We start from the raw sequence: 42,157 nt of genomic DNA on the forward strand, positions 1-42,157 counted from the left end.
TTGAAAACAGTTGTATCGATGTTTTTAACCATTGAAGTTACGACAGACTGTTCAGCTGTGTAAAATTGATCTGTATCAACGCCCGCTGTGTAAATGCCCTGATCCTGTGCTTCAAGAATAGCTCCTGTCCCGGTAAAACCAGCAGCAGGGTAAATAAAGTCGGCGCCTTGTTTAATTTGTTTGTCTGCAATGGTCCGTCCGAGCTCAGCATCCCCAAAATTTCCAGCATAATCACTTATAATTTTAATATCAGGATCAGCCATTTCAGCACCTGCTCTGAAACCAGCTTCAAACCGGTTAATTACCGGTGCATCAACGCCACCAATAAAGCCGATGACTCCGGATTCTGAAGCAAATGCAGCGATCGTTCCTATTAAATAACTGCCTTCATGGTCTTTAAAAGTCAGAGAGATAATATTCTCTGCTTCTGAAACGCCGTCAATTAACACATATTGCTGATCCGGATATTCAGCAGCCACTTCTTCAAGTGCTTCCTGAACTGAAAATCCAAGACCGATGATTAAGTCATAATCCTTTTCGGAAAGATCCTTGAGATGCTCGAGGTAATTGCCCTCAGGCGCTTCTCTGTAATCAAACAGTATATTAAGTTCATCCCGGGCACGGACTAACCCATCAAATGCCCTATCATTAAAAGATCCGTCTCCCAAACCGGTATCTGACAGCATAATACCAACTTTAGCTGAAAACTCTGTCTGAGCACTCTGCTGTGCTGTGCATCCTGGAAGTACCAAGGCAACTGCCAGAAAAATAAAGCCTGTTATTCTTTTCATCTAATAAATCCTCCAATAACTATGCTGGCTGATCAATCTGATTTAATCAGCTGTTAGAAGCGAATAGTGAAATCAGCTATTCACACACTTTAATACTATCGACAAAAAACCTCTCCTTTTAACTAAAAGGAGAGGTTTTTAAAGATGTCTAATAATTAAGTTTATTGATGAGGCTTCGGCGTGAAAAACGCTGCCAGTTCCTCACTGTGAAGCTTTCTTGCTTTTCGGTGACCTGCACGGTTTTCTGCTGTTTCATTCAGCCATTTTTCTTCTTCAGTTTCAGGAATAACATCCTGTACCGGAATTGGTTTACCTTCGTTGTCAATGGCTACAAAAGTTAAGAATGAAATTGCTGCCACGGATTGATCTCCGGAAAGCAGGTTTTCAGTTGTGACTCTGACGAAAACCTCCATTGAACTCTTACCTGTGTAGGAAACAAAGGCTTCAAGTGTTACAGCGTCTCCTACACGAATCGGTTTTAAAAAATCAACAGAATCCGTTGAAGCTGTTACGACGAGTGAACGTGAATGCTTAGTTGCAGCAATAGAAGCAACGTTATCGATGTAAGCCATCAGCTGACCGCCAAAAAGGGTGCCGTGATGATTAGTATCCGGTGGCAGCACGTGATTCGTCTGAATTGTTCTGCTTTCTTTCATTGTTTTTCCCATGCAATCAGCTCCTCTAAAAAACCAGACCTCCCTGCTGCAGGGCGCAGCAAAGAGATCTGGTGATTATTAATGTTCGTTATGTTCGGGTCTTGGGTCAATTCTTTCTGCATCCTTTGTATTTAAAGGAATACGTAAAAAGTACATTAACGCTCCACCCACTAATCCGATTAGTGCACAGAATCCAAGCAATACTGAAGTCATGTATAACATCAGTGAGCTCCTCCTTTCACCGTACAAATAATTTGTATCAAATTCATTATATAGGATTACAGGAGATTAGGAAACGCTTTTTAAGATAACTTAAAATGCCCAGTCGCCATTTCTGAATACAGGTTCTGATGACCCGTCCTCTGAAATACCATCAATATCCATCTGATCTGATCCGATCATGAAATCAACGTGCGTGATACTTGAGTTTAACCCTTTTTCAGCAAGCTCTTCCTGAGAAGCGGTTTTTCCGCCTTCCACACAGAATGCATATGCACTTCCGATCGCCAAATGGTTAGATGCATTTTCATCAAACAATGTGTTAAAGAAAAGTACATTTGATTGTGAGATAGGGGACTGATGCGGCACTAGTGCTACTTCACCAAGGCGATGTGACCCCTCATCTGTCTCGATCAATTTTTTCAGGATATCTTCACCTTCATCAGCCTGTACATCTGTAATACGGCCATTTTCAAACGTGATTTTAAAGCCGTCAATGATGTTTCCACCATAGCTTAAAGGCTTTGTATTTGTGACATACCCTGATACGCCGTCTTTATGCGGTACAGTAAAGACTTCTTCAGTTGGCATATTGGCCATGAAAGTATGTCCTTTTTCATTCACACTTCCCGCACCGGCCCAGATATGACCTTTGGGAAGTTCAATTGTCAGGTCAGTGCCAGGAGCAGTGTAATGCAGTTTTTTATACTTCTTATTATTCAGGTAATCAGCTTTTTCATGCAGCGTTTCGTCATGTTTTTTCCAAGCATCAACAGGGTCTGCCTGATCAACTCTTACCGCTTTGAAAATGGCATGCCAAAGCTTTTCGATTGCTTCATTTTCATCAGCATCCGGAAATACTTTTTTCGCCCATCCCGCTGAAGGTGCAGCAATCACCGTCCAGCTCACTTTATCAGACTGGATATACTGGCGGTACTTCTCAAGCGCCTGACCTGCAGCACGCTGGAAATCGGAAATACGCTGCGGCTCAACCCCCTTCATCAGATCAGGGCTTGCTGAAACGATATTCATGAAAGCAGCGCCTTTTTCAGCGAGTGCTTCACGCTCCAGCTTTTTCCACTCAGGAAATTCACTGAATGAATCTGATGGTGCCATTTGATAACGCATTTTTGATACTTCATCATCTGACCAGTCAACAAACACCTGACGTGCTCCTGCTTCATAAGCTTTTTTAGTCACAAGTCTGACAAACGGAGCATTATCAATTGATGCACCTATGTAAAGCAGTTGATCTTTTTGAATATTGACACCTACTTTGACAGCCAGGTCAGCATATTTTTCGAACATTTCTGTATGACTCATATTGAAAACCCCTTTTCGTGTGTTTAGTTCCCTCTAAACATTTTACCAGTCGATTGATAAAAATCAAAAAATAATGAATGTTTCATATTCACAAAAAGCAATGTATGAGTAGAAAGGTCTAAAGTCATTAGTTTTTTAGCCGATATAAGAAATGTAGAGATAGAAATTTAGTGATTGTGGGTGAATGTTTTGGATAAATCCTCGTTTATTGGCGTTATTTTGGGACTGATTGCAGTGGGTGCCGGAATGATCTTAAAGGGTGTACCGGCCAGTGCTTTATTAAATGGCCCTGCATTTATGATTATTATTTTAGGGACTGTTGCAGCAGTAATGATTGCATTTCCAATGTCAGAATTAAAAAGAGTGCCTAAGTTATTCGGGATTCTTTTCAAAGAAACGAAAGGTACAGAAGTGCGCGATGTCATCCGCATGTTCGGTGAGTGGGCAGAGCTTGCAAGAAAAGAGGGGCTACTGGCGCTTGAATCAAAAACAACTGAAATTGAAGATTCATTTTTAAGAAACGGACTTGGCCTTGCAATTGATGGACAAAATGCTGACTACATAAGAGATGTACTGACTGAAGAAATTGATGCAATGGAAGACAGACATTTATCCGGTGCAGCTATTTTCTCTCAGGCAGGAACGTATGCTCCGACGCTTGGAGTACTCGGAGCGGTTGTCGGGCTGATTGCTGCACTCGGTCATATGGATGATACAACAGCGCTTGGAGAAGCGATCGCAGCGGCATTTATCGCAACATTGCTTGGGATTTTTACAGGTTATGTGCTGTGGCACCCTTTTGCCAATAAATTAAAACGAAAATCAACAAAAGAAGTTATGGTTAAATATATGATGATTGAAGGGATTTTATCTGTTCTTGAAGGTGAGGCACCACGGGTAATTGAACAAAAGCTTGCCTCTTATCTGCCTGCCAAAGAGCGTGAGCAGCTGATGGCTGAAGGCGGTGTTAAAACAGATGAAGAAGCGTAAAAGAAAAAAACACGATGAGCATATGGATGAAAGCTGGCTGATTCCATATGCGGATATTTTGACTCTACTGTTGGCTCTGTTCATTGTAATGTTTGCGAGCAGTACAGTAGATCAGGCAAAGTTTAACCAGATGTCGCAGGTGTTTAATGAAATATTTGCCGGCGGGGAAAATGTATTGGATTACGCAAGTCTTGTAGAAACTGATGACACAGAGGATGATATTGACAACGCTGAAGGTGCTGAACCGGAAGAGCTGACTGAGGAGATGACTGAGGAAGAGCAACAGATGCAGGATTTACTTGCAGAACAAACGGAGCGTGAAACTGCAGCTGCAGCAGATTTTGAAGAACTTCAGGTCGTTCAGGAGCAGATTAATGAATACATCGCTGCGAACAGTCTGGGGGAGTTATTTGAAACAGAGCTGACGGATGAAGGATTATTGCTCACAATCAGAGACAACGTTTTGTTTGCTTCAGGGTCAGCAGATGTCAGATCAGAATATCAGAGTATTGCGCAGGATGTAGCGAGCCTGTTGGAATTCGATCCGCCAAGAAACGTTATTATCACAGGACACACAGATAACGTGCCGATTAGCACAGCAGCATTTTCATCGAACTGGGAGCTGAGCGTAATGCGAGCTGTGAATTTTATGAAGCTAGTAATTGAAAACCCAAGTCTTGATCCGCGCTGGTTCAGTGCAAAAGGCTTCGGTGAATTTCAGCCGATCGCTTCAAATGACACAGAAGAAGGTCGAGCGAAAAACCGCCGTGTAGAAGTATTGATTCTGCCACGCGTTACAAGTAATGGAACAGTTACAAATACACCTTAACTGCCGCATATCTGTGGCAGTTTTTTTTATGTACATGCCCGGGACGGAATTGAAATGCCGAGGAGATGACCCGATCACCTCCGTCCCAGACATGTACACGTAAACCACGGGGGAGTATGGCATTATTTTTAGCCGGTGCAGTTTATCTTATATAAGGTAGGGAAAAAGGATAGAAGTTTCCGAAATATACTATTTTTAGGAGGAGATCCTATTGGAGGGATTTGTTAATGCTGTCACAGTTTTTTCTGAATGGCTGTGGGGTATTCCATTAATAGCCGTTTTATTATTTTCCGGACTTTTTATGACTTTTAAACTCGGCTTTTTTCAATTCAGACATCCGCTTTACATATTTAAACAAACATTTGGCAGTGTGACCAAAAAGCCAAAAGGGAAGGGAACTGTAACACCATTTCAGGCGCTGACATCAGCACTTTCTTCTACAATCGGTGCTGCTAATATTGTCGGAGTGCCGGCAGCGATTATGTTCGGTGGACCGGGAGCAGTCTTCTGGATGTGGGTAATCGCACTTGTAGGAATGTCTCTAAAGTTCTCAGAAAGTGCCCTTGCTGTTCATTACCGTGAGAAAAATGAGAAGGGCGAGTATGTCGGAGGCCCGATGTATTATATGACGAAGGGTCTTGGTATGAAGTGGCTTGGCATCTGGTTTTCATTTGCGCTGATGCTCGAATTGATCCCAAGTGTGATGGTGCAGGGGAATTCAGTAGCGAACACTGTAAATGAATCTTTTGGTGTTCCTGTTCTGTGGACCGGACTTGCAATTGCTGCTTTAATTGCGGTCATCGTTTTCGGTGGCATTAAGAGAATCGGTCAGGTAACACAGGTTGTGGTACCATTTATGGCATTGATCTATATTGGTGGCGCACTCGCTATATTATTTATGAATTTGGGTGCACTGCCTGAATTTTTCAATCTGATTTTTTCTAACGCATTTTCACCTGCACCTGTGATCGGTGGATTTGCAGGGGCAGCCCTTGTAGATGTGATTCGCTGGGGCTTTGCCAGAGGTCTTTATTCAAATGAGGCAGGACTTGGTACTGCGCCAATGGCACACGCTGCTGCGACCACGGATCACCCTGTAAGACAGGCGTTCTGGGCTGTGTCTGGGATTGTTGTTGATACGCTTGTCATTTGTACGGCAACTGCGTTTGTTGTCCTGTCTTCAGGTGTATGGACGGATGAAGGGGCAATGGATAACAGCAGTGCACTGACAACAATTGCTTTTGCTGAATACTTTGGTGATTTTGGAAGCATACTTGTAACCGTATCACTCATTTTCTTCGTATTCTCGACCATTTTGGTTGTCATTTTCTACGGTGCAAAGCAGGCTGAATTCTTATTCGGACTGAAAGCCTCATATGCGATTCAGGTAGTATATATTATTGCAATCGTATTTGGTGCAGTCGGTGCAGCAGAAATGATCTGGAACTTCCTTGATATTATGCTTGCGATGATCCTTCTGCCGAACATTTTTGCCATTTTAATGCTCAGTAATAAAGTGAAAGAGCTTAAGAATGAATTTTTCACCTCAGATAAATATTATTTAAAAGATATTGGTAAAAACAAAAAATAACTGTATGCACATTCGCGATATTTTGGCGAATGTGCATTTTTTTATCAAACGGAGTTTCTAAATGATGAATTAAGGATACACATTAGAGTAAGACTGAGTTTGGACTAATGATTTGCTAAATAGGTAACCGGTAGAGTGAAGAGGAGGGGTTTAAGTGATCAAAGACTTAAATAACATGTGGAAAGCAAGAACATGGATGAAAACGAATGTACCTTTTTTATATAGCTGGCATGCTTATGTCGGATATGAACTGGATCTGTTTGAAGCGTTTAAAAGGCCTGTAAAAGTTGAAGACGTGGCAGACGCGTATAATCTCGAAGAAGAACTGCTTCAACAGTGGGTTGAAGTAGGGATTGCGCTGAAGCACTTGAAAAAAGATGAGAAAAACCGCGTAAAGATTGCCAGAGCATGGAAGCTGCCAGGCACGAAAAAGGATAGTCCCTCATCCGGTGATTTACTTAAAGAAATGATGGAACTTCATATCCCCTCACTTCTTCACTACCCGGAACTGATGAAAGAAAAGAAACGACAGCATTTTGATAATGAAAAGCACGGCTCTACCGTGGCAAAAACATCGACCTTACTTGAGATGCTTGCATTCAGACTGATTAATCAGAATGTGAAAAAGCACCAGGTGCAGTCGATTCTTGATATTGGCTGTGGTGAAGGCGGATATTTGCTGAAGCTTGCGAAAAAACACCCTGACCTTCAGCTGACAGGAATTGAGATTAACAAGGAAGTGGCAGAGTCAGCTAAAAGGTCAACTGAAGACTTTGATCAGGTAGAGATTGTACAGGGGGATATTCATGAATATGAACCTGAACAGTCATTTGACCACGTCATGATCAATAACCTCCTGCACTACATCAATCCTGAAGAACGTCAGGCATTTTTCGATAAAATCGGAAAAATTACTGAAGAAAATGGCATTATCACAATCATTTCACCTCTTCAGAAAGCAAAACACGGTAAACAGTTCTCAAGCGCCTTTAACAGCTTTTTTATGACGTTTGATAATCTTTATCCAATTCCTTCTGAGCAGGAACTAAGGGAAATTGCTGACGCATGCGGATTTGAGCAGCAGACGCCATTTCCAATTATCCGTGAAGGCGGCTGGTTCTTTGTGAAGTGGGTAAAAAAAGAACAGGTTTAAAAAAGTAATATTGTGGAATACACAACATGTACACTCAACAAAAGGAGATGTTCGTAATGGCTAAAATCGCAACTTTAATAACTGATCAATTTGAGGACGTAGAATATACTGATCCGGCAGAAGCATTCAAAAAAGAAGGTCATGATGTCGTAACGATTGAAAAAGAATCAGGGAATTCCGTTAAAGGAAAACAGGGAGATGCGACAGTTTCGATTGATCAATCAATTGACAATGTCAGTCCTTCTGACTTCGATGCATTATTTATACCGGGTGGTTTTTCTCCGGACCTGTTAAGAGGCGATGATCGTTTCGTTGCCTTTGCAAAGGAATTTATGGATAGCGGGAAACCGGTACTGACAATCTGTCATGGTCCTCAGCTGCTGATTACAGCAAAAACACTTGAAGGCAGAAAAGCAACAGGATTTAAATCGATTAAAGTGGATATGGAATATGCAGGTGCAGAGTATCACGATGAAGAAGTTGTCGTATGCGGCAACCAACTGGTAACCAGCCGTGATCCTGACGACCTTCCTGCATTTATCAGAGAATCATTAAAGCTATTATAATCGTCAGATCGTAAAACCGGATCCTTTATCAGGGTCCGGTTTTTTTTTTTGTATTTTTTGAAAGCGCACTTAAAGATAAAGATATTAGGTCGATATACATATAAAGATAGATTAGTTCTATGAGATCATGGGACAGGGGGAGAATGGATGAAGAAGTTAAAGTGGAAGCTGTTATCAGGTTTTTTTGTATTAGTTATTTTTATTGGGGCACTTGCAGCTTTTAATATTTATTCACTTTCAAATATTAATCAGGAGACGCAAAATCTGCTTGAAGAGGAACTGGTCCTGTTATCGATTGATCAGGAAATGAGATTCAATGTATCTCAGCAGATTGCCCTGACGCGTGGATATGTATTATATGGGGAACCTGATTACAGGGAAAAGTTTGATGAGCTGGCAGTTCTGAATGATGAATTTGCAGAAACACTTCAGGCGTATGATGTCAGTAAGGAAATGCAGTCTGTTCTTACAATTACTAGAGTATGGCAGGAAGGTGTAAATGAGCGGGTTTTCTCTATGTATGATAATGGGCGTGAAGAAAATGCAAGAGTCTTATTCAGGTCCAACTTTGAACCGACAGCCAGAGGGATTATGGACAGCCTCGAAAAAATCTCAACTGCCAGAGAGGCTGAAGTCGATGAAGCAGGGGAAACAATTATCAGTAATGGTGAACAAACGATTATGACAGTCCTGACGATCAGCGGTATCGTGATGGTCCTTGCAATACTAATCAGTACAGTCATCGCAGGGCAGATTACAAAACCGATTGCGATGGTGACAAAGAGAATGAAGGCTATTGCAAAAGGTACGCTCCCGCATGAATCATTAACAACGAAGAGTAAAGATGAAGTGGGACAGCTGGTTCATGCTGTCAATGACATGAATCAGCAGCTCAGAGAACTTGTAGGTGGAGTTTCCGGCATTTCAGTATCAGTGCTTGAAAAGGGTAGTCAACTTGCAGAAAGTGCTGAAGAAGTCAAGGAAGGCAGCCGTCAGATCGCTGTAACGATGAATGAGCTTGCTGATGGGGCCGGAGCACAGGCGGAATCTTCATCTTCTTTAAGCGAGAAAATGAATGGCTTTGTCACAGTTATCAAAAGCTCAGCTGATCACGGGGCATCTGCTCAGGAAAAAGCAGAGCAGATGCTGCTGCTTTCACGTGATGGCGGTGAGAAAATGAATGAGACCATCCAGACTGTGAATCAGATTAATACAAGCTTTAAGCAGGCAATGGATCGTGTGAACGGGCTTGATCAACAGGCTCAGAATATTTCAAGGCTGGTCCAGGTCATTCAGGAGATTGCGGATCAGACAAATCTTCTTGCCTTGAATGCTGCAATTGAAGCAGCAAGAGCCGGAGAACATGGAAAAGGCTTCGCAGTTGTTGCAGATGAAGTAAGAAAGCTCGCAGTACAGGTGTCTGCTTCCATTTCAGATATTACCGGCATCATTGTCTCCATCCAAAAGGAATCAAAGGAAACAGTGGCGGTGCTTCAGGAAGGGTATGGAATGGTAAGTAACGGGGTAAGTAAAATGGAAACAACTTCAAACTCATTCACAGAAATTGATCAGCAGGTACATGCTGTATCAGAACAAATGAAACTGATTGCAGCATCGCTGTATGAGATTGTGAATGCATCTGAGGATATGCATCAGGATATTGAACAGATTGCTTCTGTATCTGAAGAGTCAGCAGCCGGGATTGAACAGACAAGTGCAGGTGCTGAAGAATCAAGTTCAACGATGGAGAATGTCTATGAGTCCTCCAGAGAGCTTATAAATGATGCCAGAGAGCTCAGAGACCGCATCGGCATGTTCAGGGTAGAGGAAGCGCCTGAAGCTGAAATAACAGCAGAAGAGGCGGAAGAAAACGAATTAAGTACGAATGAAATTCAGGACAATGATAAAGCGTCCTGACATAATAAAAAAAGAGGAGATGAACCGAATGCGGTCATCTCCTCTTTCTATTTGCCAGCCTATGCTTTACGCAAACTGCCAAGCTCTTCAGCAATTGCCTGCATTTCACTTGGGCTGAATGTCTCTCTTTTCATCACCATTGTATAAAGAGAGTGAAGCTCCTCATACTGTTCTTCATCAAAAGCAGATACCTTCAGGGCACCGGCGTTTACAATACGAAGACGGTCTTTAATCTTTTCAACCATATATTCAGCATTTTCTGTGCTCTGTACACTTAAATCCATAGTGATCAGTCCTTTCATTCGCTAAATACCATCTTTCCATGCTTCAAAGGATCTGTCAATATGCATTAAGCGGCTTTATTTGCTGCTTTCTCTTCCTTAATCTTCTCGCGGATCCGCTTCGTCTCATAAGCAACTACGCCTGAAAGACCAAGTAATCCAATTAAGTTAGGGAATGCCATTAAGCCGTTCATCACATCAGAGAAGGCCCAGACAACATCAAGTGTTGCAACAGAGCCAATCATCACCGCAACAACGAAAAGCGCGCGGTATAAGACATTAAATTTCTTTGTTCCTACAAGGTACTGGAAACACTTCTCTCCATAATATGACCAGCCGATAATTGTAGAAGAAGCAAAGAAAATTAATCCGACAGTTACAAGAACAGGACCAATAGGACCCAGGAAGTACTCAAATGATGCTGAAGTTAACGCACCACCCTGAAGGTCACCGCCTTCATAAAGACCAGCCATGACAATCGTTACACCTGTGATTGAACAGATGATCAGTGTGTCAATCAGAACCTGAGTCATGGATACAAGTCCCTGACGTCCAGGCATGTCTGTCTTTGCAGCAGCAGCAGCGATTGGTGCAGAACCAAGACCTGCTTCATTTGAGAACACCCCACGGGCAACACCATAGCGGATGATCGCACCGATTACACCACCGGCAATCGCTTCATTACCAAATGCCAGCGTGAAAATTGTAGCAAATGCAGAAGGTACTAAATCAATATTTAAAATCATGACAATAAGTCCTGCGATTATATAAAATGCTGCCATAAAAGGAACGAAAATCGATGTAACCTTACCGATACTCTTAATTCCGCCCAGAATAACAAGCGCAGTGAAGACTGTCAGCGCAATTCCTGTTACCCATGTCGGTACAGAAAATGTATCATTTACAACATCTGAAACTGAGTTCGACTGAACCATGTTACCGATACCAAACGCGGCAATTGCACCAAACAATGCAAATAGCACACCAAGCCATTTTTGCTTCAGTCCGCGTTCAAGGTAATACATCGGACCGCCGGACATTTCGCCGTCCTCATCCTGAACACGGTATTTAACAGCAAGTACAGCTTCCGCATACTTGGTTGCCATTCCGAAGATAGCTGACAGCCACATCCAGAAAATCGCACCCGGACCCCCAAGCACAACAGCTGTTGCAACACCGACGATATTACCGGTACCAACAGTTGCCGCCATTGCGGTCATTAATGATTGGAAGTGAGAAATATCACCCTTTGACTTTTTGTCCTGATTACGGGAAAAAGCCAGCTTGAGTGAATAGCCGGTTAAAGCGAACTGCACCATTCCGAGACGGAAAGTCAGGTAAATACCTGTACCGACTAAAAGAATAAGTAGCGGCGGTCCCCATACCAGCCCACTGATTTCATTCAGAAGATCTGTTAAGCCTTGCATCTAATTTCCCCCTTTTTCTTTTTCTAGGTCATAAATATGAACAAAATATGTATGCCTTACTTTAAATATTCCGAAAATTTACCCCTAATTGTCAAGTTTTTTTTAAATTCGGCAAGCTGAAAAGGTTTCAAACGAAAGACCTAAGGAAATAGTAAACCATATACCGTATAAGGAGAGAGATGATGAAGACTGTATTATTCCTTGTACAGAACCACTTGTCAAGTTGTACAATTCTTGCTGCTGAACTGAAAGAAAGTGCTCAAAAAGACATGAACCTTTTAGTAAGAGGCACCTTTACCTGGCAAAGCGGGGAAATGTCTGAAAATTTTTATGAAGGAATAAAAGGAGCAGGCAGCGAAAAAGAACTGAAGACCGAGCAGCTGCAGCGGAAGGACCTTGAACAGGCTGATACCATTGTCGTGATCAGTCAGGCAGCAGAAGAATCCTTAAAGCATCTGCTGAAGGCATCTGATAAAGACCATGAAATCATCCGGATCGAAAAATTCAACGGAAGATCAATGGAAGACCTCGAACACATGCTGCAGGGCGATCAGGAAGATGAAGCGATAAAAGACCTGAAACAAAAAAGCGTCGAACTGGCTGCAAAATTGTAAAACAAATTGGAGGAAAAGAAATGGCTAAGAACAAATTATCAGCAGGTATTATCATAGGAGCAGTAGCAGGAGGGATACTCAGTATGCTTGATCCTTCCACAAGGAAAAGAACTGCCCAGTCTTTATCAAACACGAAGCAATCCATCTCCTACTATTCCAGAAATCCTCAGGAATTCGCAGACAGAGCTTCTCAAAAAGCAGATCAGTGGAGAGAAATCGCAGAAAAAATTCAGGAGGACATTGCATTTCTTTCTGAAAAATATGAAGAAGTGAAATCAATGGCACCTGAATTAAAAGAAACTGTTCAGGAAACGAAGGAAGCTTTTACAGAAGATCAGCCTGCACCTCAAAGTCCTGCAGCTTCAACCGGCGGGCTTCCTGAAAAAAAGACCGTATAAAATCTGACACAAGGAGGGATGGAATGACTTCTAAAAAAGACAATCCTGCTCCTGAAACGAAAGAAGACAGCGAGTGGAAAGAAGGCAAAAAAAACAGACACCTTGAGGATATGTCAGATGCAGTACATAAAGCAGGGCGTGAAGGGCATTATGATACGTTCACGGGATTTGTAAAGGCTGTCATGAGACGCTTTACTGATGCTGATACACCAGGTCTTGGTGCGCAGCTGGCCTATTACTTCCTACTTTCATTATTCCCGCTGCTGATTTTTGCACTGGCATTACTTCCTTATTTAGATATTACCCAGGCACAGTTGCTGGATATGTTCCGTGAATTCGCGCCTGGTGATGCGATGGCATTAATTGAATCGACAGTATCTGAGGTGGCAACCGGAGGGAGTGCAGGACTGTTATCAGTCGGTATTCTGGGTACTTTGTGGTCTGCTTCTAACGGTATGAATGCAATCATGAAGGCTTTTAACAACGCCTACGAAGTGGAAGAAACAAGATCATTTATCATTGCACGTGGCATGGCAGTAGTCTGGACAGTTGTTATGGTTCTGATTTTTGTCGTGGCCTTACTGCTTCCGATTTTTGGCCAGCAGATTGGCGAATTGATCTTCTCGTGGTTTGGACTGACTGACCAGTTCCTGACGATCTGGACAGTGCTCAGGTTTGCTATTACACCATTTGTTCTGTTTGTAGCCTTTGTCGGACTATATGCATTTGTACCAAATGTTAAGATCCGATTTATTTCTGTTATTCCCGGAGCGGCTTTTGCAGCGATCGGATGGTTATTAACCTCTTCGTTATTCTCAATTTATGTAGGGAATTTCGGGAACTATTCTGCATCTTATGGCAGTATCGGTGGAATTATCGTGCTGATGATCTGGCTGTACCTTTCAGGACTTATTATACTTGTCGGTGCCCAGGTGAATGCAACGATGGCTGCCAAGCGCCGTCATAAGCCGTCTATTCCTAAAGGATCATGAGCAAAAAAGCCTCCTACTCATATTGAGTAGGAGACTTTTTTAATCAGCTTTTTAAAAGTCTGAGACCGTTCAGAATGACCAGAATGGTACTTCCTTCGTGACCGAGCACACCAAGCGTGAGATCTAGCGCCTGAAAAAAGTTTGAAATAATCAGGATAAAGATCACTGCAATACTGAAAATAATGTTTTGCTTTACAATTTTATTCATTCTTTTAGAAAGATTAATCGCCTCGGCAATCTTCTGAAGATCATTTTTCACTAACACAACGTCAGCGGTTTCAAGCGCAATGTCAGATCCTGCTCCCATAGCCACACCGACAGAGGCAGTGGCAAGGGCCGGAGAAAAATCAGGATGTCCAGTATCCAATCCATGCGGCACCTATAGTAGCAACGATCATTAACAATTCAACGTTTAAATCCTTACCTTTAACAGAGGCTTTAATTCCCTCAATTGCTTTAAAATAGCCACCGATAACGTATGCAGACAAATATACCTCTGCAGATATAGCAGAAAATCCCTGGTCCATCAGCTACCACGCAATTAGAATCAGTACGCCGCTTGAAATGGCCATCACTAATTCAAGATGGACTTTCATAAAATTCGTACGTTCTTTTCTGATCGCTGAAGGTAAATTAAAAGCTTCACTATACTTAACCATTTACCCCACGCTCCTATGCGTATTGAGAAAGATAATCGAAATCAATACCCTTAAAAAGCAGTGAATGCTGCTGTCACAGGACAGCAGCATTGCAAAACAGTTGGTATGAAATTGTGTGTTGTTTTTCTTTTATTATACCATTTGCAGCAAAAGATAGGTAGATATTAACTTTCTGCAAATCTGTTGCGGATAGAGAATGCAACCAGACATAAACCAATGGTGACTAGCAGTATAGAGATGAAATAAAAGAATCCTTCAGTGAAAAATTCAATAATGAGCCCGCCGATCGCAGGACCGCCAATACTGCCAATACTGAATGCCACGCCACACATAATATTTCCTGCAGGTAGCAGGTGTTTTGGCAGCAGGTCAGTCATATAACTGATCCCGAGTGAAAATGTTGATCCTGTTGCCATACCGGCTGTGAAAAATGCAAGCGTCAGCCATAATGGAGAAGAACCGGCAAGCCCTGCCAATATAAAGCAGACAGCACCAGCAAATAATACACTCATTAAAATGCGGTGACGTCCATATTTATCGCTCAGCATCCCAAGCGGCAGCTGAAATACGATCGCCCCGATTGAAAAAGCAGGAAGAATATAAGCAATTGCACCCGCCTCAATTCCGTTTCTCAGGGCATAGATCGGGAAGTTCCCGTGTAAGCTTGCTTCCAGAAATCCATAGCTGAGGGGCGGAAGAAAAGCAACCCAGGCATATTGCCAGACCTGACTGAACCGTTTCATCGTCCCTAAAAAAGAAGTGGATTCTCCACCGCCATGATCCGGAAAATCATTCCTTAGTAAAAATACAAATCCCCATGTGATAAATGTGAGAATCCCTGAGAAGACAAATGGCAGTGTCGGATTGATTTCCACAAGTGAACTCATTGCAGGTCCAATTGCAAAGCCAAATGAGAAAAATAATCCATACACCGCAATATTTCTTCCCCGGCGGTGAGCTTCAGAAAACGAAGTAATCCACGTCTGGGTAGAAAAATGCAGCATATTATCCCCGATTCCAATGAGCAGTCTGAGCACAAACCAAAACCAGAATGACTGCCATAAAGGAAATGCGAGCAGTGAAAGCCCAACGATCAGTCCACCGACCACAATCATCGGCTTATACCCAAATCGTCTGAGCGGAGCCTCCATTAATGGAGAAGCAATCAGAATACCTATGTAAATCCCTGTGGCGTGCAGGCCGTTCATTGCAGATGAAACACCCTGCTGTTCAAAAATAATCGCGATCAAAGGAAGCAGCATCCCCTGAGAAAATCCGGAGATTGCAACAATCCCAACTAATATCCAAAAACGAGTTCTTGCTGAAACACCCATGTTAAAACTCCTGACTGAGGTAAATTCATAAGCAAAATAATCGAGTTACATTAAAGACAACGCTATAATCTTACTATAATATTTATATAGAAAGAAGGAGATCCTCATGGAATTTAAAATGAAAGAAGGCGGATTTACAGCTGACCTTGAATACGGAGAGCTTCATATTTCCGGAAATGAAGAGTACGGATTCCGTCCATATCAGCTGCTTGTATCATCTGTAGCGGTCTGCAGCGGGGGCGTGTTACGTAAGGTGCTTGAAAGAATGCGTATGGAATTTACTGATATTAAAGTAAATACTGAGGTTGAGCGAAATGAGAAAGAAGCTAACCGTGTAGAAAAAATCCATATGCATTTTACGATTACAGGAGATCTGAAAGAAGAGAAGGTTAAAAAAGCACTGGAAGTAACCCGCAGAAACTGTTCAATGGTTCAGTCGGTAAAGGATAGTATTGAGATTACAGAGAGCTTTGAAATAAAGGCATAATAAAACCCGGTTTATTCTTTATGTAAAAGAGTAAACCGGGTTTTATGGTATTCGTGTTTTTATCATACTTTCCATATATACGCACTTTTTATTTCACAAGCGCTTCTCATCACTCTCCTTTACAAAAGGTTTTGTCAGAATGATCTGAAGCAGCCCCCCTTTATTGAATGTATATGTAGTATAGCATGATTTTTAAATAGTGTAAATATTCAAAATAGATAATTAATTAAAAAGTACCGGAAACTGATAGGATCCGGTACTTTGGATTTATTATTCAGATAGTTGAGCGGCGAGTGGCAGATGATTGAAGCTTCAGCCGGACGCTTTCCGTGGCCGGGCGGTGAGCCAGCAGACTGCGCCATGCTCTGTCTCACCTGTCTCTTCCTGCCACAGGAGTCGCCGGCTTACGCTTCAATCATCTGCTGTGCAAATATAATATTTGAAAATAAATTTTATTTGCTTAGCAAAGCCCTCCTCTTTGTAAAGTCAGCGTTTTTATAATACATGTCTTTCACCAGTAAATTTGGACCGAGGCAACTGACTGCAGGGCAGTGGCAGTTGATGCTTTTGGCATCTTCTGTTGTCATCCATTTACTGAAGACATCAGGCAGGCTGTCCTGCTGGATGTTGCCAAGAGGGGGTGTATTGTTAAAGTCCGTAACGATGACATCCCCGGTAAATACACTGACATTCAGTCGGGAGCGGCCATCAGGATCGTTTCGTACAGTTACATTTTTCTCGCTGTAAAGTCGCTTTAACAGTTCACGGTCTTTTTCAGAAGTGCTGCACGCATAAAAAGGAAGCGTGCCAAACAGCATCCACGTATCCTGATCACGGATTGAAAGCAGGTGTTCAATTGCTTCCCGCGTTTCTTCTAACGTCAGCGTTTCCAGTGATTCAGCAAAGTTTGAAGGGTACATTGGGTGTATTTCATGCCGTGCACATTTCATATCGGCTACAACTTCACGGTGAATCCGCTCGATATGCGGCAGCGTCTTTTTGTTCAGCATCGTTTCAGCTGACACCATCACACCAGCTTCACTTAACGCCCGGCTGTTATCGATCATTTTTTTGAAAAGTGTCTCCCGCTGCGCTTCAGAGGGCTTTCGTTCCATCCGGGCAAAGCCTGTATGAATAAACTCTTCAACTGTTCCCCAATTATGTGAAATATGTAATACATCAAGATAAGGAATGATCGGCTCATACCGCTTCAGGTCAATGGTCAGGTTTGAATTCATCTGTGTCCTTACGCCTCTTTCGTGCGCGTATTTCATAAGTGGAAGCACTGTGTTTTCAACTGACTTTTTCGACAGCATCGGCTCACCGCCTGTAATGCTGAGCGTTCTGAGGTGTTCAATTTCATCCAGACGCTTTAAAATTAAGTTCATATCGAGCGTTTCAGGATCTTTATTCGAAAGGCTGTAACCAACTGCACAATGGGCACATCTCATATTGCAAAGCGTAGTAGTTGTAAATTCTATATTAGACAGCGTCATTTTACCGAATTGCTTCATATCTTCATAAGCTTCCCATGGATCATAGGAAGTTGTAATTGGTTGCCTGGTTATTGTCATGTTAAAATCTCCTTTTCATTAACTATGTCAGTATGAAAATAAAGCGGCGGGAAGTCAATGAATATTCAGCGAAAGTTGCAGAAATAAGTGGAATCCGTTACGATAAGGACGGATTTGAAAGGAGTGAGAGGCATGGGTAATGCTATTCACGATAATGACTCGCAGGTGCTATACCTGAAGCAGCGTTTATCAATGTTTTTAGAAGTGCTGGAATCCGTAGATGCAGAAAGTACTGATCTTGAAGATATCGATCGTATGATTCAGATGCTTGATGATTTGGAATTGAAGGTACAGCAGTTTAAAAAAGACGATAACGAATAATAAGCAGGCCTGCGGGTCTGTTTTTTTATTTGGAGAGTGCACGATTCACCGTTGATTTCCGCGGAAGGCACTCGCTTTCCGCGGCCGGTCCGGTGAGCCTCCTCATCGCTTCGCGCCTGCGGGGTCTCACCAGGCCCTTCCCGCCGCAGGAGTCTCGCACCTTCCGCTCCAATCAACTTAGAAAGTAGTTGAGAAATCATCAAACTCAGCAGGCAAAGTCCAATACTCGAATTGGGTGTATTTTCCATTAAAATAAAATTATCTAGGAAATGAAGAATAGTTACTTTAAATGAATGTATCTAACTACATATTAGTCTCATAGTTGAGTGAAGCGGAAGGGGGCGACTCCGGCGGGATGTGACGGACAGCTGAGACCCCGGAAGCCGCAGGCTGAGGAGGCTCAGCGCCGTCCCCGCGGAAAGCGTCCCCCTGAAGCGCAGCTCAACGGTTACAGAAATCCAAATCGATTCCGAAAACGTTTACAAACACCCTTTCCTTCAATAAAGCACCGGGTTATAATAAATTCGTTGAGTTTTGGGAGAGGGGATTACATAAGAATGAACATTGAAGCATTAGAGGATAGTTTATACGAACTGATTGTTGAGACTTCAACAAACCTGCCAAAGGACGTACGCCGGGCGATTTGCAAAGCAAAGGCGCAGGAAAATGCAGGGACGCGTGCAGCGATGAGTCTTGCAACCATCACACAAAATATCCAGATGGCTGACGAGAAAGTATCGCCAATCTGTCAGGACACAGGCCTTCCGACATTTAAAATTAAAACACCTGTTGGCGTTAATCAGCTTGAGATTTCTGCAGCGATTAAACGGGCAATGGTGCGCGCGACGAATGATGGAAAGATGCGTCCAAACTCAGTGGATTCAATTACAGGTGAAAACAGCGGTGACAACCTTGGTGAAGGACTGCCTGTCATTAAGTATGAACAGTGGGAAAAAGACGACATTGATATCCGACTGATTTTAAAAGGTGGCGGCTGTGAAAATAAAAATATTCAGTACAGCCTTCCGTGTGAACTTGATGGCTTAGGCAGAGCGGGTCGCGACCTGGATGGCATCCGCAAATGTATTATGCATTCTGTCTATCAGGCACAGGGGCAGGGCTGCAGCGCAGGATTTATTGGTGTAGGAATCGGGGGAGATCGCTCTTCAGGATACGATCTTGCAAAAGCACAGCTGTTCCGTTCATCTGAAGATGTGAATCCGAATGAAGACCTGAGAAAGCTTGAAGAGTATGTGATGGACCATGCAAATGAACTTGGAATTGGCACAATGGGCTTTGGCGGCGAAACGACTTTACTTGGCTGCAAGGTTGGCGTGATGCACCGTATTCCTGCAAGCTTCTTTGTATCCGTTGCGTATAATTGCTGGGCATTCAGACGCCTGGGCATCACAGTGGGTGCTGATAGCGGTGAAATTCAGGAATGGCTTTATCAGGAAGGCGAGAAGATCTCTTTTGATGATGGTCAGGCAGAAACTCCTGATGAAAAGCCTGAGGTTGTCAGACTGACTGCACCAATTTCAGAAGAACAGATCCGTACGCTGAAAGTAGGAGATGTCGTCCAGATTGACGGCATGATGTATACAGGCCGTGATGCGATTCACAAATATCTGAGTGATCATGATGCCCCGGTTGACCTTGATGGTCAGGTGATCTATCACTGCGGACCAGTCTTGCTGAAGGATAATGAAGGAAAGTGGCACGTGAAAGCAGCAGGTCCGACTACTTCTATTCGTGAAGAGCCGTACCAGGGTGATATTATGAAAAAGTTCGGTATCCGTGCAGTGATCGGTAAAGGCGGTATGGGACCAAAAACACTGAAGGCACTTGAAGAGCACGGCGGCGTTTATTTAAATGCCATCGGCGGTGCAGCGCAGTATTACGCTGACTGTATCCAGGGTGTAGAAGGTGTTGACCTGATGCAATTTGGTGTGCCTGAAGCGATGTGGCACCTGCGCGTAAAAGGTTTTACTGCAGTTGTCACGATGGATTCACATGGAAACAGCCTGCATAAAGACGTTGACCAGTCCTCACTTGAGAAGCTGTCACGTTTTAAGGAACCCGTATTTAGATAATAACTGAAGCACTCACATCTATGTGGGTGCTTTTGCTATGTATGTCACTAACCAATCTGCACAATTTAATAAAAGAAAGGAGGCAGAAATGAAAACATTTTATTCAATTACAGCAGCACTGTTTTTATTCATCGGGTTTACACTTTCAGCTCATGCTGAGACCCACCACTGGGGATTCAAACGTTCAGTGGGTGGTGAGCAGGCTGATGCAGGTGCAATGTATAATGACCTGTTAGAAAAGCACGGTGCTTTCTATAAAGGGTCCCCGGAAAAGAAAATTGTATACTTCACCTTTGATAATGGTTTTGAAAATGGGTATACAGAGAAAATTCTTGATGTATTAAAAGAAGAGAAAGTACCGGCGACATTCTTTTTAACGGGACACTATTTGGAGAGTGCAGCCCCTTTGGTGAAAAGAATGGTCGATGACGGTCACATTATCGGAAACCACTCATGGGGACATCCTAATTTTTCAACACTCAGTGAAGAGCAGATGAAAGAAGAGTGGGCTAAGGTCAAAAAGAAAACGGAAGAATTAACAGGCCAGAAGGAAATGAAATATGTCAGACCACCAGAAGGTGTATTTAATGAGCTTTCAATGAAGGTTGCTAATGATGAAGGCTACACACATGTTTTCTGGTCACTGGCGTTTGTGGACTGGTACCACGAAAAGCCTCAGGGAGCGGATTATGCCTACAATGAAATCATGAAGCAGCTGCACCCCGGGGCGGTTATTTTACTGCATACAGTATCGCCGGATAATGCCGGTGCACTCCAGCGTGTGATTCAGGATATGAAAAAGCAGGGGTACAAGTTCGAAACGCTTGATCACCTGACTAAGAACCAATCCTAAAACGGGCAGCAGCCCGTTTTTTTCATGTCTGCGTGTTATAATCAGAAGAAAAAAAGGCGTGAAACTGATGTGGCAGCAGGAAATCAATGTACAGGGTCCTTACGATTTTGAGCGTGTACTCGACCGTATGAGTCTGGATCCGCTTGTCTCAATGGACAAAGCGGCACTCCGGCTCTCCCTTCCATTTGAGGGAGCGGATAAACAGGCAGTACATATTACATTCACAGGCAGCAGGACAGAGCCAACTTTTAAAATTGAGGGACAATCTGATCAGCAGGCAGCGACCCGGTTCGTTCAGCGTGTGCTGCAGCTCGAGCGGGGGCTCCATGATATTCATGAGCATTTTAAAGGCTCTACTTTAAAAACTATCTTTGAGGAGCATGCGGGAACACCGCTTGTACTTGAACCATCTCCATATAGCTGTCTGCTGAAAAGCGTGATTCATCAGCAGTTGAATATGTCATTTGCGGCTACGCTTACTGAACGCTTTGTTAAGACTTTTGGTGAACAGGTGGATAACGTGTGGTTTTATCCTGATCCGGAAATAGTTGCAGCCATACCAATTGAGCGCTTGAGAGACATGCAGTTCAGTCAGCGGAAGGCTGAATATTTAATTGGCATCGGTGAGAGGTTGTCTTCAGGGGAGATGAATCTTACAGCGCTGAGTGAAAAAGAGGATGAAGAAGTCATTAAAGAATTAGTAAAGATCAGAGGAATTGGCCCCTGGACCGCTCAGAGTGTGCTATTATTTGGGTTTGGCAGAATGGATATCTTTTTGCCGGCTGATATCGGGATTCAAAATGCATTGAAAAAGCATTTTCAATTAGATGAAAAGCCTGCTTTAGATGAAATGGAGAAATGGCAGCAGGACTGGCGTCCGTATTCAAGCTATGCCTCCCTTTATTTATGGCGGAGCATTGAAACAGGGAAGTGACAAGATGAACCAAATAGATATAGAAATAAAACAGGAATTTCCACTGACGATCAAACGTCTCGGTATTAACGGGGAAGGCGTCGGTTATTTTAAAAAGCAGGTTGTCTTTGTCCCGGGCGCACTGCCAGGGGAAGAAATTGTTGCAGAAGTAACTGATGTAAAACCAAAGTTTGCAACAGCAAAAATAAAAACCATCAGAAAAGAATCACCTGAGCGTGTTCAGGCGCCGTGTCCCGTCTATGAGGCGTGTGGAGGGTGCCAGCTGCAGCATGTTACTTATTCAGAACAGCTTAAGTTTAAAAAGGACCTGATTCATCAGGCGCTTGAAAGACATGCAAAAGATCTTGCCGGTACAATTGACGTAAAAGATACGATTGGAATGGATGACCCTTGGCGTTACCGTAATAAGAGTCAGTTCCAGACGGCTAAGCAGGGTAAAAAAGTCATTGCCGGTCTTTACAGCATGAACTCACACGAACTTGTTGATATCAAGGAATGTATTGTTCAGCGTAAAGAAACGAATAAAGCAACACAGGTCGTTAGAAAACAGCTTGAGAAGCTTGATATTCCAATTTACAATGAACGCACGAAAAAGGGCTGTGTCAGAACGATTGTGACGCGTGTCGGTATTCATACAGGTGAAGTGCAGATCGTCATCGTCACTGCAGGTGAAGAATTACCGAACAAAGAAAAGCTGATTACTCAGCTTGAAAATAAAATGCCTGAAGTAAAATCTATTATGCAAAACATTAACCCGACTTCAACCTCAATGATTTTTGGAAAGAAAACAGTGAAGCTTTCAGGAAAGCCGACAATTGAAGAGAAGCTTGAGGAGTATACTTATCATTTGTCAGCGAGAGCCTTTTTCCAGCTGAATCCGGTTCAGACTGTAAAGCTATATGATGAAGTGAAAAAAGCAGCTGCACTGACAGGGAAAGAAAAGATTGTAGACGCCTACTGCGGGTCAGGCACGATTGGTCTGTGGCTGTCAGATGGCGCTTCAGAAATCCGTGGCATGGATGTGATTAAGGAATCTATTATTGATGCACGTCAGAATGCACAGAACCACGGCGTGAAGAAGTATGATTACCAGGTGGGAACAGCAGAAGAATGGATGTTCAAATGGAAGAAGGAAGGCTTTAAACCGGACGTTGTCGTCGTTGATCCGCCTAGAACCGGATGCGATGACAAGCTGCTGGATACGATTCTTTCACTTAAGCCTAAAACGTTTGTATACACATCATGCAACCCATCGACGCTGGCAAAAGATTTGAAGAGACTGTCAGGACAGTATAAAATTGAATCTATTCAGCCAGTCGATATGTTTCCTCAAACAAGCCAGGTTGAAAGTGTCACAAAGCTTGTATTGAAGTGAAGCTGATTCCTGCTGGAAAAGGAGGAACAATAGTGGATATTCAAACAAACGAAGATGTTCAGAAAATCATTGATCGGCAGAAAACCTTTTTTCAAAGTGGTGTTACAAAAGATGTGAAGTTTCGCATCAGTCAGTTAAAAAGACTGCAGCGTGTGATTAAAGAACATGAACAGGACATTTTGAATGCTTTAAACAAAGACCTTGGCAAAAATGAATTTGAAGGGTATGTCACTGAAATCGGATTTACCCTGAAAGGTATTAAAACAATGCTTAAAAATGTAAAACAGTGGGCAGAAACTGAAAAAGTGAAAACCCCTGTTTTTCAAATGCCTTCTAAAAGCTTTATTATAAAGGAACCATACGGCAGTGTGTTGATTATCGGGCCGTTTAATTATCCGTTTCAGCTTTTAGTTGAACCGTTAATCGGTGCGATGGCTGCCGGTAACTGTGCTGTGCTGAAGCCGTCTGAAAGTACGCCTGAAACAGCCAAAGTTGTAAAGAAGATGATTGAAGATAACTTCGATCCTGCTTATCTTTCAGTGGTGAAAGGTGAGAAGGAAGAGACATCACTGTTAATCAATGCACCATTTGATTATATGTTCTTTACAGGAAGTGTACCTGTCGGGAAAATTGTAATGGAGGCAGCATCAAAAAATCTAGTGCCTCACACACTTGAGCTTGGCGGCAAGAGCCCGACTATTGTAGATGAAACAGCAGATCTTAATAAAGCTGCACGCAGAATTATGTGGGGTAAGCTGATTAATTCTGGTCAGACTTGCATTGCGCCGGATTATCTTGTCGTGCATGAATCCGTGAAGGATCAGCTGGTTGAAAAGTTAAAAGAAACTGTTCAGAAATTTTACGGACAGGATATTCAGCAAAACGATGAATACGGCCGCATTGTAAATGAAAAGCATTTTGATCGTCTGCAGGATATCATCAAGCGTGATCAGGATCTGATTGTATACGGTGGAAATACTGACCGTGATGATAAATTTATCGAACCAACTATTCTTGCTGGCGCTGACTGGTCGTCTGCTGCGATGGAAGATGAAATTTTCGGACCTGTGCTTCCGGTGTTGACTTATACAAATCTTGACGATGCAATTAACATGATTAACGAGCACCCGAAGCCGCTGGCGCTTTATGTGTTTACTGAAAACAGTCATACAGAAAACCAGGTGCTTGGCCGGATTTCATTTGGCGGCGGCTGTGTGAATGATACGCTGAGCCATGTGTCGAATGAGAATCTGCCGTTTGGCGGTGTTGGGCATTCGGGTGTGAATGCGTATCATGGAAAGCACAGCTTTGATACGTTTACGCACCGGAAGAGTATGATGAAGAAGAGCACGAAGGTGGATGTGAAGCTTGCATTCCCGCCTTATAAGACGAGTCTGGATACGATTAAGAAGCTGCTAGGTTAAACATTAGTATTCAGTTTGAACCGCAACGCCTTTCCGGCCAGGACTTCGCTTTCCGCGGACGAACGCTCGAGCCTCCTCAGGCAGAAAACCACTGCCTTCCGGGGTCTCTCCCGCACGTTTTTCCGCAGGAGTCTTCGTCCTGTCCTCCAAGGCGTTGCTAAAGTTACAACTTATATTAGCATGGTATTTGTACTGGAATGATTTTTATAAAAGCTAAACTTCTTGCATTACAATGCTATCGACTTTTAGGTTAATGATTAAAACTCAGTGTAGCGGAGCGTAAGGCGGCGACTCCGGGACGAATAGAGGGAAGCTAAGACCCCGCAGCCGAAGGCGAGGAGGCTTAGCAACCTCCGTCCGGAAAGCGTCCGCCTGAAGCGCAGTGAAACGATTAAAGAGGTCGAGACAAATGTCTCAACCTCTTTTTTTACTTACCATAAATTTCTTTCAAAGCATCATGCAGTAACGGGTATTTGAATGTAAATCCTTGTTCTTCAAGTACTTTTGGTATGACTTTATTTCCTTCAAGCACAAGTGAGCTTTTGTCTCCGAGTGCGACTTTCAGGGCAAAGCCTGGTACCGGCATCCAGTGTGGGCGGTTTAAGACGGTGCCGACTGTTTTGCCGAAGTCTTTCATTTTCATCGGGTTAGGCGCGGTTACGTTAACCGGTCCTTCGAGCGTTTTGTCTTCAATGGCGTGCCAGACGGCCCTTGCCACATCTTCATGATGGACCCATGAGAGCCATTGTCTTCCTGACCCTACAGTACCGCCGGCCATCATCTTATAAGGAAGAACGATGTTAGGAAGTGCCCCATCATCTTTTCCAAGGATGATACCAAAGCGTGCACATACGACTCTGACGCCTTCGTCTTCAGCAAGCTTTGCTTTATGCTCCCAGTCAATGACTGTTTCAGCCAGGAAATCATCCCCTCTTTCATTAGAGGATTCAGTATAAATCTTCGTTTCTGATGATGGGTAAATGCCGATCGCACTGGCATTGACCAGTACAGACGGGGTTTCGTCAAACGCACGGATCAGTCTGAGAATCTCATCTGTCGCTTCCATCCGGCTGTCATAGATTTTCTTCTTTTGCTTATCGCTCCATCTGCCATTATTAATTGATTCACCTGCAAGGTTGATGACTGCATCGATTTTAGGCAGTTCTTTTTCAGGTGCAGCACCGTCTGAGAGCCACTTGATATATGTGACATGCGGCTGGTTCTTCTTGTCAGTATTTCTGGTTAGGATAAATACATCATGTCCTTTTTCAGTCAGCAATTTTGTGATGGATTTACCTGCAAAGCCGGTTCCTCCGCTTAATAATATATTCATCTAAATCCCTCCAGCACTGTTAATAAATACTCTTTCAACTTTCATACCCTGAATCCCTTCTTTACATGTGTGGCGGGGTGTAATAATGTGCTTTTATCTTTCTGAACCTGCGCACAGCGTTATTCAGAAAAATATGATATTGTTTGGTTGGAGGTGTTTCTCATGCCCGTTATTACAAAGATCACAAAGCAAAAGCGAAATGAAGAACGCTATAATATATTTCTTGATGGTAAGTATGCATTTAGTGTGGATGAAGCAGTGATGGTGCAGTACCAGCTTCAGAAAAATAAAGAAATTGATGATTTTGATATAGGTGAAATAGAATATGAGGATCAGATCCGTAAAGGGTTCAATAAGGCACTTGTATACTTGAGTTACCGGATGCGGTCTGAAAAAGAAATTGCTGACTATTTACTCGAACATGAAATGGGAGAAGCGGCGATTGATGAGACGCTCCATAAACTGAGACGCTACGGCTACGTGAATGATGAAGCATTTGCAAAAGCGTTTATCAATACAAAGGTGAACACAACTGATAAAGGCCCTCTTCAGATCAAAACAGGCTTAAAAGAAAAAGGCATTTCAAATGAGATCATTGAGGCTTTGATGAGTGAGAGGGAAGCTGAACAATGGAAGGAGCGGGCGGCAGCGATTATGGATAAGGTCATTAAGAAAAATCCTAAGCTGTCACCACTGCAGATTAAAAAGAAGACGCAGGATACGCTCGCTAGAAAAGGATACAGTGGTCAGACGGTATCTGCAGTACTTGCCGATTTGTCTGTGGAAAGGAACGAAGATGAACAGAAAACCGCTGTTCTGTCTCAGGCAACAAAAGCACATAACAAATATGCGCGTAAGTTCGAAGGCTTTGAATATGAGCAGAAAATGAAGCAGGCCCTTTACCGTAAAGGTTTTACAATGGATGAGATTGAGTGGGCGATTGAAGAACTGAGAGAAGAGGATTAAAACCGGCTGATCCCCATAAAAGTGACCAGCCGCGTTTTGATCAGGTTGCCTGGATTTCATCCTGATCCATCTGATGATAGATTCTTTCAGCAATTTCTTTTGGCGCAGGGAGTCTGTCAGGGTCTGAAACATAATGATTATGATCCCAAAATGGTGTATTCATTCCACCCATATAAGCTCTCACTACGCGGATGCCATCTTCTGCAACCTCTTTTGCCAGGCTTTCAGAATAGCCTCTGAACGCATATTTTGAAGCGACATAGCCGGTTTCATTTACTTTTCCTTTTTGCGCGGCTGTAGAAAGAATATTTAAGATAATGCCGCTCTGCTTCTTTTTCATATCAGACAGCAGCATATTCGTTAACAGCATTGGACCAATTGCATTGATATGCATCATTTCGTTCAGCTGATCGTAGCTTAAGTTCTCAGCTTTTCCAAAATGTCCAACACCTGCATTGTTTACAAGCAGATCCGGCAGCAGCTTCTTCTCTGACAGCTGTTCATAAAGCTTTTGAATAGAAGAAGGTTCCGCTACGTCAGCAGTTAATACAGTACTTTCAGATAGTGATGATGCCACATCTTCAAGCTTATCAGCAGTTCTGCCAACGAGTACAACGTGATAATCCTGCCCGAACAGCAGTGCAAGTTCTTTTCCGAGACCGGACCCTGCTCCGGTAATTAAAGCAATTTTTTTAGACATATCAATTCTCCTTTTAACCGATTATATACAAAATCCTACCACAATCAGTGATTTTGTTCAGCGCGTCTATTATAATGCTCATGAGGTGTTAAACATGTCCACAGAAAAAAGATACAGTACATTGACTGAACACGAGCTGAAACAGGAAATTGCGCAGCTCAAAGAAAAAGCACGTAAAGCAGAAGCGCTTGGAATTGTGAATGAATTCGCCGTGCTGGAAAGAAAAGCGATTATGGCTGAAGCCTATCTGTTAAATCCAAAAGACTTTAAAAAGCAGGAAGTCTATGCGATTAAAAATGACCCGGGTAAATACTTCAAAATTGATTACCTGAACGGTGTATTTGCATGGGGCTACAGGCTTGGCGGGGAAAGGCAGCTTGAAGCACTGCCAATCTCCCTGCTTGAAAATAAAAAAGGAGGTCAATCATGAGTGAGGAAAGACAGGCATTAATTGAGAAACTCAGGTTGAAGGATCCGGCACTTTCTGAAGAAAAAGCAGGTATGCTCATTGATCTTTTGAGAGAAGATTTTGAGGCAACGTATGCCAAAGCCGGATATGAATATCAGGGAGAAGAAATGTCCAAGAGAATCGTTGAACAATGGATTGACAACTATGGCGACAGAATCAGTGAAGTCGCAGCCATGAACGAAAAGTATGCAGCGATTTTGAAGAATGATGATATTCATTAACAAAAAATTTCATAAGAAAAAGCTAAAAAATATTAGAATCAGAAGAACTGAATTTAAAGTCCAGAGTGCAGCACAGCGTAAGGCGGCGACTCCAGGACGAATAGAGGGAAGCTGAGACCCCACAGCCGAAGGCGAGGAGGCTCAGCAACCTCCGTCCGGAAAGCGTCCGCCTGAAGCGGAGCGAAACGATTAAGAGCCTGAGACAATGTCCCAGGCTCTTACCTATTCATTCGGCAGTATATCCAGTTTCTTCTGCAGCTTTTCTTCACTGAAAATCCAGCCCGTATAAGAGCTTTGAATGTCTAAATCCTTATCCATCTGAACAACTGCCACAAATGGATAGTGATCATTACTACGGTATCTCAAATCAATAAACCTTACCTCGTACTGATCATCACCTTCACTCAGCTCCCAGCGGTACAGTGGTGAGAATGACAGGAAGGCTGATACGTTGCGATCAGTTTTCGCTTTCTGGAAAATCTCATTATCAGGAATGGATTTTTTCTTGAATTTATCATAGATGGTAATGGATCTTCCGTATGCACGTCCTACATAAAAGTGCTCTTTTGTTTCTGCAGCGATTCGCCATTGGTAAAAGCGGATCGTAGGTGCGATAATGACATTATCTGCTTTTGGAATCGTATTTTTAATGGAATGCCGGACAGCCGACTGGAGCATGAACCGGACAATATAGTAACCGACGATCACCGTATACATAATCAGGAAAGTCGGTACCGGATTTGCACCAAATCCCCAGATAATGAGTCCTATAATATGAATGCCGAAAATAATCGGGTCAAATGTATTAATCACACCAAGCGCTACCCATCTTGATGAAAATGGACGAAGCGCCTGTGTACCGTAGCTGTTGAAAATATCAACAAACACATGCAGGAACACTGCAAGAAACGTCCATAGCCATAAATGAAGCAGGTTCGCTTCAGGGAAGAATGGATAGATCGCTGCAGTAATAGCGATTGGCCAGAGCATCACAGCCGGGACTGAGTGAGTAATCCCGCGATGGTGTCTAATATAAACAGCATTATTACGCAGCTTCAGTACAGTATCAGCATCAGGTGCCTGTGAGCCGATGACTGCTGCAATTAATACACTTTGGGCAGTAGCAGGATCGTTTGCAACGACCGGATCAATGGCAGCCAGACCACCGATTGCAAAGCCCATTACAATATGCGTACCAGTATCCAATTTGCAACTCCTCCTTTACGTCCCAGTTTTTTTATTATGTCGCATTTCAATTATATATTGCAAGAAACGATCTGCCTATCAATAGACTATTCCCTTGATTTTAAGTGAGCTAACATAAAGGATGGATATTTATGAACGAAGAACTAGAAAAGCGAATAAAGAAGGTAAGTGCCAAAAAATTTGGTGAGGATCTGGTTGGCTGGTTTGAGCAGGAAATGAGAGATCTGCCCTGGAGAGAAAATCAGGATCCTTACAGAGTGTGGGTGTCTGAAATTATGCTTCAGCAGACAAGGGTGGACACAGTTATCCCTTACTATAACCGTTTTATGGAACAGTTCCCGACAGTTGAAGCATTGGCGAATGCCCCCGAAGATCAGGTGTTAAAAGCATGGGAAGGCCTTGGCTATTATTCACGTGCAAGAAACCTTCAGGCAGCTGTGAGAGAAGTTCATGACACTTATAATGGAATTGTACCGGATAATCCTAAAGAAATTTCTGCGTTAAAAGGAGTAGGTCCTTATACAGCAGGTGCAATCTTAAGCATCGCATATGGTAAACCAGAGCCGGCAGTTGATGGCAACGTGATGAGAGTCATGTCCCGGATTTTATCGATCTCGGATGATATTGCAAAGCCTGCATCAAGAAAGATCTTTGAAACGGCAGTCAGAGAGCTGATTTATAAAGAAAACCCGTCATATTTTAACCAGGCACTAATGGAACTCGGCGCAATTGTCTGCACACCGACTTCACCGTCATGTTTCCTATGTCCTGTTCAGTCACATTGCACCGCATTTGAAGAGGGTACACAGCAGGAGCTTCCTGTAAAAAGTAAAAAGAAAGCTGCAAAAACGGTTGAACTGCTGACAGTTATCGCAGAAAATAATAAGGGTGAGGTGCTCGTCACACAAAGACCGGAGCAGGGACTGCTTGCAAACATGTGGGAATTCCCGAGCTTTGAAAAAGACGGATCTGACATCAGCGGGCAAATGGCAGAGCTTTTATTATCTGATTATGATGTTGAAGCTTTCATTACAGATGAAGAATGGATGGTTCAGAATCATATCTTTACACACCTGATCTGGAAAATGCAGGTTGGAAGAGCAATGGTAAATCAACCAGCTAAACTCCCTGAACAGACGAGATGGGTATCAAAAGACGAAATTGAAATGCTTGCAATGCCTGTTTCACACAGGAAGATTGCAAACCGGTGGAAAGAGTTAACGTAAAAAGGAGACTTTAACATGACAAACAAAGTAGCTTTAGTAACAGGAAGCAGCAGAGGTGTAGGGAAAGCAGCAGCAATTGCATTGGCTGAAAAAGGGTATGATATTGTCATCAACTATGCAAGAAGCAAAAAAGCAGCGCAGGAAACAGCAGCCCAGATTGAAGAATTGGGCCGTAAAGTACTGATTGTACGCGCAAATGTTGGAGATAATGAAAAGATTAAATATATGTTTGAGCAGGTAAAAGAACATTTTGGCAGACTGGATGTTTTTATTAATAACGCAGCTTCAGGCGTTCTTCGTCCTGCGATGGAACTTGAAGAGTCTCACTGGAACTGGACTATGAATATTAACAGTAAAGCACTGCTATTCTGCGCGCAGGAAGCAGTGAAACTGATGCCTGAAGAAGGTGGAAGAATCGTCAGCATTTCATCACTCGGTTCAATCCGCTATCTTGATAACTACACAACAGTAGGTGTATCAAAAGCAGCGCTGGAAGCATTAACGCGCTATCTGGCTGTAGAGCTTGCGCCGAGAAAGATCGTTGTCAATGCGGTATCAGGCGGCGCGATCGATACAGAAGCTTTGACACATTTCCCTAATCGTGAGGAACTGCTTGAAGATGCCAGAAGCAAAACACCGGCAGGCAGAATGGTTGAGATTGATGATCTTGTAAAGACCATTCTTTTCCTAGTATCAGACGATTCATCCATGATCTGCGGGCAGACAATTATTGTAGATGGCGGCCGGTCACTTCTTGTGTAATTCATGAATAAGATCTCCCTCTCCGGACCATATTAAGTTTCACGGAGGTGAGATCTCAATGAAAAAACAGCCAAACAAAACACAAGCCGGCACAAACGTTGAAAAAGTAAAGCAGCAAAATGCAGGTGCATTTGCTGAAGAGTTCGCTTCAGAAACTAATGCTGCTGAAGTAAAACAGCAGAACAAGCAATCTCAAGCTAATAAAGGAAATCAAAATTAATGAACAAACGCTAACATTTGTCGAAAAAGCCGCCTCAGGGCGGTTTTTTTGTCGTTAATTTTCCGGGCAGGCGACAAAAGCAGTCAAAGGGAATTCAGAAGAAAAGTTGAATTTCTTCTTATCGGGAGGGATTTTAACTTATGAATGCATTTAAAGAAAAGGTTTATCAGCAGATGGAAACCGCAGAGGAGCTGCTTCACCTCTACGCAGAACTGGAAAAGAAGAAGAAGATGAGAGACTTTTTAATAAAGATGGAAATTCATGATTCTGCAGAACAGCTCAGCGTTCAGCTGCATGAATTGGATCGCAAGCTTAAACACGTACAGGAAATGTTTGACCAGCAGATGACTGAAGTCATTAACACGCCATCAGAATAGAACTTTTAAGCGGCTGCCCGTCTGGGTGGCTCTTTTTTTATGAAAAGGTTATAATAGTGAAATACATACATGAGCGGACCTGAATGTTATCAGGAAAATGTAAATTTCTCATTCAAAGGCAGGAGATGGAGGATGACGCTACCAGTAGAAGGGCAGAGTATACAAATACACAGCTACAAACATGATGGGCTCATTCACCGGGTCTGGCAGGAAACGACTGTCCTTAAAGGAACAAGAAATATTGTCATCGGCGGCAATGACCGTACAATTGTCACTGAGTCTGACGGCCGTACATGGCTGACAAGAGAGCCTGCGATCTGTTACTTTCATGCAGAGCATTGGTTTAACATCATTTGTATGCTCCGGGACGATGGAGTTTATTACTACTGCAATTTAAGCTCACCTTTTGTATATGAAGATAGGGCAGTGAAATATATCGATTATGATCTTGATATTAAAGTATATCCTGATATGTCTTACACACTTCTTGATGAGGATGAGTATGAAGAGCACAGGAAGCTGATGGGGTATCCGCCGGTAATCGACAGAATTCTTCAGCGCAATGTTGATAAGCTGATTCGCTGGATTAAGCAAAGAAGAGGTCCGTTTGCACCGGATTTTATCGATGTCTGGTACAGCCGATACCAATTTCAAAAAAGATACCGCTTAAAAGAATGAACACGACCATTCCTGTTGGCCAGTTTCAACAGGTTTTTTTATGTTTTTATCCATATGAATGTGTCTCTTAATTAAAACTAGAGAAATTTACTTTTGGTGATTTTACTAATATTTATTAAAGTTAACTGAATGATTTTAAAGACATAGTTTTAAAAATCCATCTACTTTTATGCACAGCTGATGATTGAAGCGTAAGGGGGCGACTCCTGCGGCGGAAAGGGACAGGTGAGACCATACGGCGAAGCCGGAGGGGCTCACCGCCCGGCCGCGGAAAGCGTCCCCCTGAAGCGGAAATCACCAGCCAATTTTAATAAGGACCAAATAAATAAGGAGGGGAATCCAAATGGACAGTATAAAAAGATATATGAAATTCGTCGCACCATATAAATGGCAAATTATCTTTACGCTGATTATTGGTGTCATCAAGTTTGCCATTCCCCTGTTAATACCGGTACTGATTCAATATGTCATTGATGATATCGTGAACGGGGATATGAGTACAGATGAAAAGATGAACCAGCTCTACTGGATTATAGGCGGGGCAATGATCCTGTTTGTTGTGATGAGACCCCCGGTTGAATATTACAGACAATATTTTGCGCAGTGGACAAGTAATAAAATTTTATTTGATATTAGAGATCAGCTGTTTTCCCACCTGCAGAAGCTGAGCTTTAAATATTATGCCAATACGAGGGCAGGGGAAGTTATTTCCCGGGTAATTAATGACGTTGAACAGACGAAGAACTTTGTTATGACCGGGCTGATGAATCTGTGGCTGGATGTGGCAACAATTCTGATCGCAGTGGCTATAATGTTGAGCTACGATGTAAAGCTGACATTGGTCTCATTGATTGTTTTCCCGCTCTATGCATTTTCAGTTCAGTATTTCTTTGGCAGACTGCGTTCATTAACACGCTATCGTTCCCAGGCTCTTGCCGAGGTACAGGGATATCTGCATGAACGGGTTCAGGGCATGAGCGTCATTAAGAGTTTTGCAGTAGAGCCGCATGAACAGAAACAGTTTGACCAGCGTAATGGGAATTTTTTGGATAAAGCAATTGATCAGACGAAGTGGAACGCCAAAGCATTCGCTGTTGTGAATACAATTACTGACATTGCGCCGCTGATTGTCATTGGTTATGCAGGTTACAGTGTAATCAATGGTGATCTGACACTGGGTGTCATGGTTGCATTTATCGCTTACGTTGAGCGTTTATACAATCCGCTCAGAAGACTGGTGAACAGCTCAACTACGCTCGTCCAGTCGATTGCATCGATGGACCGGGTATTTGAACTTGTTGATGAAAAGTACGATGTTGATGACAAGCCTGGTGCAAAAGAAGTGACGAATGTAAGAGGAGAAGTCTTTTTTGACCATGTATCCTTTACGTATGATGAAAAAGAAGAAGATGTACTAAAAGATGTTCACCTTCATGTGCGTGCTGGTGAAACAGTTGCTTTTGTCGGAATGAGTGGAGGCGGTAAGTCTACCATTGTCAGTCTGATCCCGCGTTTTTATGATGTAACAAAAGGTAGAGTACTGCTAGATGGCACAGATATCCGTGATGTTCAGGCACGCAGCCTGAGGAACCAGATCGGGATGGTCCTGCAGGATAATATTCTATTCAGTGAATCTGTTTTGATGAATATTAAAATGGGGAAGCCTGAAGCGTCTGAGGAAGAAGTAATCGCGGCTGCCAAAGCGGCTAACGCGCATCATTTTATTATGGAACTTCCTGAGGGGTATAACACAAAGGTAGGAGAGAGGGGCGTTAAGCTCTCAGGAGGTCAGAAGCAGCGGGTCGCGATTGCGAGGGTATTCCTGAAAAATCCACCGATTCTGATTATGGATGAGGCTACTTCAGCACTCGATCTTGAAAGTGAACAGCTGATTCAGGATTCAATCGAAAAGCTGGCGAAGGACCGTACGACTTTTATTGTGGCACACAGATTATCCACGATTACGCATGCTGACCGTATTATTTTAATTAATCACGGAAAGATTGCAGAAAGCGGATCACATCACCAGCTGATGGAGAAAAAGGGTCTTTACTTCAACCTGTTTCAGGTACAGCAGCTCGGTGAATAATAAAAAATGCGATTGGGAGACTTCCCAATCGCATTTTTCTATATATCGCGTTCCTGTAATTTCACTTCCTGATCTTCCTGATGATAGCATTGCATAGATGCAATCAGTGTATCAAGATGGGACAGGTGCTCTTCGTATTCAAGCATTGCAGACAGGACATGCAGCAGATGGTATCCGCTATTTTCCTCTTCATCCCGTGCCTGATTAACTTCCTTCATAAAGATATCCGTTAATTCCTTATGATTCATACACGTATGATTGATCTGCTCATTATCAATGGCAGGCTTAATTTTACCGGCAAATCTCATCAGCAGCTGTTCATGATAGCTCATCAGACAGTCAAGCTGCTCCTGAATAATCAGCTGCAGTGATTCCGGTACATGATGAATATCGTTTTCAAAACGGTGAAGACGCTTCAGTATTTCAAAGCTTCTTCTTTCGGTTGAAATCATCTGGCGGTAAACGACCAGCTTTCTTGTTTTCGCAACGGAGTTCTTTTTAATAATCCCGCGCTCTTCTTTATATAAAAGGTAAATCTGATCAATTTTCATTAACCGTTCTTTAAACTTTTCAATATCCTTTTTAAGCAGCTGGTGCTCAGTCGCATGACGTGTACTCAGTCTGATCCATTTAATCATATCATCAGTTGTTGTAGAGATATGATGGAACAGTCTGTTTTCATACTTCGGCGGTAAAAAGATAAGATTAACAATGAATGATGACAATACGCCAAGTATGATTGCTGCAAATCTCAGTAATGCGAACGTGATGAAATCTTCATTCTGCACTTCCATAATCGCAATCAGTGTAACAAGCGCCAGACCAATGGTTGATTCAATGCGTAACTTCAAAATGATTGTAATTGCAATAACAGCGGCAAATCCGATGACAACAACGTCATTGCCGAACAATAATACAAAAACAATCGCTACCACTGCACCGATGACATTTGCCTGAATGTGTTCAAGAATTGAGACAAATGAACGGTAGATGGTTGGCTGAACGACAAACGCTGCTGCAATTCCTGCAAAGATCGGAGTCGGCAGATTCAGCTGTTCAGCTAAAAAGAGAGCAAGGACAATTGCAATTCCCGTTTTTAACACGCGGGCTCCAAGCTTCATGTATAAAATAAGTCCTTTCTTAACGTAACTCACGTTTATTATTGCGCTAGGCAATAGTAGTAATATACATTGGATTAGTGCTTACTGCAAGAGAATTAAACAAGAATATGGCATAGAAAAAAAGGAGGCGTTTTCAACGGGAAATCGCCTCCTTCAGATATGTCAGCCTTATAATTTTGAAAATGCAGCATCCACTGCTTCAAGTGTTTGACGGATATCTTCTTCAGTATGCTCAGTGGTCAGGAACCATGCCTCATATTTGGATGGTGCAAGATTAATTCCCTGCTCAAGCATCAGCTTGAAGAAACGGGCGAAAATTTCGCCATCCGTTGCTTCAGCCTGTTCGTAATTTACAACCTTCTCATCAGTAAAGTAAATTGTCAGTGCACCTTTCAGGCGATTAATGGTGATCGTTACATCATGCTTTTTGGCTGACGTCAGGATACCTTCTTCAAGAATCCGGCCGAGTCGGTCCATCTCTTCATACACACCAGGATGCCTCAGCACTTCAAGACATGCAATTCCGGCCTGAATCGAAGCAGGGTTACCTGCCATCGTTCCTGCCTGATATGCAGGGCCAAGCGGAGCGATCTGTTCCATAATGTCCACGCGGCCTCCATAAGCACCGATTGGCAGTCCGCCTCCAATGATTTTACCCATTGCTGTAAGGTCAGGCTTAATATCAAGCAGATCCTGCGCACCACCATACATAAAGCGGAATGCAGTAATCACTTCATCATAAATCACCAGCGCTCCTGCTTTATGCGTCAGCTCATTCACCTGCTGTAAGAACCCTTCCATAGGTTCAACAATACCGAAATTCCCCACAATCGGTTCCACGAGGACGCCTGCGATCTCATCTCCCCATCGTTCAAGCGCTTCTTTAAACGGACCGATTTCATTAAACGGGACCGTAATCACTTCACTGGCAATATTTTTTGTCACACCTGCAGAATCAGGGGTGCCGAGTGTAGCAGGGCCTGAGCCGGCAGCAACAAGTACAAGGTCAGAGTGTCCGTGATAGCACCCTGCAAATTTAATGATTTTATCTCTACCTGTATAAGCTCGTGCCACACGGATTGTTGTCATTACTGCTTCTGTGCCTGAGTTAACAAACCGGACTTTTTCCATTGCCGGCATGGCTTCTTTCAACATTTTTGCAAAAGTGACTTCATGCTTTGTCGGTGTGCCGTACAGCACACCTGTTTCAGCAGCATGTGTAATGGCTTTTGTAATGTGCGGGTGGGCATGACCGGTAATAATCGGTCCATAGGCTGCAAGGTAGTCAATATATTTATTGCCATCAACATCCCAGAAATATGCACCTTTTCCTCTTTCCATTGCAACGGGCGATCCGCCGCCTACTGCTTTATAAGATCTCGACGGACTATTCACCCCGCCGACAATATGTTCGAGCGCTTCACTATGTAATGCTTCAGAATTCGTATGTTTCATTTTAGTTCCTCCTGTCATTGACTCTTCCGTATTGTAATATGATCAAATTAGATCTGCAAACGAAAGGAGTGGCTGGATCATGGGGTGGATGCTGGTGATTGCAACAACTTGTACCATGATATTCTCAGTAAAATCTTTATTAAAGCTCCCGTGGGAAGGTTATATCTTTTCGCTGAGAAACTTCATTTATTTAAGCTTAACATATACTGTCTTATTAATTGGTTTTGCGATTATATATACCGTCATGCTGATTGAAGGGATAAAAGCGGTGGAACCGGTAGAAACCCATTCATTTTTAGAACTGTTCATGGCGATGTTTTACTTCAGTGCGATGATGCTCTTTTCAGTTGGAAATGGCGAGATGATTCCGGAAGGGGCCGGCCGTGCGGTGGCTGTAGCCGCAGCCTTTATCGGACAGGTCCTGCCTGTAACGGTTATCTGGACGCTGATTGCGAAGGCTGACAGCCAAATTTTTGATAAATAAAGGTCAGTTGGTTATGCTGTAGTTATGAAAATCGAGGAGGTAATGTCATGACTGCAGAAAAAGGTCAGAAAGCACCTGATTTTAAGTTGAAAACACAGGATGGATCTGAAGTATCACTATCTGATTTTAAAGGAAAGAAGCAGGTCGTCCTTTATTTTTATCCGAAAGATATGACACCGGGATGCACCACGCAGGCTTGTGATTTCAGAGATCACCATGAATCATTTGAGGAACTGGATGCTGTCATTTTAGGTATCAGCCCGGACCCTGAGGAAAAACACAAACAGTTTGCTGACAAGCATGACCTGCCATTCACATTGCTTGTGGATGAAGACCATAAAGTCGCTGAAGACTACGGCGTATGGCAGCTGAAAAAAACATTCGGTAAAGAATACATGGGCATCGTGCGTTCAACATTTGCAATTGACAAGGACGGCACGATTTTAAATGAATGGCGCGGTGTGAGAGTAAAAGGGCATGTGGAAGAAACGCTTAAGTATTTGAGAGATCATACTGAATAAGATTTAGGAGAAAATAAAACGATATGAATTGGAAATAAAATAACGTTTATTGATAGCAGAGTGAAACGATTGCCGGGCTGAGACAAGATAACGTCTCAGCCTCATTTTTTTAATCATGTGAATATTGTTTTTATTATGGATATTCCTATAAGGGTTTAAAATCCTGCAAGCAATCTTTATAATGACTTTACCTGTCGTCAGGTAAATTTTTAGAAAATTGATTCTTGTGAAAAAGTGGGGGATTTGATGGACGCTACAAAAAAGCGAGGTTTTTTTACCAAAGGGCTTGATGGAATCGAGCGCGTTGGTAACAAGCTTCCTCATCCAGTAACGCTGTTCTTTCTTTTTGCAGCGATGGTCGTATTAGCTTCAGCACTTGGTTCAGCACTTGGCTGGTCAGTTGAAAATGCTGAAGGGGAAGAAATTGCAGTTTTTAATCTATTAAGCTCTGAAGGTATTCTGTATATGTTTGAGTCAGCTGTCACAAACTTTACAGGGTTTGCACCACTCGGAACTGTACTTGTGACAATGCTTGGTATCGGTATTGCTGAACGTTCAGGACTGATCTCAGCAGCACTGAAGGCACTTGTAACATCAGTACCTAAACAGCTGTTAACAGCAGCGCTTGTATTCGGTGGTATTATGTCATCGATGGCATCTGATGCAGGTTACGTTGTACTTACACCGCTTGGAGCGGTATTATTCGCAGGTCTTGGCCGTCATCCACTGGCTGGTCTTGCAGCTGCATTCGCCGGTGTATCAGCAGGTTTCTCTGCAAACCTTCTCGTTACATCACTTGATCCGCTTTTAGGTGATCTGACAATTGCAGCAGCAGCTACAGTTGATGCAGGTTACGCTGAGGGTATGAACATATTGATGAACTACTACTTTATGATTGCTTCAGTTGTCCTGCTGACAATTGCAGGTACGTTTGTAACTGAAAAAATCGTAGAACCACGTCTTGGAACATATAAAGGATCTTATGCAGGTGAAGAAGGCGAAGATATGACGACAGTTCGCCCTGAAGAGAAAAAAGGTCTTTGGGCTGCACTTATCTCAATCATCGTAACGTCAGCACTAATTGCATTACTTGTTGTTCCATCATGGGGCCCGCTGCGTGCAGGACTTCCAAATGATGATATCCTGAATGCACCGTTCTTCCAGACGCTTGTACCAATTTTATTCATCTTCTTCCTGATCCCGGGGCTAGTATTTGGTCTTGTAACCAAGAAGATTAAGAGTGATAATGACGTTGCCGAGCAGATGGGTGACACAATGGCGACAATGGGAATGTACATTGTACTTGCCTTTGCAGCCGGACAGTTCGTTGCTTACTTTAACACAAGTAATCTCGGCCAGATCTTTGCTTATAACGCAGCAGGCTGGTTAAGTAATGCTGGTCTGGATGGAATGCTACTGGTGTTGGCATTCATGTTCGTAGTAGGTGTGATTAACCTCTTTATCGGTTCATCATCTGCAAAATGGGCATTCATGGCACCGGTATTCGTTCCGATTATGATGCAGCTTGGATATGCGCCTGAACTCACTCAGGTACTTTACCGTATTGCAGATTCAACAACAAACATCATTTCTCCGCTGATGCCATATTTCGCAATTGTGATCGCATTTGCACAGAAGTATGACAAAAAGGTTGGAATCGGTACACTGATTGCAACAATGATTCCTTACACGATTGTGTTCTCGATCGTATGGGTACTAATGCTACTTGTATTTATGTACACTGGTATCGATCTTGGACCAGGTGCAAATGTATTCTATGATAACTAATTAATCAAAAAGGACTCCTTATACGGGGGTCCTTTCCTAATATTTAAAATCACAGTTTTTTAAGTCAATATGTATGTTTACGCAGCTGGTGATTGGAGTGGAAAGCGTCCCCCTGACGCAGAAATCGACAGCCGCATTCAATAAAGACAAACGGATAGATATTTGACAAATATATTAAATGACAGTTACACTATTTATAAAGATTATAAAGAAAGATTTTATATAGAAAGAAGGTGCATGGCGGTGTCAGAAGTGCAATTGAGAGATGCATTAGATTCACTAAAAGGGACTGGAGTACGTATTACTCCTCAGCGTCATGCGATTTTGGAGTATCTGGTAGGCGCTATGTCACACCCCACAGCTGATGAAATTTATAAAGCACTAGAAGGCAAGTTTCCAAACATGAGTGTGGCGACCGTTTATAACAATCTGCGCGTATTTCGTGAAGTAGGACTTGTTAAAGAGCTTACTTACGGGGATTCTTCAAGTCGTTTCGATTTTATTACTACTGATCATTATCACGCGATTTGTGAAGAATGCGGAAAAATTGTAGATTTCCATTATCCGGGCCTGGATGAAGTTGAACATTTAGCTTCTCACGTAACAGGTTTTAAAGTAAGTAACCACCGCATGGAAGTATATGGTACATGTAAAGATTGCGAAGCAAAATCTGCTGCGCATTAAAAAAAGCAGTTCCTTTTTAAAAGGAGCTGCTTTTTTAATTAGTTTTGAGTTGATTCTTTCTTCTTTTTATTATAATCCTCATTGAACTCTTTACCCTCAAGGTCCGGATCAAGTGTAAGCGGTTCGCGGCAGTACATGCACATGTCCACACGGCCGAGTACCTTCGTCTGTTTCTCACAGTTTGGACAGGTAACGACCACTGCTCTAGTAGAGAGCATGCCGATCCAGAAATAGACGATCATACTGAATAAAATGGATAACATACCGAGTGCAATAAAAATCAGCATGATAATCGGATTGTCTCTAAAGAAAATTCCGCCATACATAATGATGACTCCGATAAAAACAAGCGCAAGCGCAAATGAACGGATTTTGTTAATTTTATTTGAATAAGCTTTTGCCATAATTGTCCCTCCTGAACTTTTACTATATCATAGAAACCTGATAACAAAATAATGAAATCGTGACGGATTATTTAAGAAATCAAATGAAGGAAATCAAAAGCTTTTGTCGAATAGATGTAGGTGAGCAACTTAATAGCGAAGGAGCCATTACATATGGAAGATATTCTACGGCCAATCTACCAGGAACGGGCCAGCCAGACCAACACTTTAGGTATTGTCATTATGGAAAAACGAGATAAAAAAAGTCCAATTACAGATACATTTAATACTATTTTACTGATTATTGTAAAAGAAGCAGATCATCCAATCTTTATTAAACATTACACCTACGAAGATAAAAAGGCTGCGATGCATGTCGTAACTGAAGCTCGTCTGAGAGAATGGCTGCTGCTCGGATCAAACCGGAAAGTAGTGGACTGGCTTTTAAATGGCAGAGCTGTATTTGACCGCAATGAATTTATTGATCAGCTGCGTCAGGAATTAAAAGACTTTCCTTTCTATGGCCGAAAAATCAAAATGGGAATTGAATATGCGAAGTTAATTAGAAGATATATGGATGGAAAAGCCTTCTTTGAATCCAGACACTTTCTTGATGCTTACAATCACGTAGTCCACTCACTCCATCATTTAGCAAGGCTCGCTGTAATCGAAA

The 42,157-nt window shown here is 42.7% G+C and carries 47 protein-coding genes and 1 pseudogene (2 of these 48 running past the window's edge); 30 read left to right on the plus strand and 18 right to left on the minus strand.

The annotated features are described in order from the left end of the window. The 4 genes from LG330_RS06430 to LG330_RS06445 all read right to left on the minus strand — a co-directional run. Positions 1-791, minus strand: partial view of a BMP family protein gene (locus LG330_RS06430; RefSeq protein WP_404408374.1) — the 5' portion only. Its footprint begins 187 nt before the window's first position; only the first 791 of its 978 coding nucleotides appear in the window; its start codon is at positions 789-791; its stop codon lies beyond the left edge, outside the window. Positions 792-952: 161 nt separating this feature from the next. Beyond that, a complete protein-coding gene (locus LG330_RS06435) occupies positions 953-1,459 on the minus strand; it encodes an acyl-CoA thioesterase (protein ID WP_404408376.1) in 507 nt (168 codons plus the stop codon). A 66-nt stretch (positions 1,460-1,525) separates the two neighbouring features. Beyond that, positions 1,526-1,669 (minus strand): hypothetical protein, encoded by a 144-nt coding sequence (locus LG330_RS06440; protein ID WP_404408377.1) that lies wholly within the window; start codon positions 1,667-1,669, stop codon positions 1,526-1,528. A 90-nt stretch (positions 1,670-1,759) separates the two neighbouring features. Further along, positions 1,760-2,989 carry an aminopeptidase gene (locus LG330_RS06445; protein WP_404408379.1) on the minus strand — a complete coding sequence of 410 codons (1,230 nt, stop codon included), beginning with the start codon at positions 2,987-2,989 and terminating at the stop codon, positions 1,760-1,762. Between the two features lie 189 nt (positions 2,990-3,178). Here LG330_RS06445 and motA point away from each other — a divergent pair, with 189 nt between their 5' ends. From motA to LG330_RS06475, 6 genes are all read left to right on the plus strand, one after another. Further along, the gene (motA, locus tag LG330_RS06450; RefSeq protein WP_404408381.1) at positions 3,179-3,979 is read left to right on the plus strand and encodes a flagellar motor stator protein MotA; all 801 of its coding nucleotides are present in this window, start codon (positions 3,179-3,181) and stop codon (positions 3,977-3,979) included. Then, positions 3,966-4,808, plus strand: coding sequence for a flagellar motor protein MotB (gene motB, locus LG330_RS06455; protein WP_404408382.1), 843 nt, complete (start codon positions 3,966-3,968; stop codon positions 4,806-4,808). The genes motA and motB overlap by 14 nt, the downstream gene beginning before the upstream one ends. Before the next feature lie 211 nt (positions 4,809-5,019). Next, positions 5,020-6,399, plus strand: coding sequence for an alanine/glycine:cation symporter family protein (locus tag LG330_RS06460; RefSeq protein ID WP_404408384.1), 1,380 nt, complete (start codon positions 5,020-5,022; stop codon positions 6,397-6,399). A 154-nt stretch (positions 6,400-6,553) separates the two neighbouring features. Next, complete coding sequence (locus LG330_RS06465; RefSeq protein WP_404408386.1) at positions 6,554-7,552, plus strand: class I SAM-dependent methyltransferase; 999 nt, start codon at positions 6,554-6,556, stop codon at positions 7,550-7,552. A 56-nt stretch (positions 7,553-7,608) separates the two neighbouring features. Further along, positions 7,609-8,118 (plus strand): type 1 glutamine amidotransferase domain-containing protein, encoded by a 510-nt coding sequence (locus LG330_RS06470; RefSeq protein ID WP_404408388.1) that lies wholly within the window; start codon positions 7,609-7,611, stop codon positions 8,116-8,118. 147 nt (positions 8,119-8,265) lie between these two features. Beyond that, positions 8,266-10,035 (plus strand): methyl-accepting chemotaxis protein, encoded by a 1,770-nt coding sequence (locus LG330_RS06475; protein WP_404408390.1) that lies wholly within the window; start codon positions 8,266-8,268, stop codon positions 10,033-10,035. 59 nt (positions 10,036-10,094) lie between these two features. Here the strand turns inward: LG330_RS06475 and LG330_RS06480 are convergent, their stop codons facing one another. Both LG330_RS06480 and LG330_RS06485 read right to left on the minus strand, forming a co-directional pair. Then, on the minus strand, positions 10,095-10,319 hold the full coding sequence (locus LG330_RS06480; protein ID WP_404408391.1) for a DUF1128 domain-containing protein: 225 nt from the start codon (positions 10,317-10,319) through the stop codon (positions 10,095-10,097). A gap of 65 nt (positions 10,320-10,384) precedes the next feature. After that, on the minus strand, positions 10,385-11,743 hold the full coding sequence (locus LG330_RS06485) for an alanine/glycine:cation symporter family protein (RefSeq protein ID WP_404408393.1): 1,359 nt from the start codon (positions 11,741-11,743) through the stop codon (positions 10,385-10,387). Between the two features lie 182 nt (positions 11,744-11,925). On the opposite strand from LG330_RS06485, the gene LG330_RS06490 reads away from it, so the two are divergent. The 3 genes from LG330_RS06490 to LG330_RS06500 are packed head-to-tail and all read left to right on the plus strand — an operon-like array spanning position 11,926 to position 13,747. Next, positions 11,926-12,357, plus strand: a complete 432-nt coding sequence (locus LG330_RS06490; RefSeq protein WP_404408394.1) for a hypothetical protein — start codon at positions 11,926-11,928, stop codon at positions 12,355-12,357. A gap of 20 nt (positions 12,358-12,377) precedes the next feature. Continuing rightward, on the plus strand, positions 12,378-12,755 hold the full coding sequence (locus tag LG330_RS06495; RefSeq protein WP_404408396.1) for a hypothetical protein: 378 nt from the start codon (positions 12,378-12,380) through the stop codon (positions 12,753-12,755). Positions 12,756-12,778: 23 nt separating this feature from the next. After that, positions 12,779-13,747, plus strand: coding sequence for a YihY/virulence factor BrkB family protein (locus LG330_RS06500; protein ID WP_404408398.1), 969 nt, complete (start codon positions 12,779-12,781; stop codon positions 13,745-13,747). Between the two features lie 43 nt (positions 13,748-13,790). Here the strand turns inward: LG330_RS06500 and LG330_RS06505 are convergent. The 4 genes and pseudogenes from LG330_RS06505 to LG330_RS06520 form a co-directional block, all read right to left on the minus strand. Next, a pseudogene (locus LG330_RS06505) lies at positions 13,791-14,090 on the minus strand (heavy metal translocating P-type ATPase); the annotation flags it as partial. A gap of 4 nt (positions 14,091-14,094) precedes the next feature. Further along, the gene (locus LG330_RS06510; protein WP_404408400.1) at positions 14,095-14,235 is read right to left on the minus strand and encodes a hypothetical protein; all 141 of its coding nucleotides are present in this window, start codon (positions 14,233-14,235) and stop codon (positions 14,095-14,097) included. A 42-nt stretch (positions 14,236-14,277) separates the two neighbouring features. Beyond that, complete coding sequence (locus LG330_RS06515; protein ID WP_404408402.1) at positions 14,278-14,406, minus strand: hypothetical protein; 129 nt, start codon at positions 14,404-14,406, stop codon at positions 14,278-14,280. 164 nt (positions 14,407-14,570) lie between these two features. Further along, complete coding sequence (locus LG330_RS06520; protein WP_404408404.1) at positions 14,571-15,740, minus strand: MFS transporter; 1,170 nt, start codon at positions 15,738-15,740, stop codon at positions 14,571-14,573. 106 nt (positions 15,741-15,846) lie between these two features. Here LG330_RS06520 and LG330_RS06525 point away from each other — a divergent pair, with 106 nt between their 5' ends. Further along, a complete protein-coding gene (locus LG330_RS06525) occupies positions 15,847-16,227 on the plus strand; it encodes an OsmC family protein (RefSeq protein WP_404408406.1) in 381 nt (126 codons plus the stop codon). A gap of 209 nt (positions 16,228-16,436) precedes the next feature. Here the strand turns inward: LG330_RS06525 and LG330_RS06530 are convergent, their stop codons facing one another. Together LG330_RS06530 and yfkAB are read right to left on the minus strand one after the other, a co-directional pair. Then, positions 16,437-16,589 (minus strand): hypothetical protein, encoded by a 153-nt coding sequence (locus tag LG330_RS06530; protein ID WP_404408408.1) that lies wholly within the window; start codon positions 16,587-16,589, stop codon positions 16,437-16,439. A 90-nt stretch (positions 16,590-16,679) separates the two neighbouring features. Beyond that, positions 16,680-17,801, minus strand: a complete 1,122-nt coding sequence (gene yfkAB / locus LG330_RS06535; RefSeq protein ID WP_404408410.1) for a radical SAM/CxCxxxxC motif protein YfkAB — start codon at positions 17,799-17,801, stop codon at positions 16,680-16,682. Positions 17,802-17,933: 132 nt separating this feature from the next. Here yfkAB and LG330_RS06540 point away from each other — a divergent pair, with 132 nt between their 5' ends. From LG330_RS06540 to LG330_RS06565, 6 genes are all read left to right on the plus strand, one after another. Further along, entirely contained in the window at positions 17,934-18,122 is a 189-nt protein-coding gene (locus LG330_RS06540; protein WP_039808085.1) for an SE1561 family protein, read from the plus strand. A gap of 557 nt (positions 18,123-18,679) precedes the next feature. Continuing rightward, positions 18,680-20,215: a fumarate hydratase gene (locus LG330_RS06545; protein WP_404408412.1), complete on the plus strand. Its 1,536-nt coding sequence runs from the start codon at positions 18,680-18,682 to the stop codon at positions 20,213-20,215. An 88-nt stretch (positions 20,216-20,303) separates the two neighbouring features. After that, entirely contained in the window at positions 20,304-21,068 is a 765-nt protein-coding gene (pdaA, locus tag LG330_RS06550) for a delta-lactam-biosynthetic de-N-acetylase (RefSeq protein WP_404408414.1), read from the plus strand. 67 nt (positions 21,069-21,135) lie between these two features. Beyond that, positions 21,136-22,002, plus strand: coding sequence for a DNA-3-methyladenine glycosylase family protein (locus LG330_RS06555; RefSeq protein WP_404409528.1), 867 nt, complete (start codon positions 21,136-21,138; stop codon positions 22,000-22,002). Positions 22,003-22,006: 4 nt separating this feature from the next. Then, a complete protein-coding gene (rlmD, locus tag LG330_RS06560; RefSeq protein ID WP_404408416.1) occupies positions 22,007-23,377 on the plus strand; it encodes a 23S rRNA (uracil(1939)-C(5))-methyltransferase RlmD in 1,371 nt (456 codons plus the stop codon). A 32-nt stretch (positions 23,378-23,409) separates the two neighbouring features. Continuing rightward, the gene (locus tag LG330_RS06565) at positions 23,410-24,801 is read left to right on the plus strand and encodes an aldehyde dehydrogenase (RefSeq protein ID WP_404408418.1); all 1,392 of its coding nucleotides are present in this window, start codon (positions 23,410-23,412) and stop codon (positions 24,799-24,801) included. 427 nt (positions 24,802-25,228) lie between these two features. On the opposite strand, the gene LG330_RS06570 is transcribed toward LG330_RS06565, so the two are convergent. Further along, positions 25,229-26,134, minus strand: coding sequence for a TIGR01777 family oxidoreductase (locus tag LG330_RS06570; protein ID WP_404408420.1), 906 nt, complete (start codon positions 26,132-26,134; stop codon positions 25,229-25,231). 162 nt (positions 26,135-26,296) lie between these two features. On the opposite strand from LG330_RS06570, the gene recX reads away from it, so the two are divergent. Beyond that, a complete protein-coding gene (recX, locus tag LG330_RS06575) occupies positions 26,297-27,100 on the plus strand; it encodes a recombination regulator RecX (RefSeq protein WP_404408422.1) in 804 nt (267 codons plus the stop codon). A 40-nt stretch (positions 27,101-27,140) separates the two neighbouring features. Here recX and LG330_RS06580 read toward each other — a convergent pair whose 3' ends face one another. Next, positions 27,141-27,800, minus strand: coding sequence for an SDR family NAD(P)-dependent oxidoreductase (locus tag LG330_RS06580; protein ID WP_404408424.1), 660 nt, complete (start codon positions 27,798-27,800; stop codon positions 27,141-27,143). A 94-nt stretch (positions 27,801-27,894) separates the two neighbouring features. On the opposite strand from LG330_RS06580, the gene LG330_RS06585 reads away from it, so the two are divergent. Further along, positions 27,895-28,230: a YfhH family protein gene (locus LG330_RS06585; protein WP_404408426.1), complete on the plus strand. Its 336-nt coding sequence runs from the start codon at positions 27,895-27,897 to the stop codon at positions 28,228-28,230. Next, a complete protein-coding gene (locus tag LG330_RS06590; protein ID WP_404408428.1) occupies positions 28,227-28,490 on the plus strand; it encodes a YfhJ family protein in 264 nt (87 codons plus the stop codon). Before LG330_RS06585 ends, LG330_RS06590 begins: the two co-directional genes overlap by 4 nt. A 222-nt stretch (positions 28,491-28,712) precedes the next feature. On the opposite strand, the gene LG330_RS06595 is transcribed toward LG330_RS06590, so the two are convergent. Continuing rightward, entirely contained in the window at positions 28,713-29,696 is a 984-nt protein-coding gene (locus LG330_RS06595; RefSeq protein ID WP_404408430.1) for a metal-dependent hydrolase, read from the minus strand. A 131-nt stretch (positions 29,697-29,827) separates the two neighbouring features. Between LG330_RS06595 and mutY the strand changes: the two genes are divergently transcribed. The 6 genes from mutY (at position 29,828) to LG330_RS06625 (ending at position 35,048) form a co-directional block, all read left to right on the plus strand. After that, positions 29,828-30,922, plus strand: a complete 1,095-nt coding sequence (mutY, locus tag LG330_RS06600) for an A/G-specific adenine glycosylase (protein ID WP_404408432.1) — start codon at positions 29,828-29,830, stop codon at positions 30,920-30,922. 15 nt (positions 30,923-30,937) lie between these two features. Further along, entirely contained in the window at positions 30,938-31,684 is a 747-nt protein-coding gene (gene fabL / locus LG330_RS06605; protein WP_404408433.1) for an enoyl-[acyl-carrier-protein] reductase FabL, read from the plus strand. Positions 31,685-31,742: 58 nt separating this feature from the next. After that, complete coding sequence (locus tag LG330_RS06610) at positions 31,743-31,904, plus strand: gamma-type small acid-soluble spore protein (protein WP_404408435.1); 162 nt, start codon at positions 31,743-31,745, stop codon at positions 31,902-31,904. Positions 31,905-32,044: 140 nt separating this feature from the next. Continuing rightward, complete coding sequence (locus LG330_RS06615) at positions 32,045-32,281, plus strand: YgaB family protein (protein WP_404408436.1); 237 nt, start codon at positions 32,045-32,047, stop codon at positions 32,279-32,281. A gap of 132 nt (positions 32,282-32,413) precedes the next feature. Then, complete coding sequence (locus LG330_RS06620; RefSeq protein ID WP_404408438.1) at positions 32,414-32,959, plus strand: DUF402 domain-containing protein; 546 nt, start codon at positions 32,414-32,416, stop codon at positions 32,957-32,959. 343 nt (positions 32,960-33,302) lie between these two features. Further along, positions 33,303-35,048 (plus strand): ABC transporter ATP-binding protein, encoded by a 1,746-nt coding sequence (locus LG330_RS06625; RefSeq protein ID WP_404408440.1) that lies wholly within the window; start codon positions 33,303-33,305, stop codon positions 35,046-35,048. A 38-nt stretch (positions 35,049-35,086) separates the two neighbouring features. On the opposite strand, the gene LG330_RS06630 is transcribed toward LG330_RS06625, so the two are convergent. Then, on the minus strand, positions 35,087-36,169 hold the full coding sequence (locus LG330_RS06630; RefSeq protein WP_404408442.1) for an aromatic acid exporter family protein: 1,083 nt from the start codon (positions 36,167-36,169) through the stop codon (positions 35,087-35,089). Positions 36,170-36,337: 168 nt separating this feature from the next. Further along, on the minus strand, positions 36,338-37,624 hold the full coding sequence (locus LG330_RS06635; protein WP_404408444.1) for a glutamate-1-semialdehyde 2,1-aminomutase: 1,287 nt from the start codon (positions 37,622-37,624) through the stop codon (positions 36,338-36,340). A 79-nt stretch (positions 37,625-37,703) separates the two neighbouring features. On the opposite strand from LG330_RS06635, the gene LG330_RS06640 reads away from it, so the two are divergent. The 4 genes from LG330_RS06640 to perR all read left to right on the plus strand — a co-directional run bounded on the left by LG330_RS06640 (position 37,704) and on the right by perR (position 41,101). After that, positions 37,704-38,108, plus strand: coding sequence for an ion channel (locus LG330_RS06640; protein WP_404408446.1), 405 nt, complete (start codon positions 37,704-37,706; stop codon positions 38,106-38,108). A 47-nt stretch (positions 38,109-38,155) separates the two neighbouring features. Then, positions 38,156-38,629, plus strand: coding sequence for a thioredoxin-dependent thiol peroxidase (bcp, locus tag LG330_RS06645; protein WP_404408448.1), 474 nt, complete (start codon positions 38,156-38,158; stop codon positions 38,627-38,629). 246 nt (positions 38,630-38,875) lie between these two features. Next, entirely contained in the window at positions 38,876-40,417 is a 1,542-nt protein-coding gene (locus LG330_RS06650; RefSeq protein WP_404408450.1) for an AbgT family transporter, read from the plus strand. A gap of 237 nt (positions 40,418-40,654) precedes the next feature. Beyond that, positions 40,655-41,101: a peroxide-responsive transcriptional repressor PerR gene (perR, locus tag LG330_RS06655; protein WP_404408452.1), complete on the plus strand. Its 447-nt coding sequence runs from the start codon at positions 40,655-40,657 to the stop codon at positions 41,099-41,101. A gap of 38 nt (positions 41,102-41,139) precedes the next feature. Here the strand turns inward: perR and LG330_RS06660 are convergent, their stop codons facing one another. Next, the gene (locus tag LG330_RS06660) at positions 41,140-41,505 is read right to left on the minus strand and encodes a YgzB family protein (protein ID WP_404408454.1); all 366 of its coding nucleotides are present in this window, start codon (positions 41,503-41,505) and stop codon (positions 41,140-41,142) included. Positions 41,506-41,658: 153 nt separating this feature from the next. On the opposite strand from LG330_RS06660, the gene LG330_RS06665 reads away from it, so the two are divergent. Next, positions 41,659-42,157, plus strand: partial view of a nucleotidyltransferase-like protein gene (locus LG330_RS06665; RefSeq protein WP_404408455.1) — the 5' portion only. It continues 362 nt past the right edge of the window; only the first 499 of its 861 coding nucleotides appear in the window; the start codon lies at positions 41,659-41,661; its stop codon lies off the right edge, out of view.

This window comes from Jeotgalibacillus malaysiensis, from assembly GCF_044789845.1.
Lineage (GTDB): Bacteria > Bacillota > Bacilli > Bacillales > Jeotgalibacillaceae > Jeotgalibacillus > Jeotgalibacillus malaysiensis_A.

Bases quoted from the DNA above. Each gene is read 5' to 3' on its own strand.
- fabL (WP_404408433.1), top strand. From the start codon at position 30,938: ATGACAAACAAAGTAGCTTTAGTAACAGGAAGCAGCAGAGGTGTAGGG.
- LG330_RS06545 (WP_404408412.1), top strand. From the start codon at position 18,680: ATGAACATTGAAGCATTAGAGGATAGTTTATACGAACTGATTGTTGAG.
- LG330_RS06490 (WP_404408394.1), top strand. From the start codon at position 11,926: ATGAAGACTGTATTATTCCTTGTACAGAACCACTTGTCAAGTTGTACA.
- rlmD (WP_404408416.1), top strand. From the start codon at position 22,007: ATGAACCAAATAGATATAGAAATAAAACAGGAATTTCCACTGACGATC.
- LG330_RS06470 (WP_404408388.1), top strand. From the start codon at position 7,609: ATGGCTAAAATCGCAACTTTAATAACTGATCAATTTGAGGACGTAGAA.
- LG330_RS06530 (WP_404408408.1), bottom strand. From the start codon at position 16,589: ATGGCGCAGTCTGCTGGCTCACCGCCCGGCCACGGAAAGCGTCCGGCT.
- LG330_RS06440 (WP_404408377.1), bottom strand. From the start codon at position 1,669: ATGTTATACATGACTTCAGTATTGCTTGGATTCTGTGCACTAATCGGA.
- LG330_RS06585 (WP_404408426.1), top strand. From the start codon at position 27,895: ATGTCCACAGAAAAAAGATACAGTACATTGACTGAACACGAGCTGAAA.
- LG330_RS06555 (WP_404409528.1), top strand. From the start codon at position 21,136: ATGTGGCAGCAGGAAATCAATGTACAGGGTCCTTACGATTTTGAGCGT.
- LG330_RS06615 (WP_404408436.1), top strand. From the start codon at position 32,045: ATGAATGCATTTAAAGAAAAGGTTTATCAGCAGATGGAAACCGCAGAG.
- pdaA (WP_404408414.1), top strand. From the start codon at position 20,304: ATGAAAACATTTTATTCAATTACAGCAGCACTGTTTTTATTCATCGGG.
- LG330_RS06625 (WP_404408440.1), top strand. From the start codon at position 33,303: ATGGACAGTATAAAAAGATATATGAAATTCGTCGCACCATATAAATGG.
- LG330_RS06435 (WP_404408376.1), bottom strand. From the start codon at position 1,459: ATGGGAAAAACAATGAAAGAAAGCAGAACAATTCAGACGAATCACGTG.
- LG330_RS06630 (WP_404408442.1), bottom strand. From the start codon at position 36,169: ATGAAGCTTGGAGCCCGCGTGTTAAAAACGGGAATTGCAATTGTCCTT.
- yfkAB (WP_404408410.1), bottom strand. From the start codon at position 17,801: ATGACAATAACCAGGCAACCAATTACAACTTCCTATGATCCATGGGAA.
- LG330_RS06500 (WP_404408398.1), top strand. From the start codon at position 12,779: ATGACTTCTAAAAAAGACAATCCTGCTCCTGAAACGAAAGAAGACAGC.
- LG330_RS06475 (WP_404408390.1), top strand. From the start codon at position 8,266: ATGAAGAAGTTAAAGTGGAAGCTGTTATCAGGTTTTTTTGTATTAGTT.
- recX (WP_404408422.1), top strand. From the start codon at position 26,297: ATGCCCGTTATTACAAAGATCACAAAGCAAAAGCGAAATGAAGAACGC.
- LG330_RS06660 (WP_404408454.1), bottom strand. From the start codon at position 41,505: ATGGCAAAAGCTTATTCAAATAAAATTAACAAAATCCGTTCATTTGCG.
- LG330_RS06640 (WP_404408446.1), top strand. From the start codon at position 37,704: ATGGGGTGGATGCTGGTGATTGCAACAACTTGTACCATGATATTCTCA.
- LG330_RS06485 (WP_404408393.1), bottom strand. From the start codon at position 11,743: ATGCAAGGCTTAACAGATCTTCTGAATGAAATCAGTGGGCTGGTATGG.
- motB (WP_404408382.1), top strand. From the start codon at position 3,966: ATGAAGAAGCGTAAAAGAAAAAAACACGATGAGCATATGGATGAAAGC.
- LG330_RS06525 (WP_404408406.1), top strand. From the start codon at position 15,847: ATGGAATTTAAAATGAAAGAAGGCGGATTTACAGCTGACCTTGAATAC.
- LG330_RS06540 (WP_039808085.1), top strand. From the start codon at position 17,934: ATGGGTAATGCTATTCACGATAATGACTCGCAGGTGCTATACCTGAAG.
- LG330_RS06610 (WP_404408435.1), top strand. From the start codon at position 31,743: ATGAAAAAACAGCCAAACAAAACACAAGCCGGCACAAACGTTGAAAAA.
- LG330_RS06495 (WP_404408396.1), top strand. From the start codon at position 12,378: ATGGCTAAGAACAAATTATCAGCAGGTATTATCATAGGAGCAGTAGCA.
- LG330_RS06445 (WP_404408379.1), bottom strand. From the start codon at position 2,989: ATGAGTCATACAGAAATGTTCGAAAAATATGCTGACCTGGCTGTCAAA.
- LG330_RS06590 (WP_404408428.1), top strand. From the start codon at position 28,227: ATGAGTGAGGAAAGACAGGCATTAATTGAGAAACTCAGGTTGAAGGAT.
- LG330_RS06650 (WP_404408450.1), top strand. From the start codon at position 38,876: ATGGACGCTACAAAAAAGCGAGGTTTTTTTACCAAAGGGCTTGATGGA.
- mutY (WP_404408432.1), top strand. From the start codon at position 29,828: ATGAACGAAGAACTAGAAAAGCGAATAAAGAAGGTAAGTGCCAAAAAA.
- LG330_RS06635 (WP_404408444.1), bottom strand. From the start codon at position 37,624: ATGAAACATACGAATTCTGAAGCATTACATAGTGAAGCGCTCGAACAT.
- LG330_RS06515 (WP_404408402.1), bottom strand. From the start codon at position 14,406: ATGGTTAAGTATAGTGAAGCTTTTAATTTACCTTCAGCGATCAGAAAA.
- LG330_RS06480 (WP_404408391.1), bottom strand. From the start codon at position 10,319: ATGGATTTAAGTGTACAGAGCACAGAAAATGCTGAATATATGGTTGAA.
- LG330_RS06620 (WP_404408438.1), top strand. From the start codon at position 32,414: ATGACGCTACCAGTAGAAGGGCAGAGTATACAAATACACAGCTACAAA.
- bcp (WP_404408448.1), top strand. From the start codon at position 38,156: ATGACTGCAGAAAAAGGTCAGAAAGCACCTGATTTTAAGTTGAAAACA.
- LG330_RS06520 (WP_404408404.1), bottom strand. From the start codon at position 15,740: ATGGGTGTTTCAGCAAGAACTCGTTTTTGGATATTAGTTGGGATTGTT.
- perR (WP_404408452.1), top strand. From the start codon at position 40,655: ATGGCGGTGTCAGAAGTGCAATTGAGAGATGCATTAGATTCACTAAAA.
- LG330_RS06580 (WP_404408424.1), bottom strand. From the start codon at position 27,800: ATGTCTAAAAAAATTGCTTTAATTACCGGAGCAGGGTCCGGTCTCGGA.
- LG330_RS06570 (WP_404408420.1), bottom strand. From the start codon at position 26,134: ATGAATATATTATTAAGCGGAGGAACCGGCTTTGCAGGTAAATCCATC.